This window comes from Halohasta salina, from assembly GCF_024178165.1.
GTDB classification, from domain to species: domain Archaea; phylum Halobacteriota; class Halobacteria; order Halobacteriales; family Haloferacaceae; genus Halohasta; species Halohasta salina.
In genome coordinates this window covers 1-56,249 of sequence record NZ_JAMZIE010000010.1, presented here as the reverse complement: position 1 = coordinate 56,249, position 56,249 = coordinate 1, and the positions used below count along the sequence as shown (strand labels likewise).

General features: G+C 54.3%; 39 protein-coding genes and 6 pseudogenes. 23 read left to right on the top strand and 22 right to left on the bottom strand.

What is annotated here, in order from left to right; all coding sequences use genetic code 11:
* Together NKJ34_RS14715 and NKJ34_RS14710 are read left to right on the top strand one after the other, a co-directional pair.
* Positions 1-128: pseudogene (locus NKJ34_RS14715) on the top strand (ISH3 family transposase); the annotation flags it as partial.
* A 90-nt stretch (positions 129-218) separates the two neighbouring features.
* A complete protein-coding gene (locus NKJ34_RS14710; protein ID WP_253739068.1) occupies positions 219-1,106 on the top strand; it encodes an IS1595 family transposase in 888 nt (295 codons plus the stop codon).
* A 328-nt stretch (positions 1,107-1,434) separates the two neighbouring features.
* Here NKJ34_RS14710 and NKJ34_RS14705 read toward each other — a convergent pair whose 3' ends face one another.
* Positions 1,435-2,415, bottom strand: a complete 981-nt coding sequence (locus tag NKJ34_RS14705) for a DUF7983 family protein (protein ID WP_253739067.1) — start codon at positions 2,413-2,415, stop codon at positions 1,435-1,437.
* 522 nt (positions 2,416-2,937) lie between these two features.
* On the opposite strand from NKJ34_RS14705, the gene NKJ34_RS14700 reads away from it, so the two are divergent.
* Positions 2,938-3,315, top strand: coding sequence for a TRAM domain-containing protein (locus tag NKJ34_RS14700; RefSeq protein WP_253739066.1), 378 nt, complete (start codon positions 2,938-2,940; stop codon positions 3,313-3,315).
* A gap of 779 nt (positions 3,316-4,094) precedes the next feature.
* Here the strand turns inward: NKJ34_RS14700 and NKJ34_RS14695 are convergent.
* Together NKJ34_RS14695 and NKJ34_RS14690 are read right to left on the bottom strand one after the other, a co-directional pair.
* Positions 4,095-4,685 (bottom strand): archaellin/type IV pilin N-terminal domain-containing protein, encoded by a 591-nt coding sequence (locus NKJ34_RS14695; protein WP_253739065.1) that lies wholly within the window; start codon positions 4,683-4,685, stop codon positions 4,095-4,097.
* 231 nt (positions 4,686-4,916) lie between these two features.
* Complete coding sequence (locus NKJ34_RS14690) at positions 4,917-5,369, bottom strand: winged helix-turn-helix domain-containing protein (RefSeq protein ID WP_253739064.1); 453 nt, start codon at positions 5,367-5,369, stop codon at positions 4,917-4,919.
* A 293-nt stretch (positions 5,370-5,662) separates the two neighbouring features.
* On the opposite strand from NKJ34_RS14690, the gene tnpC reads away from it, so the two are divergent.
* Complete coding sequence (gene tnpC / locus NKJ34_RS14685; RefSeq protein WP_253739063.1) at positions 5,663-7,117, top strand: IS66 family transposase; 1,455 nt, start codon at positions 5,663-5,665, stop codon at positions 7,115-7,117.
* A 46-nt stretch (positions 7,118-7,163) separates the two neighbouring features.
* Here the strand turns inward: tnpC and NKJ34_RS14680 are convergent, their stop codons facing one another.
* From NKJ34_RS14680 to NKJ34_RS14665, 4 genes are all read right to left on the bottom strand, one after another.
* The gene (locus NKJ34_RS14680) at positions 7,164-9,392 is read right to left on the bottom strand and encodes a hypothetical protein (RefSeq protein WP_253739062.1); all 2,229 of its coding nucleotides are present in this window, start codon (positions 9,390-9,392) and stop codon (positions 7,164-7,166) included.
* 74 nt (positions 9,393-9,466) lie between these two features.
* Positions 9,467-10,501 carry a protein phosphatase 2C domain-containing protein gene (locus tag NKJ34_RS14675; RefSeq protein ID WP_253739061.1) on the bottom strand — a complete coding sequence of 345 codons (1,035 nt, stop codon included), beginning with the start codon at positions 10,499-10,501 and terminating at the stop codon, positions 9,467-9,469.
* Positions 10,502-10,512: 11 nt separating this feature from the next.
* A complete protein-coding gene (locus tag NKJ34_RS14670; protein WP_253739060.1) occupies positions 10,513-11,232 on the bottom strand; it encodes a vWA domain-containing protein in 720 nt (239 codons plus the stop codon).
* 402 nt (positions 11,233-11,634) lie between these two features.
* Positions 11,635-12,063: a dual specificity protein phosphatase family protein gene (locus NKJ34_RS14665; protein WP_253739059.1), complete on the bottom strand. Its 429-nt coding sequence runs from the start codon at positions 12,061-12,063 to the stop codon at positions 11,635-11,637.
* Positions 12,064-12,208: 145 nt separating this feature from the next.
* Here NKJ34_RS14665 and NKJ34_RS14660 point away from each other — a divergent pair, with 145 nt between their 5' ends.
* Positions 12,209-14,401, top strand: coding sequence for a DEAD/DEAH box helicase (locus tag NKJ34_RS14660; protein ID WP_253739058.1), 2,193 nt, complete (start codon positions 12,209-12,211; stop codon positions 14,399-14,401).
* A gap of 55 nt (positions 14,402-14,456) precedes the next feature.
* Here the strand turns inward: NKJ34_RS14660 and NKJ34_RS14655 are convergent, their stop codons facing one another.
* Positions 14,457-15,422 (bottom strand): DNA-processing protein DprA, encoded by a 966-nt coding sequence (locus NKJ34_RS14655; protein WP_253739057.1) that lies wholly within the window; start codon positions 15,420-15,422, stop codon positions 14,457-14,459.
* On the bottom strand, positions 15,419-19,828 hold the full coding sequence (locus tag NKJ34_RS14650; RefSeq protein WP_253739056.1) for a pentapeptide repeat-containing protein: 4,410 nt from the start codon (positions 19,826-19,828) through the stop codon (positions 15,419-15,421). Before NKJ34_RS14650 ends, NKJ34_RS14655 begins: the two co-directional genes overlap by 4 nt.
* A gap of 221 nt (positions 19,829-20,049) precedes the next feature.
* Between NKJ34_RS14650 and NKJ34_RS14645 the strand changes: the two genes are divergently transcribed.
* From NKJ34_RS14645 to NKJ34_RS14635, 3 genes and pseudogenes are all read left to right on the top strand, one after another.
* On the top strand, positions 20,050-21,396 hold the full coding sequence (locus tag NKJ34_RS14645) for a serpin family protein (RefSeq protein ID WP_253739070.1): 1,347 nt from the start codon (positions 20,050-20,052) through the stop codon (positions 21,394-21,396).
* 84 nt (positions 21,397-21,480) lie between these two features.
* Positions 21,481-22,628 (top strand): annotated as a pseudogene (locus NKJ34_RS14640) (RNA-guided endonuclease InsQ/TnpB family protein); the annotation flags it as partial.
* Positions 22,629-22,823: 195 nt separating this feature from the next.
* Complete coding sequence (locus NKJ34_RS14635; protein ID WP_253739055.1) at positions 22,824-24,296, top strand: globin-coupled sensor protein; 1,473 nt, start codon at positions 22,824-22,826, stop codon at positions 24,294-24,296.
* Positions 24,297-24,472: 176 nt separating this feature from the next.
* Here the strand turns inward: NKJ34_RS14635 and NKJ34_RS14630 are convergent, their stop codons facing one another.
* The gene (locus tag NKJ34_RS14630) at positions 24,473-25,282 is read right to left on the bottom strand and encodes a TrmB family transcriptional regulator (RefSeq protein ID WP_253739054.1); all 810 of its coding nucleotides are present in this window, start codon (positions 25,280-25,282) and stop codon (positions 24,473-24,475) included.
* Positions 25,283-25,654: 372 nt separating this feature from the next.
* On the opposite strand from NKJ34_RS14630, the gene NKJ34_RS14625 reads away from it, so the two are divergent.
* A complete protein-coding gene (locus NKJ34_RS14625; RefSeq protein ID WP_253739053.1) occupies positions 25,655-26,449 on the top strand; it encodes a TrmB family transcriptional regulator in 795 nt (264 codons plus the stop codon).
* Positions 26,450-27,093: 644 nt separating this feature from the next.
* On the opposite strand, the gene NKJ34_RS14620 is transcribed toward NKJ34_RS14625, so the two are convergent.
* The 5 genes and pseudogenes from NKJ34_RS14620 to NKJ34_RS14600 all read right to left on the bottom strand — a co-directional run bounded on the left by NKJ34_RS14620 (position 27,094) and on the right by NKJ34_RS14600 (position 30,350).
* Complete coding sequence (locus NKJ34_RS14620) at positions 27,094-27,357, bottom strand: type II toxin-antitoxin system RelE family toxin (protein WP_253739052.1); 264 nt, start codon at positions 27,355-27,357, stop codon at positions 27,094-27,096.
* On the bottom strand, positions 27,354-27,644 hold the full coding sequence (locus NKJ34_RS14615; protein ID WP_253739051.1) for a ribbon-helix-helix domain-containing protein: 291 nt from the start codon (positions 27,642-27,644) through the stop codon (positions 27,354-27,356). The genes NKJ34_RS14620 and NKJ34_RS14615 overlap by 4 nt, the downstream gene beginning before the upstream one ends.
* A gap of 87 nt (positions 27,645-27,731) precedes the next feature.
* Positions 27,732-27,866, bottom strand: a pseudogene (locus NKJ34_RS14610) (RNA-guided endonuclease TnpB family protein); the annotation flags it as partial.
* Between the two features lie 24 nt (positions 27,867-27,890).
* Positions 27,891-29,285, bottom strand: coding sequence for a protein adenylyltransferase SelO (locus tag NKJ34_RS14605; RefSeq protein ID WP_253739050.1), 1,395 nt, complete (start codon positions 29,283-29,285; stop codon positions 27,891-27,893).
* An 81-nt stretch (positions 29,286-29,366) separates the two neighbouring features.
* Positions 29,367-30,350, bottom strand: a complete 984-nt coding sequence (locus tag NKJ34_RS14600) for a transcription initiation factor IIB (protein ID WP_253739049.1) — start codon at positions 30,348-30,350, stop codon at positions 29,367-29,369.
* Between the two features lie 177 nt (positions 30,351-30,527).
* Between NKJ34_RS14600 and sufB the strand changes: the two genes are divergently transcribed.
* Both sufB and NKJ34_RS14590 read left to right on the top strand, forming a co-directional pair.
* Positions 30,528-31,955, top strand: coding sequence for a Fe-S cluster assembly protein SufB (sufB, locus tag NKJ34_RS14595; RefSeq protein WP_253739048.1), 1,428 nt, complete (start codon positions 30,528-30,530; stop codon positions 31,953-31,955).
* Positions 31,956-32,453: 498 nt separating this feature from the next.
* Positions 32,454-32,852: an iron-sulfur cluster assembly scaffold protein gene (locus NKJ34_RS14590; protein WP_253739047.1), complete on the top strand. Its 399-nt coding sequence runs from the start codon at positions 32,454-32,456 to the stop codon at positions 32,850-32,852.
* Between the two features lie 167 nt (positions 32,853-33,019).
* On the opposite strand, the gene NKJ34_RS14585 is transcribed toward NKJ34_RS14590, so the two are convergent.
* The 5 genes from NKJ34_RS14585 to NKJ34_RS14565 are packed head-to-tail and all read right to left on the bottom strand — an operon-like array spanning position 33,020 to position 41,064.
* Positions 33,020-34,099 carry a hybrid sensor histidine kinase/response regulator gene (locus NKJ34_RS14585; protein WP_253739046.1) on the bottom strand — a complete coding sequence of 360 codons (1,080 nt, stop codon included), beginning with the start codon at positions 34,097-34,099 and terminating at the stop codon, positions 33,020-33,022.
* Positions 34,092-34,544, bottom strand: a complete 453-nt coding sequence (locus tag NKJ34_RS14580) for a response regulator (protein WP_253739045.1) — start codon at positions 34,542-34,544, stop codon at positions 34,092-34,094. Before NKJ34_RS14580 ends, NKJ34_RS14585 begins: the two co-directional genes overlap by 8 nt.
* Positions 34,537-39,699, bottom strand: a complete 5,163-nt coding sequence (locus tag NKJ34_RS14575) for a PAS domain S-box protein (protein WP_253739044.1) — start codon at positions 39,697-39,699, stop codon at positions 34,537-34,539. Before NKJ34_RS14575 ends, NKJ34_RS14580 begins: the two co-directional genes overlap by 8 nt.
* A complete protein-coding gene (locus NKJ34_RS14570; protein WP_253739043.1) occupies positions 39,696-40,589 on the bottom strand; it encodes a winged helix-turn-helix transcriptional regulator in 894 nt (297 codons plus the stop codon). Before NKJ34_RS14570 ends, NKJ34_RS14575 begins: the two co-directional genes overlap by 4 nt.
* Positions 40,590-40,599: 10 nt before the next feature.
* Positions 40,600-41,064: a response regulator gene (locus tag NKJ34_RS14565; RefSeq protein WP_253739042.1), complete on the bottom strand. Its 465-nt coding sequence runs from the start codon at positions 41,062-41,064 to the stop codon at positions 40,600-40,602.
* A 208-nt stretch (positions 41,065-41,272) separates the two neighbouring features.
* Between NKJ34_RS14565 and NKJ34_RS14560 the strand changes: the two genes are divergently transcribed.
* A complete protein-coding gene (locus tag NKJ34_RS14560; protein ID WP_253739041.1) occupies positions 41,273-43,486 on the top strand; it encodes a methyl-accepting chemotaxis protein in 2,214 nt (737 codons plus the stop codon).
* Positions 43,487-43,551: 65 nt separating this feature from the next.
* Positions 43,552-45,528 carry a PAS domain S-box protein gene (locus NKJ34_RS14555; RefSeq protein ID WP_253739040.1) on the top strand — a complete coding sequence of 659 codons (1,977 nt, stop codon included), beginning with the start codon at positions 43,552-43,554 and terminating at the stop codon, positions 45,526-45,528.
* A gap of 50 nt (positions 45,529-45,578) precedes the next feature.
* Here NKJ34_RS14555 and NKJ34_RS14550 read toward each other — a convergent pair whose 3' ends face one another.
* Positions 45,579-45,815, bottom strand: a complete 237-nt coding sequence (locus tag NKJ34_RS14550; RefSeq protein ID WP_253739039.1) for a hypothetical protein — start codon at positions 45,813-45,815, stop codon at positions 45,579-45,581.
* Positions 45,816-46,021: 206 nt separating this feature from the next.
* On the opposite strand from NKJ34_RS14550, the gene NKJ34_RS14545 reads away from it, so the two are divergent.
* The 4 genes from NKJ34_RS14545 to NKJ34_RS14530 all read left to right on the top strand — a co-directional run bounded on the left by NKJ34_RS14545 (position 46,022) and on the right by NKJ34_RS14530 (position 49,889).
* Positions 46,022-46,612, top strand: a complete 591-nt coding sequence (locus NKJ34_RS14545; protein WP_253739038.1) for a hypothetical protein — start codon at positions 46,022-46,024, stop codon at positions 46,610-46,612.
* Positions 46,613-46,696: 84 nt separating this feature from the next.
* Positions 46,697-47,767: a signal peptidase I gene (locus tag NKJ34_RS14540; RefSeq protein ID WP_253739037.1), complete on the top strand. Its 1,071-nt coding sequence runs from the start codon at positions 46,697-46,699 to the stop codon at positions 47,765-47,767.
* Positions 47,764-48,576, top strand: a complete 813-nt coding sequence (locus NKJ34_RS14535; protein ID WP_253739036.1) for a hypothetical protein — start codon at positions 47,764-47,766, stop codon at positions 48,574-48,576. The genes NKJ34_RS14540 and NKJ34_RS14535 overlap by 4 nt, the downstream gene beginning before the upstream one ends.
* 158 nt (positions 48,577-48,734) lie before the next feature.
* A complete protein-coding gene (locus NKJ34_RS14530; RefSeq protein ID WP_253739035.1) occupies positions 48,735-49,889 on the top strand; it encodes a DUF5305 family protein in 1,155 nt (384 codons plus the stop codon).
* A 613-nt stretch (positions 49,890-50,502) separates the two neighbouring features.
* Here the strand turns inward: NKJ34_RS14530 and NKJ34_RS14525 are convergent.
* Positions 50,503-51,178, bottom strand: a pseudogene (locus tag NKJ34_RS14525) (IS6 family transposase).
* A 184-nt stretch (positions 51,179-51,362) separates the two neighbouring features.
* On the opposite strand from NKJ34_RS14525, the gene NKJ34_RS14520 reads away from it, so the two are divergent.
* The 6 genes and pseudogenes from NKJ34_RS14520 to NKJ34_RS14490 form a co-directional block, all read left to right on the top strand.
* Entirely contained in the window at positions 51,363-51,722 is a 360-nt protein-coding gene (locus NKJ34_RS14520) for a helix-turn-helix domain-containing protein (RefSeq protein ID WP_253739034.1), read from the top strand.
* A 573-nt stretch (positions 51,723-52,295) separates the two neighbouring features.
* Positions 52,296-52,664: a hypothetical protein gene (locus NKJ34_RS14515; RefSeq protein WP_253739069.1), complete on the top strand. Its 369-nt coding sequence runs from the start codon at positions 52,296-52,298 to the stop codon at positions 52,662-52,664.
* On the top strand, positions 52,661-53,230 hold the full coding sequence (locus tag NKJ34_RS14510; protein ID WP_253739033.1) for a hypothetical protein: 570 nt from the start codon (positions 52,661-52,663) through the stop codon (positions 53,228-53,230). The genes NKJ34_RS14515 and NKJ34_RS14510 overlap by 4 nt, the downstream gene beginning before the upstream one ends.
* A 148-nt stretch (positions 53,231-53,378) precedes the next feature.
* Positions 53,379-54,263 carry a metallophosphoesterase gene (locus NKJ34_RS14505; RefSeq protein ID WP_253739032.1) on the top strand — a complete coding sequence of 295 codons (885 nt, stop codon included), beginning with the start codon at positions 53,379-53,381 and terminating at the stop codon, positions 54,261-54,263.
* A gap of 857 nt (positions 54,264-55,120) precedes the next feature.
* Positions 55,121-56,122, top strand: a pseudogene (locus NKJ34_RS14495) (RNA-guided endonuclease InsQ/TnpB family protein); the annotation flags it as partial.
* Between the two features lie 56 nt (positions 56,123-56,178).
* Positions 56,179-56,249, top strand: a pseudogene (locus NKJ34_RS14490) (IS6 family transposase); the annotation flags it as partial.

Below are 56,249 nucleotides of genomic sequence, written 5' to 3'. Positions count from 1 at the left end.
CTGTCGATACGCTTCCTGATCGACCGGTGGAGGTCGTCGCCGACCTCCACCTCGATCCCTACTACGGCGATGAAGACGAAACAGCAGCTCTCTACTCCTCACTGGCCAAGCGTGGAACAACGACGTTCGCTCTTGGGTAGAGGATTGTTGGTCAGTTCTCAGCAGTAGCTGGAAGTCACAGTGGGCAAGGGTGACACGTTCGTGTCACCCGACAAACGATGTTCCCAATCAAGACGTTTGTCTCGGAGCGTCGAGCCGCAAACCTGCTGCGACAGGTTCGCTGGCGTGACGGCGTCTATTGCCCACGCTGCCGTGCCGAATCCGTGATTCGGTACGGCAGCTATCGAGTGTTTCAGCGATACCTGTGTAAAAATTGCGACCGGACGTTCAACGATCAGACAGCCACCGTTTTTGACCACTCATCGATTGCTCTGAAGAAGTGGTTCCTCGCTGTCTACACCTATATCCGCTTCAACACGAGTCTCAGACAGCTTGACGTGGAGATCGACGTTTCCTACAAGACAATCTATCGGCGCGTCCAGCGCTTCCTGCGGGCGCTGGACGCGCCTCTGCCACATCTCGAAGGACCCGTTGAGATCGACGAGCTGTACGTGAAAGCAGGAGGACTCAAAGGCCGCGAGCGCGACCAGCCGTCGCGCTCGCGTGGCCTCTCTACACGTGGACGTGGAACATATGAAAAGGACAAGCCACCTGTGTTTATTTTGGCTGATCGCAGCACCGGTGAGCGGTACGTGATCCCAGCGAAAGCCGCCAATGAATCGACGATTCGACTCCTGCTGGCTGACAGCCAACAGGAGTCGCTGACTGTCTATACTGACGGCTTTCGGGCGTATGAACCGCTTGAGGAGGACGACGCATTCACTCGTGAATACGTCGTCCATGGTGACGGCGAGTACGTTGATGGAGACGTTCACGTGAACACCTGCGAGAGCCACGGATCGCTGGTGCGATCCTGGCTCTCGCCCCATCGAGGTGTCTCCAAGGACAAACTCACGCCGTACCTCAGAGCGTTTCAGCTTCGTCGTCGCGTCTATCGAAAACCAGGAAAAGAAGCTCTGAAAACCATTCTCGACGCTGCACTATGACTCACCAACAATCTCCGCCACAAGAGCGTTCCTGAAAGCATACCTAATCACGCTCATGTTTGCAGTATATTTCTTTTGGAATCGTGTCAATTTTGGCATGAATGTCGAATAAATTCGCTAGGAGTCGGGACTGGAACTCCGATGAGGGTGCGGATCTGAAACTACAATATACCGGAGACAGCGCGTGAGATTCGAAAAGCACCCCTTGTGTCAAATGAAACACCGTGTCAATGTGGTACCGGAATCTACGTGTGTGATCTCGGATTCAACGACACCGTCATCTTCGAGTTGCTGTATCGCATGTCGTACCGTTCGTGACGTATAACTGCTACTCAAATTCAGTTGCGGAGCTGAAACTCGTGAGTTCATCGATCCGCGCTTCGAGGTCCTCGATCTCACGCTGAAGTTCCTCTGTCTGTGGTTCGTCGACAGCTGCAAGCTGATCTTTGAGGCCTTGGAGGCGAGATTCTTTGACCTCCTCGTCGACATCAGCCTTGCGAACGTACTGGCTTTCATCGATCTCGTAGAGATCAGACTCTGAAAGGTCGGTGACTTCGAGTGCTTCGTCGACTTTCGAGGTGTCGACAGTGGTGACACGTTCGCGGTCGATGCCCTGGGCTTCGAGTTTGTCGAGGACAGTCTCGTCGTCTTTGAGGCTTCGATTACGTCGACTGGTGCGCTGGACGGAGCCGTACTGGCCGTGGACAGGCTGGTCGTGGTGGAGGCGATCTAAGAGAAGCGAGCGCACATTCTGACGGAGATCGTTGGCATTGCGCTGGACATCCGAACAGAGGGTATAGAGATTGACGAGCTCAGCAGTCTCCATCGTTTCGAGGTCAGTCGGATCGTAGCGTTCGAGGGCATCGATCAGGAGCAACGAATCCGAGTAGAGTGGGAGATCGGGTTCTTCGCGAGTTGGTTCAGTTTGATCTGGGCTTTCGACAGAGAGCGAAGCGTCGACAAGCGAAGAGGATGCGGGAGAATCAGTGTTTTTGAGGACACCCTCGCGCTGGTCGATCTCGAAGCGTGGATGCACAGAAAAAATAGTCGCGTATGGTTCGGCATCAGCAGGGAGTCGATCGAGATCAAAGGGCTGTGGCGTATCAGAGACGCGTTCGTAGAGAGTTTCGAACTGCTCACGTTTGAGTGGGATAGTCGTCTCCTGCTCACGATAACCGATCAGGACACGGTGTTCCTGTACGTCCTCGAGACGGAACGGTTTGTCAGAGAGCGGCGTCCGGAAGGTCCCATCAGGTGGTACCTCGTCGAGTTCGTCGAGAATTGTGTGCCAAATACCTGAGAACGGCATATGAATACGTTAGCTTCGGGGGGCAAAACGCTAGTGCTGGCTGTATCCTGTTGTCTTCTTGTGTAATGTTGCCAAACATTATTATTGTTGGAGTGAATATCTCCAGTTGCGCTCCGCTTTGGAGGGCCGGAGCGTCAGCGGGGACCCACCTACCGATAGGGCCGTGACCTACACTGAGATTGTGTAGGTCTCACGGATTTTGCGGTGTATCTTTCGTGATTCACCTAGTGCTTGGACTACGTAACGGATGACAGTAGCGCGAACAGTCATGAACCTTTATGATGTGTGGTTGTTTCATAGAGAGATATGAGGTTACCACAGCTCAACACTTTGTTTGGAGGTCGCGGAGATCAGACCTACGCTGAGTGTCGGAGATGTGGATCGACGGTGGAGCCGGGAACAACAGTCTGTCCTATGTGTGAACAGCAGTCGGTAGCTGAATATGTCGTGAGTTGAGTTGGGGATTGATCTTCTCGACAGTCTCAAGTTCCTCGTTATCGCAGTGGTTCCTACGAACTCTCAATGGATATCTCTGAAGAACTCACCTGTCTGTTTACTGCTGAAATCGAAGACCATGACCAATCGTACGTTCTTGAAATCCCCAAACAGGAAGTTGATATCGGCTACGTTGACCCTGCAGAAGATTACCGAGTTGCAATCCTCAGGACCTCTGAGAAGCCTTCACAGTCACAGCCAGATCCCTCTGAATCGAGCGAGACCGACGATCAGCAATCGAAGGCCAATCGGCCACCCGTAAGCACAGGCGAAACTCGGATTGTCGAGATCTCGGAGTTAGGAGATCAAGGGGATGGTCTCGCTCGTGTAGAGCGTGGATTCGTTGTAATCGTCCCCGAGACCGAGAAAGGACAGTGGGTTCGGATTCAAATCGAAACGGTCTGAGAGACAGTTGCGTTTGGACACGTGATGGAACATCTCGGTAGAGCCGACTCCGCGGCTTCAAATTAGAACATCGAGCAGTAATCTTCCTAGGAGACACAGCGCTCCGTATTCGAACAGGACCTTCTATACCCTATGCCACCTGGTTCGGTTACTCCGATTCTGACTCGTGAAATTCAGTGACGAACAGCTGCCCGTCGACTTCGTAGAGCCAGCCGTGGTCAAGTAGATAACTTAGGGCGTGGTCGATATCGGCATCTTTAAGACCTGGATTGGCCTCAGCGATGAGGTCAGTAGCCTGTTGATGTGTAACGGAGTCTTGATCCGACTGGTTGCAGAGATACCGCTCAAGAGGGAAGTACGTATTTTCGATCCATCCTGGGAGCGATGGGTGGCCTTCTGGTGGCATTTCTGAAGGTTGGTATGGGATACTTCTCCCAGCCACTTAAGCGGGCGATTAGATTATTCTGGGCTACTATCTCTTGGATGCCGGGGGCAGGTAGCAGCTACGGAGAACCATTCTCTTCTCAATCGTCTCTCTCACTTCCAACACCGCCGAGACCACTTAACCAACAGAAGGTGTGAAGATTCCAGCGTTGTAGGTTAAGATCTACACGGAAGTTGATAGGCTGTCTTGTCGACTCAGATGAGGCGTGTCTGCAAGACTGCGACCGCACGTATCGCAAATTGTAGATTAATCAAGCCATTATTTGAATGAGGTGGCTGATTTTATTATATCACTAAATGACAATTTGATTGATAAAAAGAATTCTTGGGTGGTCTTACAGCGATACCGCCGATCGCTCGACGAGAGAGTCCGGAACTCGTAGTTCCTCAACCGTCGACGCACCTGATGCCGTCGTGAGTGTCAGTGTTACCGAGTCTCCACCGTTAAACCCACTGTCAAAAACATTAAATTCGTCATCGTTTGTACTAACGTTGATATAGAATTCAATCCTGTATCGATCTGATCGGCTAGTGATTGTGAGATCTTGTGTCTCACTCGTAATAGGGTAGACGCCACTATCATCGACAACGAGTCGACCTGTTTCAACTGTATCGTCCGTAACAAATTCGTAAGTTACATTTCTAAGGTTTATCTCGCCTGCACCTGGAGCTCTTGTAACAGTCACATTCATTTTATCAACTACTGGCTCACCGAACTCTTCTGTAACATTACCGGTTGCACTTTGGATTTGAAGTCGGTCGGTAACTTGTTGTTGGCTCTCCTCACCGGTGGCTTCGGCCTGTGTCTGGAGGAGTCCAGCAGTATCAATCAGTACACCTGCTGCAATCGCCGCCACAAGGACCATCGCAATGAACACAATGAGTGTTCCAATACCAACCTGACCCCGAGTATGTGTTTCGAACATAGTTACGTGTTTTTATGAAATTAATCTACAGCCGTTGTATATTGTTGTCACCCATCGTTAATTAAAACTAAGTTTTTGATTCTCAGAGATGATACAGAGAGACATCATGTATGTATTGGTTATTGAAAATAATTAAAATATAACACTAATCTAATGGATTTGATTTCGATTGATGAACAGCCTCTCTAAGTATAGCAATTTATCCTCTTAGAGGGTGCCAATCTGGCTTATTTATTTGGAATACTGTTCTTGTATTTCATGCTCTTCAGCAGCCAACTTTTCAACTCCCGTTTTGATACCATGAGTAAGGACAGTGTGGCCGATGTCGGTCAACATATAGTATGAATATTCATCTTCCGTTCCCGTGTTGGGATCACGCCGATTTCGTATCAGTGCTGTATCTTTGAGTTTTCTAAGGTGGTAATGCAACTTATTGCTCTCACGATCAAGGGCTTGTGAGAGCTCACTGGTACTGAGGTGTTCTTCAGTTTGTAGCAAGGTTAAGATAGTGAATCCTGGCTTAGTTGACGCGACGTTGTACATCTCCAGATAGTTGTCAAGGGTGAATAGACTCTCCTCTGGCAGCTCGATATCTAGATTGGGATCGCCTTTAGCGAGTTCAAAAGCGTCGTCCGTACTTGGCGTATCAACGGAATCGTCTTGCTTGTTTAATTCGTCAGCCATATTTTGTTTGTATCCAACCGAGTTAAAATTATTTATTATAGTGTGTTTGAGCCGTATATTTTCGACTGTCTTCGGTTGGAACTTGATTCGCTCTGCAAGTGGTGGTGTGAATTATATAATCCAAATTTAACATGCTGGGATAACTGACACTCCTCCCGCAGGGTGGAGATATCTCGTTATCATCCGATACACATCTTCTATCAATTGTTTGGAAATCTCGTAGTTGGATAGCAGTTCCATGCCGAGACGATTTCGTAGCAGTCTCATAGATCGTTCACCAGTGCTGAACTACTGTGTCGCTAGGGAGTCGCGGATCAACGGAATCGACAGATTCTGTGATCCGCACCGATGACAGTTCTCTACTTCGTCAGCAGCTCGTAGTCAAAAAGCTTGAGAACCGGCTTCTGCGACGCCAGATTACCGCACAACAACAAGAGATCGAACAGCTTGAGGCTCGCCTCAAGCAGTACGAAAATCCAAACACACCACCCAGTAGACAGGGTGGTGCAGCTAACTCACCAGGCGATGACGGCCAAACCGAGGACGAAGACGAAGAACCTAATGAAGACGACGCTGGCGGCGACTCTGACGCCGCCAGCGACTCATCGCCTGGACGCAGCGAAGGTCACGAGGGAACAACTCGAACAGCACCTGAACCAGAAGAGACGATCCTCGTCGATCAGGGATTCTGTCCAGACTGTGAGCAAATCCTTTCTAGCCCTGATAGCTACGTTTCACGGACTATTATCGACGTACCGCTTCCCGTTCCAACCACTGTTACCGAGTACAAACTCGGCAAACACCACTGTTCCTGTGGAAACGAGGTTGTTGCTGAGCATCCTGACTGTCCCGAAAAGGGGCGGTTTGGGCCAAACATCATGGCCCAAACCGCTCTCGGTCGGTTCCATCAACGACTGCCAAACCGGAAACAGGCCGAGCTGTTTGACTGGGAGCTCGACCTTCCGATCTCTCACCGGACGATCTACAACTTGACCAAGCGGGTCGCAGACCGGTTGCGACCCGCTTACGAGGATGTCAAAGACAAGATTCAGGAGAGTGAGGTCGTCTACTGTGATAAAACAGGCTTTCCGGTTGATGGAGAACAACACTGGGCGTGGACGTTTGTCACTGATGAGGAAGTGCTGTTCTGGGTTGATGAGAGCCGTGGAAGTCAGGTCTTAGAAGACGTCCTCGGCGAGGAATTCGCCGAGGACTCGACGCTCAGTTGTGACGGCTGGTCAGCGTATTCGAGTTATCACACGAGACTTCAGCGGTGCTGGGCGCACCTGTTACGGGAGGCTGAGTACGTCGCTGAACGGTACGAGGAAGCAGAGCGAATATCTGAAGAGTTACACGCACTCCACGACGATCTAACGGCGTTCGTCGAAGGAGAGCCGTCCGCTTCCGCCCGCGAGCAGAAGCGGGCGGAAGCGTCCTTGCACTTAGAGGGCCTAATTAGGGAAGATTACGAGGTTCGAGAGGTTCAGAAGCTGATCAAGAAGATCAGCAACGGGTTGGGTCACTGGCTTACGTTCGTGACTGAGCCAGACGTTGACTCGACGAATAATCGCGCAGAGCGGGCTCTGCGCGAGCAAGTAGTCCTTCGGAAGATGTTTCGGACCCTCCGTTCGGTAGAAGGGGTCCAGATTCACGAGACAATAACAACGATGTTGGCGACGTGGAAACGGCGAGGCCTCGATCCACCAGAACAGCTCCAGTCAATTCTGGGTGGGAGAGAACTTCGGTAAGGACGAGAGGCATCACTGAGCGGTGTATCTTGGTCTTGCTATCCAACTACTCTGAAAACACTACCACAGAGCTAACTTGCGTATTTAATTTTGTATCTCCGTAATCCGAATTACCCTCTACACCGGTTACCAAGATTTTGTCGCCCTTATTATATTCTTCTGTGGCGAGTTCATCACCCCATATGTTGACAGTGATTGAATCAGTCTCATCTTGGATTTTGAGTTCGCGTTTTTTATTCCCACTATACTCATTGATCTGCTGGACATCTGTTATTACACCTCCAACGTCGACAACGTCACCGTCTTCGATTGTACAAATCGGGGTTGGTTTGAGTGTATTATCCAATCTTAGATCAGACACCACCGGAGGGATACAGTCTTCGGAGATCTCGATAGTGGTCTGACCATCTTTTTGTTTCACATACCCATCGATTATTTCGAGCGTTAACCCAGATGGGACGAATTTCAACCGCTCGGCCATCTTACCCCACAAAGTGACGTGGGCATGACCAGATCCGTCTGCTATTACTAAATTCAAGACTGCATTGCTTGATCCGTTGTTGTCGAATCGCTTGATCGATCGCATACCAACGATCTGACCACGGGCATGTATCGAATCATCACCAACGGATAATTCTTCTATCGATGGACAGTTATCGAAGGTAGGCATTGCGCTAAACTCATCGACATACAATTGTTGGTCAAATTCGTCTATGTAATCTTCAGGCCGTATCTCACCTGTAGCATGGATCACCAATCCCGGATGTAATGACCTTGCTGCAACGACTGCCTGCTTATCCCAGAAAGTTAGACGTCTTCGACCGGTTGCATTTTCCAATACAACATTTGACACGAACCCAGTTTGCTCCCGGTCATTTTCCTCATTAGCCTCATCACGGTTGAATTCATGCAATGGAGTTACTGATTTTATTTTCCCGACAATCTCTGCTGACTCATATGGTTCGTCGAAAGATTCGTTACAGCCGAGTTTGTTGACCTGTGAGAAGTCAATGCTTGGGCCACACTGTGTATAATTTGTGGATAACTCGTCTTGATCAATTCTTTTTCGGGATCCTTTCTCCAGACCACTCTTGTCATTCCAGCGATAGTAGTTTATAAGAACATCCCGCCATACACCAGGCGAGGGCCGTTTATACGGATGGTACTTACCTCCGAGGAAAGCCGATTCAAAAAGGACACGCAATCCGATCGGAAGGGAGGTATATGTCGATTGCCCGCTCGTCGGCTCAATCAAGTCTGCTTTAGGATTCCAGTAGGGAAATGGATTTTCGCGCATCATCTCGACCAATTTGCCAGATGTTGCAAGACTTCCCTTGGCCTGGAATGGATTCAAATATGCATGCTCTGTGGGGTGGAGAATTCGGAACAACCAGACTGCCAGATTGAACGAGTCTGCCATCTGAGCTCCTTGCATAGAACTCGTTTCACGTTTTTCGGGCGGGACAGTCTCTTCATACATTGTCGACCCGTGGAACTGACTCTGATTTCCGTCTGCAATCGAATACGAGTCACAATCTATCAACGTGACTCGATCTTTATCATCACTGACAAAAATATTTTCATAATTGAAATCACCCACTGCATACCCACATCTATGAACAAAATATACTGCTGATGCGAGATTGTAAGAGAGTTTTATTCTTCGCTTGAGATCACCAGACGCAGATAATTGTTTTCTGATGTAGGTACGTATATTACTGCGATTATCAGTCTCTACACGCGGCATCAAATAACCTATAAATATGTCGTCGTAATATACTGTGTCAACTGGCCAAGCAAATATCAGATCGTTTTGGCCAATTCGACGCTTGTCTACGGGCCTATTATTCAGCATCACTTCGATCTTCTTTTTCATCCGGCTATTCTCAATTCGGTCTTGTTTGAACACCTTCACCGCCAGGTCGCTTTCGCTCTGTACGGCATAGACCGTCCCTTCTTTACCTCCCCCGAGTTCGCTCCCGATTGTGAGTGCTCTTCCCTCACCAGTAGTCACTGACTCCTTTTCGAAATCTGAACTATCGGGAACTGACTGCCCGTTACTATCGCTCACAGAAGAGTTTGTGTCCTCAGTCATGCCACTATCCTTTAATTTTCTAATGACGGATTTTTTCGCCTCCTCCGGAGGTACTTGGTACTCGTTGATCAGTTGATCTAGCATCTCGCGAATTTGCTCAACAGACGTATACTTACTGACGTTGTATTTTTCAATTATCTGTTGAGCGACTTTTGTGAGATTCTTTTGCGAGACAGTCATTTATTATTTTCAACCACACACTCAAGTGTAAACTGTTCGCTAATCATGAAAAGTAGCATAGAGGCCATAGCTCCTTATTCTCCAGACTGATCGACTTTCCAAAGGATTTCATTTCCTGCTTCACGGCTCGAAAGCACCCCGTCCTGTTTTAATTGGCGGAGACGATCCGCTGCAGTAGTGTGGGAACAGCCTACAATCTCTCCGACCTCAGTTATTGATGGTTGTTGAGCTGACTCAACGGCATTTTTGAACTCTCTATCCGAGAATTTTTTTCTTCCCGACGGTGAACTCGTAGTTCTAGACGTTGCCTGTGGTAGGTGAGCTACGACAAGCGTCTTATCATCGCTAGAGTAATTATGGAACTCATCACTGTCAACGAACTCGCGGAAGTCTGATTTAGCTTTCTCGCTTGACAACGAGTCAATGTGGGTTATGAAATCTTGTAATCGTCCGAAGAACTCTTGACGGGGCTCAGATTTGTTTTCGAGACTCCAGGCGAAGCGATCTAATCCATCACTGAATAAGACGACTGTTTGCATCCCGGTCTGATCGAAATCAAAACGATTTTTCTCTTTCACTAAGGTTGGCGATCCAGTTAGTGGAACTGTTGCACTTGAGCTGCTAGAGTCTTCGCGATCTACTAAACGTCGATATGTATCGTCTACAGTAATACCGACAACTCCACTATCACCAATCGCAATCGCTGCATACCAGTTAGGGGTATTACAGACTACCGATAAGGTGGTGTGGTATTGGTTCAAGTCATTATCGAACTCGGCGGCAACGGTCTCAATACGCTTTCGAGCGTGGATGATTGCACTCTGAAATGCATCTTTGGCTTCCGACTGCGAGACATTTTCCACATCTACCTCGTCCGATTGCAACCACTGTGTTAATTTTTTGACCGCTATTTTTGTTGCGAGTTGTGATCCTTCAGCAGACCGTGATGCAGTCCCAAGACCATCTCCGACAGCGGCTACAACATAATTTTCTCCGGCTTTTGCAGACCAGTTATCTTGGCATTCGATATTATTTGTTTTATGTCCTGGCCCTTGGACGCTCTCACCTATCACCTCTGGTTCGTTGAATTTCGATGGTGACACTTCCATAGGTAGTATGGTTACAACTGGAATATCTCTTCGAACTCGCCAGCCTCTTCGGAGAGGTCTATGTCATCGTCATCTTCTGTCGACGATACCTGTTCGACACTCGATGAGAGAAACTCAAAGTACTCCCTAAATTTCCCATCCTCAAGAGCAAGGGTGCGCTCTGGATGAAGTGGACTGATTGCTTCTTTTGCCCCTTGTCCGACAGCCATAATGAATAGTGCAAAGTGTTTCCCATTCTCTCCCGTCTGAATCCGATCATGGATATTTTCCCATTTCTCAGAGTTGGGTTTCATATCTGTAGGCTTCCCGTCGGTTAGCACCCAAACGAACGGCCGCTTGTATGCAATACCTTCCTGTTTGTAGGCTTCTTTCCGATCATCGACGAGATCGAGTGCCTTCTCTATGGCTCCTCCCATCGGTGTGCGACCAGATTCACTCAACACTGGTGGTTCCCAGTCAATGATTGGTGTAAATTCTTGCTCTACGGTCACCCCACCGCCAAAGGTCACAACAGAGACGTCAATTTCTCTCTTGACCTCTTCCATTTCAATTATTTCTTCTTTGAAGAACGACATCCCCTCATTTATTTGTTCAATCCGTGGTCGAGGCTCTTCATCCGCCGCAGGAGACACTTCCTCACCCATTGAGCCAGACGTATCGACGACGAGAACAGTCGCAGTACGCTCAAGGGCAGGATCGATACTCGGATCCAGTCCACTATCTTGTGACATCTTATTATAGTAGATATTCGAGACTGTATAAATTTCTTTATAAAACGGACTATTATCACGTTTCGAAGTAGTATCCTCGTTGGCTAAAATCGTGTACCACTCCCATCAGTTGAGATAACAGTGCCCTCTGACTCAAACTGTTGCATATTTATCATAATGCAAGAAGCCAGCCCTCGAAGCCTCAGCCTGTGACTGCCGTTGAAAAAGCACACTTCTCTTATCGACGATACGTTCTAACAGCTTCTTTCTGACTTCTGGATACGAGATGTCTATTCAATAATTAAGACCATAACGCTATCACTATCGTTTCGATCGCCTTCCGTTGAGTAGTCGTATCGAAGCCAGTGATACCACCTATCGAGTATTACTGTATCAGACTGATCTGGTATGGTCCCTCTCTAGCTAACAAAGGCGTGTATGCTCGTCGACATACCGGACTGTACTTTTCCAGATTTCAGATGTTGGATTAATCTCTGGCCGGGAGGCTTTGATTTTTTCACGCGCTTGGTCAGCATCGAGACCCTGTCTGACAGCGATTGCAGCGGTGCAGACCCCTGCACTCCGTGAGACTCCAGCTTGGCAGTGGACCAAAGTTTTGTCACCTCGATCTAAGCACTCAATCGTATAGTCGACTGCAGCCTCGAATATCTCGTAGTCGTGAGGCCCATCAGGAAACACGAATTGGTCGCCTGTCGTCGTCGGCTTTGGTGATTCGATTCCCAGATGATCTCGAGAGGAAAGAGAGACAACCTCATCAAATTCGTGATCTGCTGGTAGTTCGAGGAGTGCGAGTGCTTTTGATATGTAAAGATTTTCGGTAATTTCATCCATACGGTAGATCTCTAACCCATATTCGAGACTGTTGGTTATAATATATTCTGGGAAGTTCCCGTCTACGTTACAGACTCTTCAACCAATTAAAAAGTGTCTCGCTGGTATTATAAAAAATTAATTAGGTGGATAATAGAATTTCTATATGGAATATATTTCAGCATCGTCTGTTTCCGAATCTGATCCTGGCGGTGAAGCAGAACTCACGGTCTGGAACCGATTAAAACGCTGTTTCGACACAGACGAACGTGGTGTCTTGTATCACCAGTATCCGATTGTGAATAAGGGAGGAAACCGATTCGATCAAAAGCCTGATTTTGTACTTCTTCATCAACAGATTGGCTTGGTAATTCTCGAATGTAAGGGATATACAATTGACCACATTGAGCAAATCAAGGGTGATACGTGGCATCTGAAAGACATGACTCAGAGAACAGCCACGCCACTTGAACAAGCACGCAATCAGGGGTTCCATCTCCAATCATACTTTCAGCGAGAACAACAACTGCGTTCAGACAAGGGCCAATGCCGTATCGCAATGAACCCGATCGTTGTACTTCCAAATATTGACCGATCGGAGTGGGAAGAAAGAGGATTCAACGGACCAAGTGCCCCTCGAATCATCACTGGTGATGAGATGGGCCCAGTAACACTCAGAAATCGATTAGATTCACTGCCCGAATTCGGATCGCTCACAGAGTCGGAATACGACGTTGCTAGAGATGTTCTCAGTTGTGGTCAGGCGATCAGCGGAACACATGGTCGGCCTACCGATAATCCTCAAACTCGATCTGAGTACTACGAAAAGGTAACAACTGGAATTCGGGGACTTGATGAGGAACAACAAAAGATTGGCTTGAAAATACCACCCGGCCCGCAGCAAATACGTGGCATTGCAGGCTCTGGAAAAACAGTTCTCATTGCGATGAAGGCTGCTAGAATGCTTGCAGACCCCGGTGATTGGGAGACTTTCGACTCCGAGTATCCCCGTATTGCGCTCACTTTCAGTACGAAAAGCCTCTATGATCACATCACAGAACTCGTCGAGCGGTTCTATCAACGGTTCACCGGACAACCTCTTAGCGAATCAAACTTCGATATTGACATAATACATGGGTGGGGAGGTCACAAAACTGGTGACGGAATCTACTATCGAATAGCAAACGCAACAGAGGGAGTAAACTACAAAAATTACCCCGAAGCAGAGAAAGCATTCCCTGATGCAGAGGATAAACAAGAAGCGGTTGCCGCTGAAGTACGGCTTGCAGATGACATCCCAGAGCTCTGGGATGCAATTCTAATTGACGAGGCACAGGATTTTGGTCCAGAGTTTCTGAATATGTGTCGTGAGGCACTGACCGACGCCAATCGTCTTATTTGGGCATATGACGAGGCCCAAGACCTCAGGAGCTTGGAAGCACCAAGTCCGAAAAACGTGTTCGGAACCGATGAAGCTGGCGAACCGATTATGGATCTCAGCGGGACATACAAGAACGGACCACAAAAGACGCACATAATGCGAAAGTCCTACCGAGCACCACGATCACTCATCATGACTGCGCATGTGCTTGGAATGGGATTAAAACGTGATGAGGGTCCGGTCCAGACGATCACCCGACAAGATGGTTGGAACAATCTAGGGTACGAAATCGAAGGTGATTTCCGAAAAATCGGTAGTGAAGCAGTCCTCTCGCGTCCAATCGATAATTCCCCACACCCAATCCAGGGGGTCTTAGATCCGGAGTCGCTTCTCACACATCGGTCGTTTGCTTCGAAAGAAGACGAACTCCAGTGGGTCGCTAAACAGATTCGAGTCGATATTTTCGAAGAAGGACTTGAACCAGAACAGATTCTCGTCATTCCACTCTCGGGCCAGAAACGCGAGAGAAAAAAGAGCAGAAGGTATGTTCTCGATACGCTTGGCGACTATCTAAGTCAGGACGATATTGAGGTTAATCCCGTCTGGGAAAGCAATAACAAAGTGTTCTCAAAACCGGGTATGGTTACGCTTGCAGGAATTAATAGAGCCAAAGGCAACGAAGCAGCTTCGGTATACGTACTCGGTGTCGACTCAACGACCGAAGAAGAATGGCGTGGTGAAGAGGCACACCGGCGCAATCAATTATTTGTCGCGTTGACTCGCACGCGAGCTTGGTGTTCGCTGACTGGGACCAATCCGACAGCACCGATCCATGCGGAAATTAAAGAGACGTTGGAGGAAGTTCAGCAGGCAGAGCCACGGATTTCATTTGAAGTCCCAGATAGCAGAGAGCTAGATAACGAACTCGAAACAGATACTGAGGATCTTGTGAACGCTGGTCTTGACGATTTCTTCTAGTCCTGTCTGTTCAACCGAAGGCTCCTAATGGAAGTCCTAACGAGCAGGTCGGCACTCAGCTCCACTCGCCAAACTGTGTTTGAGTACTGTCGACATCGGCGTCTTCTTTGGGGTTGTCACTGCTCAGATCTGCCTCTAGTGTCTCAAGGTCATCTATGAGTGCACCACTGGATCTAATTGTACTCGTCGAGGAATCGGCTCGGATCTCGTCGATACCCTCGGCTGGAGTGATATCGGTCTCGTGTGGTGGGACAAATACGTGACGGCCCTGCTTTTGTGCAATCTCGTATTGTGCTTGCGTACCGCCAGAGCCGTCGGTTGCAACAACAATGAGTCCTGGACTAAGTGCAGAGATTGTCTTGTTTCTATCAATGAACGCATGCCGATTCGGTTCTGCTGGCGGCGGCCGATGTGAGATCACGAGACCACCAGCATCGACGATTTCAGCGAACAGCTCGGCGTTCTCTGGTGGATAGGCCACATTTAGACCGGTTCCTAAGACAACGATGGTCGCACCTGTGGCATCGAGAGCTCCCCGATGGGCTGCGGTGTCTGCTCCCAGTGCCCCACCGCTGACGACCGTTCTACCAGCCCTCGCGAGCTCAGAAGACAGTTCTTTGATCCACTTACAGCCCACACTATTCGTTTCACGTGATCCCGAGACACTCACTAGCGAGTCGGTCAACCGATCAGTTTCACCGCTTGCATACAACACCAGCGGTGCGTGCTGGCTTCGAAGTGCCTCTGGATACCGGCCGTCCTCGATACCAATCGGTACAATTCCATCGTCCAGGTAGGCTTCGAATGCTTCTAGATGTGTCCCCTGTTTTGAATCCAGAGTCTGCAACTCGGCGTGCGTCTGAGAGTCGACATAATGAAATTCCGAAAATGCCGACATTGGCTGGGAACTCAGCTCAGATATCGAATCGAATGCTTGGAACAACTCATAGGCACGACTGTCACCGATCCCCTCAATATCGGTTAGTGCGACCAAGCCAGCGAGTTGATCTAACTCCATCATTCAACCCCTGCGATAATTTCGGAGGCAAATGCATCGGGCTTCTTGATTACGCTCACGTCGTCGACCGGGCCACCAGGCGTAAACCCGAGTGTGACTCCGACAACACGGCTGGCCCCTGATTCTCGAAGCAAGTATGCACCAGCCGAGAGAGAACTCCCCGTTGTACAGATGTCGTCTAAGAGGACAATGGTCTCTCCGTCGAGCGACGCCCGCACACGAAGCGTTTCTTCGGGGTTGATTGCCACTTCCTTTCGGCCTGCTTCTGATTTTTCTCGTTGCCGACCGGTCGTCTCTGTCCGTTCGAGCAGTGGTGTATATACCACTGAGGTTTCGACAACGGCCTCCTGGGCGAGGTCGACGAGCGTTGAGCTCAATGTTTCCTTCTCGTGGCTGGGGAAGACGGTAATATAGTCGTAGTTCCACCGATCTCGGAGGAATCGACGATGAATCATATCCTGCAGGCGAGGTTTGAAATGGGTTATTGGATCGTCATCATCGTACTTTGCAAGGTTCTGGAGTTGGTTGAAAGATGGTGAGCGCTGCTGGTACCAGTCGAGTCCAAAGACGGGCAGTTGTCGTTGAATCGGCGATTCACTCGGTGGTTTGACTCGTCTGAAGAGGTGAGATAGCTTTCCGTAGTCGAGGAGCATCGATTCTGCATCAGCCTCAGACGTCGGTGTTGCATCGGCAACCGGCCCGGTAATCGGTTCCCCACTTGCCTGACCAGGAGGCGAAAGACGCGAGAGTTCAATTAGGTGCTCGTCGTGAACTTCTTCAAATAGGTCTTGATACAGCCTCTTAATCGGAATCGTTCTATCTCTGGTATCTACTTCGTCCGGGATCGAAGGGTAGGCGGGGAACTCGTTGAGGAGTTCGACAGCACGCACGAGTTCTTGTTTCGTCGTTACCATCTCTGGGAGCGGGTAGCCACTCTCCGGGGCCACTGGCCGCATGAACTGCTCGGTATCTGTGAGCCATGTATTGTTCGCGAGCCATGACTGTGTGTCTTCGCTGTAGCTTTCGACTGGAATCTCCTGATAATCAATTATTCCCTTGCTTCCCTCTCGATAGGCATCGCGGTAGTCATTGATACTGAATGGCAAGCGATCACGTTGTTGTAGCCCATAGCCCGTAAAATTCGCCTCAGTTAAGCCGTAGCTGATACACGCATCGAGCAGCACATAGTATTGGACTGCAGGATGTGTTAGGTCGTCGGGGACGATTTCAGTACCATCCAGCTGCATGACTGTCGAGACCACTTTTCGGACCGTTCGAAATGACTCGTAATACTCTGATAGTTGGTTACGAGCGACCTCGGGGCCTGTATCAGTGGTTGGGGTAGTCGCATCAACGGGTTTTTCGAGACCGTCGACTGCCTCAATGATCGGCTCTATATGGTAGTCGGTGATTCCGGGGATCTCTTTGACGATATCGAGGTGTTTGGGTTCTATTTCATCTCGTCTCGTGACCCCATGGCTTGCCAATTTATATCCAATTGCCAGACCCACTCCTGGAATCGAGTACAGGCCCTCATCATGAGCGTACTGCGAAACACACGATAGCGCCTCTTTGCGCGTAGCGCCGTAGGATTGCAGCTTGTTAACTTTGGTTTCGATAGACTCGGCCTCTAGTGTTGATGAAGACGCCGCGATCGACTCTACGGTAAGTTCGGTGGATTTTGCGTCAGTGCTGTCGATGTTTGAGTCCGCTGTGGTATGGGTATCCGTATCGGCTGTCGTATCTGTATGGGAGTTGCGTTCAGTTCGCTTGTCGATACCACGAGCGATCTCAACACGCTGAGTAACAATATTTTCAATCTCGCGTTTCGAGAGGCTCTCGGCGGTCTTTTCGCCACGAATTTCGAACATCACCGCCGCATCAGTTGGCAGGTCTGCAGGGAGCCTATCGATGACATCGGCTTTCGTTGCGTCGGCCGACAGCTCAATACGGAATCCAGTCGCAGGCCGTGCGTCTGTCTCGTGGACTGTGGTGTTGAGTTCTCCGTTGAGGAACTCACATTCGAGAAACCCTGGTGTCGAGGGCGTCGAATCAATGATCGATCGCCCGATTAGGCGTTCGGGCATTCCTGGAGACATCAGTGGGGTTCCCAACTCAGTTGTCGTGTTCGTCGCATCCGGTGTGCCAGTCAAAATAAGGTCTAGCTCCGGCTCTAGGGCTGTTTCAATCCCAGCGCCCTCCGAATACTCTGTCGCCGTTGTGATGTCATCATATAGGGCTGCGATGGTGGCTGTGGCATCTTTCGGTGGTGTCGTGGTCTGATCGCTGATCGAATCTGCGTCGACACCATGGACAAGCAGTCCAACAGAACCGACTTTGTGCCAGCCAGAATCTAAGATGCTCAGCAGATTCTCCTCTTCGAGTGTCCCGAGAACAGTTGATCCAGCGGCCGAATCTTTGGGCCCCTGGACGAGGAGAAACTCGATATCGTGATCTGCAAGCTTTCGAAGGAGTTCTTCGAGGCCATCGGTTGCTCTGTCTCGTGATCCTTTCGTCCAAAAGAGGTTCCCCAGATGGACCACCGCATCTGATCCTGTATCGATAGCACTCTGGGCTATCTCAGCGAGAGCCGACAGATAGTCTTCCTGTCTAACGACACGACTCATGTTCTTTCGATCGATGTAGGTGTCGGTGGTCACCACAAGCGACGTCTCGTCTTCGGCTTTCGAGTCTGTGTCACCGCTTGCGGTGGCTGTTTCGGCTGGCGTTGTACTGGGATCGACCTCTGTGTTGTCGGTACTGGCTACTCCAGGTCGGTCGTTGGTGTCTACTCCGACTGCATCTTCGATATTGGCGTTCGCAACGATGGCCTGCTCAATTTTCGCATCGGTGAAATCAGTGTCAGCTAGCGTCGCTCCGTTAAAGTCTGTATTGTACAACGATAGTCCAGCCAGCGTCGCATTCGTGAGATCTGCATCTCTAAAGCTAACTCGTGAGACAGTCGTTTCGGTGAAATCAACACCGGATACATTGGCTTCGGTGAACTCAGCATAGCTCAGATATACGTCGGTGAATTCTGAGCCTTCAAAATCCGCACCGCTGAAATCGACGCCAGTTAGAATCTCATCGGTGAGTTGGGTATCTCGAAGCACTGCACCGGCGAGTATTTCTCTCGGCAAATGGTTGTGAAGCCGGTTTGATTCCGATTCTCGGGCGTCTGTTAGCTCTTCGATTGGTTTGTCGATATCGGTATCAGCATGCCAAATACACCGGTCGAAATCGCGCCAGGTCGCGCGGTAACAACAGCTGGCCCGCTGTGTTTTGTCGGCACTCTCATCGGGTGGCCACACAAACCCACAGCGATCTGTTGGCGCGGTCTCGTCTGTCGTCCATATGTCCTTGCTTGTTGGCTTCGACAGCTGGCCTCTGTTTGTTCTATCAATTGTGACACGGTGGTCTGTGTCGATTTCTTCGACCGTACAGACCTGTTCATATACCTCTTGTATGGTGAATTTCTCTGGAGTATCACCATCACCAACTCCATCGTTGTCCCACGGCACCGATGGTCGTGTCTCGAATTGTGATAGCAACGAGAGACCCTGAGCAAGTTCCTCGCTACTCCACGGTAACAGCGGCAGTGGGGTCTGTGTTTCAGGAGCGACCGGGCGTACGAACACTGAGGCGTCTTCGACGAGGCCGTGTTCTTCGAGTGCCTGTTGGGTTGTTTCATCCAGCGGGGCTGTCTCGATCGTTTGGTAGTCGGTTATCCAGGATCTATTTTGACCGGTCGGATATTGGGTTTCATAGGCCGCCGATTCGGTTCCGTACACCTCTCGATACTCAGTCATTTGAAATGGGACACGTTCGGCCTGTTGAGTACCGAACCCGTCGACTCCTGCTGGCAGATACTTACTGGTCCCAATTACGGCCTGAATCACAGTGTGGTACTGTACCAGTGGCTGATCCGTCTCAGACGGAGAAACAGCACTCTCTGGGTATTCAATAATCGCGTCCAATACAGTCCGGAGACTTCGAAAGGCTTCATAGAGCTCAGAAATACGGTTTGGTTCGACTGATTGTGGTGGTGATGGCTCTGTGTCTACTGCACCAGCCTCTTTAGTGGCCGCTGTGTTTTCATTTTCAGTAACGTCCTTGGTTTCTATCGGGTTTTCGACTCGCTGGGCGGTCGTCTTGTTTGTCGCATCCAACTCAGTAGTCGTTTCCCACTGCTTGATGACGATATCCTCTATTTTATACCAATCATCTGTTATCCAGTCGACGTCGACAGCTGGACTGCCCTCCCAGACAATGAGTTGTATTGGTTCGGAATCTGGGGTCCGTACCGTTAATTCGTATGCACGCTGCTGTATCTTTGACTCAGTCACCTCACACAGTTTGACAAAAAGAGTCGCAACATCATTATGCTCGTACTCACTGAGAGCGACCATTAGATAGCAGAACATATCCATATTTGATAAAAGGGTCGTTCATCATCTTTCGCTGAAGTGCATACCATCACCATCCCACTGTAAGACCACAAGACCAGTCAGTCCGGTGGGACAGCTACCAAAGAACTATTTCATACACTACAAGATATTTACACATATCATGCTTCTGAGGGGGTATGGATGAGCGCCCTTCGGGTATCGAGGTTTCGATGAAGCTGAATTTGAACCGCCGTGGCCTACTGGCTGCGACCGGGATGGCTGCAGCTGCAGCGCTCGCTGGGTGTACAGAGGGTGCTCCAAGAAACACGACCGACAACCCCCCGAATACGACCGACGAGCCACCAGTCGACGAGCCTACGGGATCGCTGCCCGAGGGATCGCCCTCGTCGACGAACGAACGTATGGCCGAACTCGTCGCTGGCAATGCGGGATTCGCACTTGATCTCCACGAGCAACTCACAGCAGCCGACGACGTCGACAACGTGTTTGTCTCACCCTACAGCATTTCGATGGCACTGGCCATGACGTATGGTGGGGCCAGTGGCCAAACAGAGACTGCAATGCGAGAAACCCTTGGCTTCTCACTTAGTGACGAGACTCATCCTGCCTTTGACGAGCTGCAAGCAGCACTCGATGCGAGAGCGACCAGCGACGTGCCGGGTGACCCTGGAAAAGACACGACTGACGCCTTCCAACTCGAAGTTGCAAATGCCCTGTGGGGTGCGAGTGATTACTCCTTTGCCGAGGCGTATCTCGATCTCGTCGACGAACACTACGGTGGAGGGTTCAATGAGGCAGACTTCGGGAGTGATCCCGAGGCCGAACGCGAGCGTATCAACCAGTGGGTCGACGATGAGACAGGGGGTCGAATCGAGGAACTGATTCCCAAAGACGGCCTGTCGGCCCAGACGGTACTGGTATTGACGAATGCGATCTACTTCATGGCCGGCTGGCAACTGCCGTTCGATCCCGATGAGACGAGTGGATCGACCTTCAGGGCCCTCGATGGATCAGAATCAACGGTCTCGATGATGCACCAGAACCTACGGGCGGACTACGCCGACCTCCCGGGTGTCCAAGCAATCGAACTCCCATATGTGGGTGGTGAGGTATCGATGGTTGTTATCGTCCCCGACGAAGGCGAGTTCGAGGAGATCCACGGAGAGCTATCGGGAGCGACACTGTTCGGCATCTTCGAGGCACTCGGTGATGCCAGTGGAGATCTTCGAATGCCGAGATTTGAGTACGAGTTCGAGACCGAACTCAGCCAGGCGCTCAAAACGATGGGCATGGAGTCTGCCTTCGGACCTGGTGCGGACTTTGCGGGGATGGTCACGAGTGGTGGGGGCCCGGGCATCGACGATGTGTTCCACAAGTCGTTTGTGCGTGTCGACGAGGAGGGAACGGAGGCCGCAGCGGCAACCGGCGTCGTTATGAACGAAAGCGCATCGGAGAGGTCGTTCGATCTAACTGTCGACCGACCCTTCCTGTTTTGTATCCGAGATAGACCAACTGATGCGGTTCTATTCCTGGGCCAAGTGACCAACGTGAGTGCTGTTCAATCGTGAGGTCGAATCTTTAGGAGAACTTTCTACTGTGATGCCACTATCAAAACGCCGGTGAGGTTTGTTCGCTGTTCAGCGAGTGAGGTTCCCGACCCAGACGGCGACGTATGGGATATTACTGAGTATCGCGGTCGCTACGGCGGAGTCCTCGGTGCGTCCACGGTTCAGCAACTCGAACGCAAGAACCGCGAAGCGTGGAAGTCGTTCTTCAGCCTCAAGAAGAAGGGCGAAGCCAACGGCAAACCCGGCTTCTGGGGCAACTCAGAAGCTGGACGGGAACTCCGCACGTACATCCGAAACACGTCGTACTCCGTCGAGTGGGGTGAATACTCTCGGCTTGAAATCCTCATCGGGAAAGACCTGAAAGACGAGTACAGTCTTGGATACCGGAACGCCTCCGGCTCGAAGTTCGAGGCGATCCCAGCTGGAAGGAGTACGACAAGCAAGGTCGGCTGGAGTTGTTCTACGACGAGCAAGCACAATCGTTCAGGGCCTTTCAGCCAGTCACCGTTGATGATTCTCGGCTGGCACAACCACTGGCTTCGGAAGAAGCCGCTCTGGACATCGGTGCGAACAATCTCGTCGCCTGCACAACCACAACTGGCCAGCAACTCCTGTAAGAAGGACGCGACCTGTTCGAGCGATTCCACGAGACAACGCGAGAAATTGCCCTCCTCCAATCGCTGTTGGAGGACGGTCGGTACAGTAGCCACCGTATCCGACGCCTGTACGACTTGCGAACCAAGTGACGTGACCACGCTCAAGACGCACTCGCCCGTGACCTCATCGAACGCCTGTACGACGAAGGCGTTTCGATAGTATACGTCGGGGCGTTGACGGACGTGCTTGACACGCACTGGTCGGTGGAGACGAATGCGAAGACGCACAACTTCTGGGCATTCAGAGCGTTCGTGAGCCGATTGGCGTGTACTGCCGAAGAATACGGTATCTCGGTGGAAGTACGGTCAGAGGCGTGGACGAGTCAAGAGTGTCCGAACTGCGGTTCGACAGAGGACACGACACGTCACAGAGACACGCTGACGTGTCCATGCGGATTTGAGGGGCACGTCGACCTCTCCGCGTTGGAGACATTCCTGAGGTGGCAGACGACGGTAACACGCTCGATGGCACGGCCTGTATGCCTCAAGTGGGACGACCATCACTGGTCAGAGTCATCACGCTCAGTTCCCAACGAGGAGCATACGAACCCGCAAGTTGCCTCCGTGGGTCGGTAAGCGATACCCCCTGCGTGAGGAAACCCGGGCGTTCACGCCGGGGAGGATGTCATACCACTGCACTGCTAGTTCTTAAACAGTTGAGATCCGCTAATTCTGCTCAAATAGACAGTGCCATCTCAATACAGCGTATATCTTCTCAGTTGAAGTGTTAATTACCCTTGGTATTATGATGGGTTACTACCATGGATAGATATGTCCGAGTCGTCTCAGAAAATCACTGATGCAGACCGCCGAATGGTCGATGGAAGCGAATTGACGACTGAAATTGGTGTCGACGACGCTGAAATCAAGTGGCGGAAGGAGTACACGCAGTTCACCGACGAAGACGCACGAACATTAGCATCGGTGAACCATCTCTTCGAGGATATCGCCGACGAGCTTGTAGAGGACTTCTATAATCGTCTCGAAAGCTACAACGAAACGATCGCCATCCTAGATTCGTCGTCGAAACCAGTGCAGGCCCTCAAGAACGACCAACGACAGTATCTGATGGAACTCGGTTCGGGCCAATACGGACAGCGATACTTCAACCGCCGGGCTCGGATCGGCAAGATTCACGATATGCTGGACCTTGGCCCGAAGATCTACTTCGGAGCATATTCGGTCTACTACCGCGGAATCACTGAGCGGTTTGGTGAAGATATTAAGTCCTCATTTGATCCATCAGATTTTGAAGCTGCTATAGATACACTCGTGGACCGCATGTTAGCTGTTCAGAAATTAATCAATCTTGACCAGCAGATTGCTATGGATACTTACATCCACTCCTACAATGAGCAGGTCAGGGATGCGATGGCCCAACAGGAGGAATTGATGGAGCAAGTTGAGGCGGACCTACAGCGTCCCCTTGAGGAAGTCTCCCAAGCAGCCCAACATGCGACTGAGAGTACGAACAAGGTCAACAAGACAATTCAACAGCAGACAAATTCAATGAATGAAGTTGCGGGAGAAGTATCAAACATGAGCGCGACAATCCAGGAGATTGCCTCAACAGCGAGCGCAGTGACCAAATCGAGTAGTCAGGCCGAAGAGTTGGCAGAGCAGGGAAGTGAGTCTGCAGATGAGGCAATCGATCAGATGCAATCGATAGAGAGTGCTGTTTCTGAGGTGAGCGATGAGATGAGTGGCCTACGGTCTCAGATGGAAGAAGTAAGCGAGTTCACCAATTTGATTAACGATATTGCTGATCAGACGAATATATTGGCTTTGAATGCGAATATTGAGGCCTCACGAGTCGGCGAAGCAGGAGAAGGGTTCGCTGTCGTCGCAAATGAGGTCAAGGGATTAGCTGAAGAGTCCAAAGAGAACGCCGCCGAGATCGAGCAGACCATTGATGACGTGCAGTCTCGGACGAAAGAGACTGCAGAAAGTCTGTCTGAGGCTACTGAACAGGTGAATAAAGGAATTGCACAGGTAGAAGAAACACAGGCCCGGTTGCGGAACATCGTCGAGAGTATTCAAGAGACTGCCCAAGGAATTGATGAAGTCTCGCGGGCAACAGAGGATCAAGCAACTTCAACCGAAGAAGTCGCTAGTATGACAGATGCATTTGTAGATGATCTCGAAGAAATGGCTGACGAGATCGATGAAATTGCCGAGGCAAACCAGGAGCAAGCTACTCAGATCCAGGAAATATCCGACACAGTAGAGCGGCTCACTGACTAGTCGGTGAGCGACGGACGTAGCAACCCCTGTATTGTCTCATAGGAATTAGGAGATCAGCAATACGGCCACTGCATCGTATGTCAGTAGTCCAGACGTGACGCGGAAATACAGATGACTGAGTCAATCGTTGACAAATCGACTGTCAAGTGTAGCTCACCGACCTTCCAATCCCATTCCTATTTTGTAGATACTATATCCTCGTTTGGATCCAGTCGCCAGGTGAAGATTGCTCTCAGGACCACAACGAGGCTGTTCGTTTCACCCTCTCCCCAAATCGCAGTCTCCGACCGTGGATCCGACGATTTCGCGTCCTTCCCATTGGCGAGTGCGCTCACGAGTGTTTTCTGACCGTCGACCATCATGAGCCGCCCAGCTGGGGTGTCCGACCAGACCCACAGTGAGTCGAACATCTCCGCACCGGGGATATCGTCCTGAATCCGCGCCTGTACGTCCGCCGAGACTCCTCCGAGTCGGATCGAAACACCCCGTTCTGCGGCCCTACGTAAGCTCGAAAGGAGGTCCTCAGTAAGCAGGTCTTCGATAGTCATGTAGACGATCTCCTCTTCAGCACTATCAAAAAACTCCACCAGACGGTTAGTAATCGCTTGCTGTCCACTGACTGTCCATACCCCCCGTTGTTCGGCTCGCCGTTGGGCAGGTTCGAGCTCGTTCAGTGCAGTCCGCAGTATGTTATTGCTGCGTTGAAGTTCGTGTTCGAACGTTCTGCTCGCGGTTTCTGCAGAGACTGACCAGAACTCTTTGGGTGAGGTGTTCTGGATATCGACGAGTCCCCGGTCATGCAGTTCGTCGATAGCATCGTAAACCCGAGTCCGTGGCACCTCTGAGACTTGGCTTACGTCTTTTGCCGTTCCGCTGCCAAGGCTCGCCAATGCGACGAACGTTCGTGCGGCGTAGGTGCTCAATCCAAACCGTTCGAGCTGTTTGATCGCTGCAGACTGCGGGTCTTCGACTAGATTGTCACTCATTGTGGTTACTGCTGCCTTAGAGCACAACTCCGGTCAAACGGCGTGGCTGCTCGGTACACAGCAATCCCGTTGGTAGTGTTCAGACCTAGATTGCGCACTGATAAGACTGTAGAACTCTGCTCGACATATAATTTTTGTGATTAAATGAGTGAACTTGAATCACACCCGTTCAACACCACAAAACGTTCAGTACACGCAATTGTACATTTGTAACTTAAATAGTTACAGTATAGTGCGTTTATAACGTACTACTACACGGTCCACGCCCTGTATTAATAACTTGTATTTTTTATTTACGAACCCAGTGACAACACCTATTTACGTGGACATTCTCCTCTCAGCTAGATCCGAAGCTGTCGGACTGTCGTATCTATGGAGACAGGGGATAATATCAAAGAGGCGGTCGATGTACTCCAACAGCTTGGGCTCAAAGAGTACGAAGCACAGTGTTTTGTCGGTCTCTCGCAGGTGCCGTCGGGCACTGCGAAGAAGCTCAGTGAGATGACCGATGTTCCTCGAACGCGCGTCTATGATGCGGTTCGGGTACTGGAGTCCGAGGGGTTAGTCGAGATCCAGCATTCGAGCCCCCAGCGGTTTCGGGCCGTCTCAATGTCGGAGGCTACAGAGACGCTCCGAAATCAGTACGACGCACGCGTCGACCGGCTCCAGAGCGCCCTGGATTCTATCCAGATGGACACCGATGACGATGAGTCATCGATCCAGGAGGTGTGGTCAATGGCAGGCTCGACAGCAATCGAAAACCGGACGAACACACTGCTCTCGCAGGCCCAAAGCGAGGTCGTGTTAGTCATCGCCGACGAATCGTTGCTCACCGAGCGGCTGGTTGCTAAACTCAATGGGACCGACGATGGAGTCGACCTGCTAGTCGGTGCAGTATCTGAGTCAGTGAGAACCCACGTCCAAGATGTAATTCCACGGGCCACAACGTTCGTTTCTGGCTTAGAGTGGCTCCACGAAGGTGACGCAGACACCGACGAAACGGCAATTGGTCGGCTAGTGTTGATCGACCGCTCGACAATTCTGGTGAGTTCGATTGTGCCCTCGACCGGAGAAGAACACGCAGTTTTCGGCGAGGGGTTCGGCAACGGACTGGTCGTGATCGCGCGTCGACTGATGTCACAGGGACAATTCACTGCCGACAACTGAGTAGCTATCAATTGTCTGCAGCCAGTCGGCAGGAAGTTCGTCTTCGTTTGCTCCCAACAGTTCAAGCAGTGGTTTGATGTTATCGAACGCTGGGCCCTTGCTCACGTTGTCCGTTTCTTTATCCCACTTGATAATCCACTAAGTAGCTAACCTCGGGAAATAAACTATTTTTACACATGAGTGAATCAATGGTATCCTGTTCGGTATCATCGAAACCGGTTCTAACCTCTCCGTCGGTGGTCGATTCGAAGCGTGAACCGAAAGACACGACTTCCAGTTGGTAGAATTGTTTTTGATTAAACGAGTGACTCGTCGGTACTGTTTTATCAATTCGAATCTGATGCCAAATCGCAGGGATTAGGGGATCTCTGCGAAGGAGGGCCGGGGGCACCCCCCTCTTTCGTTATTGACGAGTACCATTCGGACATTTACCCTCTATATTCATCACCCCAAATCGACCCATCTTGGATATCTGGCAGTTGTTTCACTGGATTAGCGATGGAGTTTACTTAACTTTGGACTCTTCTTGTAAAGTCCAAAGTTTGACTTAGCTGGTAGCATGTCTCGATCATGGGCGTGACCAACTAACCCATCTGGATTCTATCAGAATCTCCCGTGCAAGATGCAGGGCGCAGGTCCACTAGTCAGGGTGGGAGATGGCGGTCGTAGACATTCCGTCGATGACCGACTGCTTCCACAATCAACCGGTCGGCTTCCTGATCCCAGGTGATGATGGCTCGGTAGTCGCCAGCGCGAAGCTTGTAGTATGGATACCCTGAGAGGCGTTCTAACCGATGGTCGGTCCACTCGGTTGCCTCCTCGACTTTGTTCAGTACACGATCGGCGACGTAGTCTTCAAGATCTGTGAGATGTTCGAGAGCCTGTTCGGTGTATTCGACGCTCGTCATTCGTCACTGTCATCGAGCCCGAGCCGTTCTCGGGCTTCAGCGGCCGACACCGTCTCACCGGTCTCACGCTGCTTGCGACTCTCCTGGAGGTCAGCCAAGATCTCTTCTGATAACTCGGGCGAGGGATTCAGCCAGTCACGGAGAGCATCGCGGACTGCCTCCGAACGAGAGGAGAAGCCTCGACGCGGATATTCGGACTCGATGGCATCAAGGACCGTCGAGGGAACCCGAACATCGATTTTTTCCATCCCTTCGGTGTTGGGGGTGTCGTCAGCATCAGTGCTCATATTCTGTGAGACGCGTGTCTCACAAATAAATCATTGGACTCTGTTCGAAACACGCTCAGACATCTACCATCTGTGAACTACCCCACCCTACTCGCTCACCGCTAACGCGGGTCGCTCGTTGAGGGTGGGGCTTCCTGCTTCTATGACACGCTTTGCAGATACGGATGTATCCACAGGGAGCGCAGTCTCCACAGGCGTTTCTTCGGAGTATCCCACTCCTAGCTGGCTAAAGTCGATGATACTCGCTCAAGTATTGCAGTACGTTATATACTCCACATCGAATTCTCGTGGTGGTGGTTGCTGGAATTGTGAACCCATATCCTTCGATGTATAGGGGTCTTCCAACACGGTCAACAACCCCTTAAATTTGGATAGATCACCAGTTTCGAGATACTCATCCAGTGCCGTTTCAATCAAGTAGTTGCGGGGGATATACCGCGGATTGGCTTCCTGCATCAACTCCTCATCTAGGCCGACAGCAGCCAATTTATTTCGAAGCTGTTCGAACTCTGTAGTTGCAAACACTGGATCATCAAACGTACCAGGCGTCTCCAATTCGAGGAACGTATTGGTATAGTCTGCGTTCGATTTCCGAAGCCACTCCAGGAATTCATCGACGAGCTCTTGCTCATCATCTGAGTTGATTCCCAGCTTCTTCCGCATCATTGTGCAGTATTGCTCATCAAACCGATCCTCAAATCCGTCTAATTTGACTTCGAGTTCATCATACGTGAGTGTTGATTGTGCACACAGGGGTTGGAGTGTCTCTGCGAACCGCTCAAGATTCCACCGCAAGATGGGTCGCTGATTCCCGAATGCATATCGCCCGTGCTTATCGATTGAGCTGAAGACTGTCTCCTCATCGTAGTAATTCATGAAGGCACAGGGTCCGTAATCAAATGTTTCGCCATTGATACTCATGTTATCCGTATTCATGACGCCATGGATGAATCCGACACGCAGCCAGTCAACAACCATCTCGATCGACGACTGCATGACCACATCGAAGAAGTCTAGATATTTTCGATCCTTTGCATTTAGCTGTGAGTAGTGCCTGTCGATAACATAGTCAGTGAATCGCTGTAGTTCGTCGGATGCTCGGCCTGCAACATACTGGAAGGTCCCGTATCGAATATGGCTGTTCATCACTCGAACGAGGACGGCTCCAGGTTCTGTCCGTCGTCGTTTGACTGCTTCGTCGGTTTCGAGGACTGCCAGACTTCTCGACGTTTTGATGTTTAGATTCTGCATCGCATATGAATACAGATACTCTCTGAGCATCGAACTGACAGTTGCGTTGCCATCGCCTCTTCCGGAGTACGGCGTTCGACCAGCCCCTTTCAGTTGAATATCGTATCTCTTGCCATCGTGTATATGTTCGCCGAGTATCATCGCTCTCCCATCGCCCAAGACGGTAAAATTCCCATACTGGTGGCCTGCATATGCCTGAGCGATTGGTTCTTCCAGAAGGTCTTGGCCTGCCAGCATTTCGACAGTGAGATTCGCTGTATCCAAGCCTAGATCAGCACATAGCTCGTCATTACGAACTAAAACCTCGGGAGTATCGATACTTTTCGGCGTTACTCTCGAATAGAGGTTCGAGTCCAAATTTTTGTAAGTGGTATCGAATGAAAAGGTCATTTAATTCTATATAGTATCATTTCGATTGTGTTAATAATCTTGTTTTTGAAAATATTGTCCAGTTTTCATTTATTGTTCTGGTCAGCCATCTGTTTCTAGTTCTGTAGCGGCCAATATTTCTCGATATCGCTGTCTGATTGTGACTTCGCTCACATTAGCTGCTTTAGATATCTCGGGCTGAATGATTGATTCTCCAGAAAGACGTGAGGCGGCATACAGTGCGGCAGCCGCAATGCCTGCGGGACTTTTTCCACTGTGTACCCCTTTCTCAGTCGCGTCTTCGATCAGTTTTCGAGCATACCGTTCTGTCTCGTTCGAACAGCCGAGTTGCGATGCGAATCGTCCCACGTATTCCATTGGATGCGATGGTGGTATCTGGAGATCTAACTCTCGTGAGATGTACCGGTAAGTCCGTTCAATATCCAATCTGTCGACGCGGCTCACCTCTGTGAGTTCGTCGATGGTTCGTGAGATATCATTCGTTCGTGTGGCAGCATATAGTGCACAGGTAGCTACCGACTCTATTGACCGACCAGGAAGTAGATCCTTATCTAAGGCTCGCCGATAGATCACACTCGCGGTCTCACGACTTGGCTCAGGAACCCCAAGGGCTGAGGCCATCCGATCGATCTCGCCGAGAGCCCGTTTCAGATTCCGGTCCTTCGAATTCTGCGTCCGGAACCGCTCGTCCCACGTTCGAAGCCGGCTCATCTTTTGTCGCTGACGTGCTGACAGAGGGTTTCCATGGGCATCCTGATCACGCCATCCGATATTTGTTGTTAACCCCTTATCATGCATCTGCTGTGTCGTCGGTAACCCCACTCTGGAAGCGGTTTCTCCCTGATCGAAATCGAATGTTCGCCACTCTGGTCCGTGATCAATAGCATGTTCAGCGACAACTAGTCCGCACTCCGAACAGACTGTCTCATCTGTATCGTCAGCTCTCACCAGTGTTCCCTCACATTCCGGGCACTGGTTTTCGAGCTGAGTCGAACGGTGCTGATCGCCGGTTGCTCCGTCGACTTTGGTTGACTGTCCGCTGACGCTAATCTGGTCGTTTTTCATATTATTTAGGGTGTGCTGGCACTAATTACTTGGCTCGTTGCTAGAGGTTCTTTTCTCATCCAAAATAAGATTTGTGACTAGAAATAGTTTCTAATAATGCCCAGAGAAACTATTTTTGATTTCGAAAGTAGGTTTAGCACCCGTACATATATACCTGCCAATATCGAAACGTATCGTATGAGTTCAAACGAAAACCTGAGCGAGACGAACACCGAGGCTCGGTTTGAATTTAAAAAGGAGGAAGCCTCTGCATTCAAGAGCGAAAAGGGACTGACCGAGGAGACTGTCCGGGTCATCTCCGAGGACAAAGACGAACCCGAGTGGATGCTCCAGCGACGCCTCCGCGCGCTTGAGCATTTCCAGAACATGCCGATGCCAACCGACTGGCCAGAGGGCCCCGATCTCTCAGAAGTCGACGTCAGCGAGATCGTCCCGTATATCCGACCAGATATCGAGACCCGTGGTGGCGTTGACGATTGGACGGATCTGCCAGACGACATCAAGGATACCTTCGACAAGCTCGGCATTCCGGAAGCCGAAAAGAACGCGCTGTCGGGCGTCGGTGCACAGTACGAGTCCGAAATCGTTTACCAGAACATGCAGGAGCAGTGGGAAGAGAAAGGCGTGATCTTCTGTGACATGGACAAGGCGGTCCGTGACCACGAGGAGCTCGTCCGGGAGCACTTCATGAACAAGTGTGTCCCACCGAGCGACAACAAGTTCGCCGCGCTCCATGGCGCGATCTGGTCTGGCGGCTCCTTTGTCTATGTGCCCGAAGACACCAAAGTCGAGATGCCGATCCAGGCGTACTTCCGGATGAACTCCGAGGGGATGGGTCAGTTCGAACACACGCTCATTATCGCCGAAGAGGGGTCGGAGGTCCACTACATTGAGGGCTGCTCAGCCCCGAAATACTCCGAGTTCAATCTCCACTCAGGCGGTGTCGAGGTCTTCGTCGGCGAGAACGCTCACGTCCAGTACTCGACGGTCCAAAACTGGTCGAAGAGTACCTACAATCTCAACACGAAACGCGCCATCGCCGAGAAAGGCGGACGAATGGAGTGGATTTCAGGCTCGATGGGTTCGAGAGCGACAATGCTCTACCCCTCAACGATCCTCAAGGGTCGTGGTGCCTCTGACAATCACATCACTATCGCGTTCGCGGGTGAGGGCCAGAACATCGACACGGGCGCAAAGGTCTACCACAACGCCCCCGAGACGAAGTCGACGGTCGAATCGAAATCGATCTCGAAGGACGGCGGCCGAACCAACTATCGTGGACTGGTCCACATCGCAGATGGCGCAGAAAACTCTTCGACGGCCGTCGAGTGTGATGCACTGATGTTCGACAACGAGTCGACGTCGGATACAATGCCGTACATGGAGATCAACGAGTCACAAGTCGACGTTGCCCACGAGGCTACTGTCGGCAAGATCGGCGACGAGGATATCTTCTATCTCCAAAATCGCGGCCTAGATGACGATGACGCCAAACAAATGATCGTCTCGGGATTCATCGAACCGCTTACCGAAGAGCTCCCTATCGAGTATGCCGTAGAGCTCAACCGACTGGTCGAACTCGAAATGGAAGGCAGTCTCGGATAATCCAATCCCAATCGAGTATCGATACGAGATCGACAAAAAAGCCGAACAGTGAACCTCGGTGCTTCGCTGTTTGATATCCAACACGTCACATCATCCTATGACAATTACACCTCTCGACTGTCTCCAGTGTGGAACTCAGTACACCTACATTGGTGTAGGGCCGCACAGCGCCGAGTGTCCCGACTGTGAATCAACATGTGTCTCTCCGGTCGGCGAATTACGGGTTACCGACAACGACTATTGGTCAGTACCCAACGGAACCGGTGAACTTCGGATCTACACCGTCGACGAACATGAGCGATCCTTTGAGTTCCGGGTCGGGTTTCAAAAAAACAGGGGAACGCTCACCACGATCACGATAGATGGGACGTCGGTTTCGGCGAAACAGTGTTCGGCAGCGTGGCCAATACAAGACCTCCTCAACGAGTCGCTGGCACGCTATGGCATAACTGAGTTAACTAATCCAATGAATTCGACCAATACCACTACCCAGAGCCAATGAACAACGCCTACGTTCGTGAGTTGCTCGCAGATCATAGCAGCAATCCACGAAACTATGGAACTGTATCGGACCCAGACCTTTCCGAAAGGGTCGACAATCCCCAGTGCGTTGGGCCGACACATCCTGAGGGTGACTGGGTATCGCTTTCGCTAAGACTCTCGGACAATGAGCCACACGTGATAGAATCCGTTCGGTTCGAAGGAGCTGGCTGTACCCTGTCGCAGGCGGCCACCTCACTTCTCACTCAACAAATGGAAGGGACAGATCTTGAGGAAGTCCGAAGTTGGGACCGTGAGTTCATCGAACAGCAGGTAGGTATGGATCTCACACCGGCACGGCTCCAGTGTGCGGAACTTGTCGTCCGTGCGGTCCGACAAGGAGAATACAATGATTGACATCCTCCCCGCGCTAAAGCACGGGGCTTTCTCCTTGATTTTCCGTAAGCAGGCCAGCCGTCTGTGTCGGGTTGAGTGGGATGTTTCATTGTTGACTAGTTGGTTGGATCGACCAGAAGATCGATCGGATCGGCCAGCTTCCAACACGCCGCGGTCGTGGCAGCTGACTACGAATTGAGCGTGACTGTAAACACACACCCTTCTGGGTCGTTGTCTTCGAGAACAACTGTACCGTCGTACATTTCGACGAGCGTGTCGACGAGATACAGTCCGATGCCGGAGCCTGAGCTTTCGAGTCCCATCTCGCCACGGCCGAAGATCTCGTCTTTCTGGCTGTCGGGAACCCCCGGCCCGTTGTCGGCGATCGCCACCGACACGGTCTCGCCGTTGTCTTCGACGGTGACTGTGATCTCCGGTTCCTGCTTGTCGTTGTGGGAGACGGCGTTGTTCAAGAGGTTCCGAAACACCGACGACAGCAGGTCGGTCGCACGGACTTCGAGGCCAGCGTGGAGATCTCCCTCGACGGTGATCGTCGTGTTGTCGTAGGCCGAGCGGGCCTTTTCGATCTCGTTGGTCAGGACGCTTTCGAGGTCGACCGGATGGAGCTCCGGCTCACTATCGCCTTCGAGCACGTCGAGGAAGTCACCGACTGTTTCGGTGATGTTAGTGATGTGTTCGCCAGCACTCAACATGCGCTCCAGGGAGTCTTGGCCCGCCTCGTCGACGTGGGGTTTGAGCCCGTCGCCCCACCCCAAGATCACGGCCACGTCGTTGCGGATATCGTGGCGAACGACCTGATTTAAGAGGGCCAGTTCGGCGTTCCGTTGCCGGAGCTCCCGTTGCTGTTGTTCCCGACGGATCGCATACCGGAGCGTCTGCTGGAGCAGGCGTGGTGTCACGTCGTCCTTGACGAGGTAGTCCTGTGCTCCGTGTTCGACCGCGTCGACGCCCACGCGCTCGTCATCGAGGCCAGTCATGACGACCACGGGCGCTGGAACACCGACCGCGAGCACCTCATCGAGCGTCTCAACGCCGGAACTGTCGGGCAATCCGAGATCGAGAAGGACGACATCTACGTCCTCGGTGAGTGCGTCACGAGCCTCCGACAGCCGGTCGACGTGGTCGACGGTCGGCGCGTCGGCGTCGATGTTCGGCCACGACTGTTCGGCGAAGTATTCGGTTATGAGACGAGCATCGGCTGGGTTGTCCTCGACGAGGAGGACGCGTGTGAGTGCTGTGTCAGTCATTGGTTGCTAGTGTCACGGTTGTGATCCAGAAGTCGACGGTGGCGTCGATCATTCTGATGTAGTCGTCCGGATCTGCTGGTTTCATTACGTAGGCGTTTGCCGACTGTTCGTAGACGCGGTTGATGTCCTCCCGGTTTTCCGAACTGGAGACGACCACGACGGGCACGTCCGGAAACGCGGTCTCCTCGCGGATCAGCTCAAGGAGGTCGAACCCCGATTTACCTGGAAGGTTCAGATCAAGCAGTATTAAATCCGGGTGTGTTTCGGGCCGGTCGGCCTCGATGGCGGTGAGGCGTTCGGCCGCCTGGCGACCGCTGTTGATCTCTGTCACCGCGACATCGATCTCCGTGGCGTCGATTCCCTCCCTGACCATCCGGACGTCTGCAGGGTTGTCCTCGATAACGAATATCTGCGGCGTCGACGACTCGGAGACCGGGCTATGCATCGGTGGCCTCCTCCGGCAGTGTGATCGTAAACGTCGACCCTTCTCCAGGCGTGGACTGCACGTCGATGTCGCCGTCGTGACGGTCGACGATCTTTCGGCAGATCGACAGCCCGATGCCGGTCCCCGCGAACTCCTCGCGGGTGTGGAGCCGCTGGAACACCTCGAAGATTCCCTCGATCTGGTCGGCTTCCATCCCGATCCCGTTGTCGGTGACCTCGATGGTGACCATCCCGTCGTGGCGGTGGGCCGAGATATCGATCTCCGGCCGGTTCCGATTGTACTTGATACCGTTGTCGACGAGGTTCTGGAACAGTTGGGCGAGCTGGCTCGGATCGCCCCTGACGGTGGCCGCAGTCGACGGTACCGACACGGTCCCGTCGGTTTCGTCGATCTTGACCCCGAGACTGTCGGTCACCTGCTCGAAAAGCGTCGAGAGATCGACCGCCTCGAAGGACTCGCCGCGGGTATCGACCCGCGAGTAGGCCAACAACGCCTGAATCATGTTCCGCATTCGGTCGGCTCCGTCGACGGCGAACTCGATGAACTCGACGGCATCGCCGTCGAGCTCCTCGCCGTACCGGCGTTCCAACAGCGTGAGATAGCTCGAAACCGTCCGGAGCGGTTCCTGGAGGTCGTGGGAGGCCGCGTACGCGAACTGTTCGAGTTCCTCGTTGGACTGTTCGAGCGCGGCCTGGGTTTCCCGAAGCTCCGTCTCGCGTTCCGCACGGGCCAGGGCGGCCTCGACGGTCGACGACAGCACTTCGATGAGGTTCCGATCGGTCTCGGTAACCGACCGTCGGTCGGCCGATCCCGCACACATGATTCCGTACTCGCCGAGTGGAACGACGAGTTGGGTGCTGAGAGCCAGCTCCTCGGAGCAGATGTGAGGATCGTCAGAGACACGTATTTCACCGGCATCGAAGGCCTCCCAGGCGAGTGACGTTCCGCGCTCGAAGACCGGCTGCTCGGCGACGTGTTCGGACGCCGCTTCGGTCATCCGGTCGCCGACGAGGCTCTCGGTCGCGTCGTCATACCACCAGACACCGATGGCTGGCATCTCGAGGATCGACCGGGCAATCTCGACGGTGAGCGACCCGATCTCCGCCTTCGTTGGGGCGGCCATGAGCTGTTGGGCCGTCTCGTTGATGTCCTGGAGGTTCGTCTCGAACTCGTCGGTCGTAAGCTCGTGGCTGATCCACTGCACCAGTAGTTCGACGAACGTCCGCTCGGCGTCGGTGAACTCGTGGTCACGCCGCTGTCGATCGGCAAAACACAGCGTCCCGTACAGCTCGTCGCCGACGGTGACACTGCCGCCAACGTAACAGCCCAGATCGAACCGTTCGTAGGCTGGATCGCCCTCCCACCCCTCCGCAGCGGCGTCTTGTATTGTCAGTGGCGTCGACTGCTTGATGGTTTTCCGGCAGTAGGTCTCCGATTTCGGGGCCGAGGCTCCGGTCTGGAGTTCGGGGTGATCGCCAACGGCCTCCACGACGTGTTGTGTCTCGCCGTCGATGCTGTTCACAAAGCCGTACGGCAGCCCGAGCCGTTCGGTCCCGAGTTCGAGCAGGGCTTCGAGTTTGGCTTCGAACTCGCGGTCGGTATCCGAGGCAATGCTGGTGAGTTCTCGAAGCGACTCTTCGCTCTCTCGAAGCGACGCTTCGAGCCGTTTCTGCTCGGTGATGTCGATCAGGTAGCCGAGGTAGTGGGTGACCTCACCATCGGTGCGAAGCAGTTTGGTGTTGTCCGTGACCCACCGAACGTCTCCGTCGGCCGTGACCATCCGGTAGGGGTCGTGGCTAAACCGGTCCGTTGTCTCGTCAGTCTGTTCGTCGACCTCCCTGGCGACGCGTTCGAGGTCCTCGTCGTGAATCAGGTCGGTGTAGGGAACCGCCCCAGAGGTAAGCTCTTCGAGGGTGTAACCGAACGTCTCGGCGACGTTCTCGGAGACGTACTCGACGGGCCAGCCGTCTTCGTTTTGCCACTTGAAGACGACCGCTGGCCCCTCGGCGAACATGTCTCGTTCCTCTTCGAGATACAGCTTGGACTCCTTTTCCTCGGTGATATCCAGGTGGATACCGACCGCACGCGTTGGGCTGCCGTCGTCGTCACGGTCGACGACCTTTCCGACGTCCCTGACCCATCGCCACTCGCCGCCCTTGGTCTGCATCCGATGTTCACAGTCGTACAGTTCGGTTTCGCCGGCGATATGCGCCTGGAGTTGGGCTTCGACGTCGGCCATGTCTGCCGGATGAACGCGGTTTTCCCACGTTTCGAGTCGCGGTTCGAGTTCGTCTAGCGAGAAGCCGAGTATCGAGGCCCACTGTTCGTTGAACGTAACCGCATCGGTCTCCATATCCCAGTCCCAGACACCGAGATTCGCCCCTTCGACGGCCAGATCGAGCCGTTCTTTCACCTCGCGGAGTTCGGCCTCGCGTTCCCTGCGGTCGGTAATGTCCTGGAAGACGCCCAACGCGCCGGTGATAGTTCCGTCATCATCGAACTGCGGGCTGCCGACTGTTCGGACCCACCGAACGCGGTCGTTGGCGGTGACGATCCGGAGTTCGAGGTCGTATGGTTCGCCTTCTTCGACGAGTCGGTCGAAGGCAGCCTCGATCTCGGCGCGGTCGTCAGGATGATAGAAGTCCAATCCGTCCCCGAGTTCGATCGCTGTATCGGTCGGCACCTCGTGGATCCGGTAGACCTCGTCGGTCCATCGCAGAGAGTCGGTTTCGAGGTCGACCTCCCAGCCGCCGATGCTGGCGCTCTCTTGGGCTGCTTCGATAAACTCCCGGCTCCGTCTGAGTTCCGCTTCACGCTGTTTCCGCTCGGTGATATCCCGCGCAACGGCGATATATCGGTCGTTGCCGCCGACGTCGACTTTGTTCACCCACACCTCGACGGGGAACGTCTCGCCGTTCTGTCGGCGGTGTTCGCCTTCGACTTTGAGCGTCTCGTTTGGCTCCATTGCTGCCCAGATATCGACGAGTTCCGAGCGGTCGATCCCTGCCTCGAACTCGGCGACGTTCATAGACATGAGTGTCTCCCGGTCGTAGCCAAGCGTGTCGGCGGTGGTTTCGTTGACATCGAGTACGGCTCCGTCGGCGTCATGAATCACAATGCCGTCCGGAGAGTTATCGAACAGGGCTCGAAGTCGGCTGCGCTGTCGCTGGAGTTCCTGCTCCCGCTGTTTTTGCTCGGTGATGTCCCGGTTCGTACAGATCAACTCGCCGCTGTCCAAGAGTGAGAGACCGAGATCCTGATGCACGGGAGTGCCATCCCGCTTTTTGCCGATGGTTTCGCCACGCCACGATCCGGTGTCGGCGAGTTCCGGAAACACCTCGGCTTCGATGCGTTCGATCTCCGCGTCGCCGTAGAGGTCGCGCCACTCCCGGCCGAGCAGTTCCTCGGGGTCGTAGTCGAAGACGTCGGCGTGGGCCTGGTTCATATACACGTACTCGTCGTCATCGAGAATGGCGATGCCGTCCATTGCCGCCTCCATCGCTGCCGACTGGAGTTCGATCTCGGCGTCACGCTCCTTGCGGTCGGTGATATCGGTCGCGATCCCGACCAGTCGACGGTTGCCGTCGGCCCGGTCAACGAGCTCGGCGCGGGCTTCGACCCAGCGTTGGGTACCGTCGGCGTTGACGATACGGTACTCCTGTTGGAATCCCGTTTCCTCGTCGATAGCTCGGTCGATTGCCCGCTCGACATCGGGTAGATCGTCCGGGTGGACGAACTCCGCAGAGGCTTCGAACGTTCCCCCGAACGAGTCGAGATCGATGCCGACCAACGACGCCATCGACTCGGTCCATACCACGGCTTCGGTTTCGATATCCAGCTCCCAGACGCCCGTGTTCGTCCCCTCCAGCGCAACGGTGAGTCGCTGTGTCGCCTCTTCGAGTTCCTGGCGTTGTTCGACCAGCTCTGAGATATCGGTTGCGACACCCAACACCGCCTCCGTATCGTGGTCGACCGGATCGTACGGGATCTTGATCGTCTGCAACATCACCGTCTCGCCGTTGGCTTTCGTCAGTGGTTCCTGGGGAATGTGTTTCGGCTCCCCGGAGTCCATTACGGCGAGGTCGTCCTGTCTGAACTGTTCGGCTTCGGCTTCCGAGGAGACGAAATCCGCGTCGGTCGAGCCTTCGACCTCCTCGACAGTCGAGCCGTAGGCGTCTGCGATCGCCTGGTTCGCCAGGATATACTCGTTGTCCCTGTCTTTGGCGAACACCAGCTGTGGCAACAGATCGATGATCTGTCGGAGTCGGTCCCGGTTTGCGGCCGCCCGCTTTCTGTTCTGCTCTCGGCTCAGTTCCTTACCGATCCACTGGGCAAAGAGGCGCACGAGGGTTCGCTCGCTCTCGGTAAACGGCTGCTCGCGTGGAGCCGCCTGTGAAAAGTTGAGCGTGCCGTACTGCTCGCCGTCGACGATCACCGGTGTCCCGATGTACGCTTCGAGGCCCTGGGCTTCGTAGGCCGGATGCTCGGCCAGGTTACAGTCGCTGGCGTCGGTCACTGCCACGAGTTCACCGCTGTCGACGACGTGATCACAAAAGGTCTCGCCGAGATCGAACTGCTCACCCGGCTGAATGCTGTCGTCGGCTGCGTCGACCCCTTCGACGGTGTACTCGGTATCCTCGACCGCCGAGAGAATCCCGATGTCGAGTCCCAAATGCGCACAGCCGAGTTCGAGCACCGCGTCGATCCGCTCGTCGAGCGAGCGGTCGTCGTCGGTTGCGATCTCTTGAAACGCTTCGAGGGCGTCGTTGTGGAGATCAGCCGTCGTTTCGTGCGCGCTCCGTTCGTCGGTGATATCATCAAACCACGCTGTCGCTCCCACTTCGTCGGGATAGATACGAACGTCGAACCGGCGGTCGAGTGCCTCGATGTACTGGTCGAACCGCGTGGGGGTTCTTGTCGACATCGCCTCACGGAACTGCTCGCCGACAGCCGTTTCGTCGGCATTCGGCATCACATCCCAGAGTGCTGTGCCGAGCAGTTCCCCGGGTGTGTGATCCAGCAGCCTCGCCGCCCGGTCGTTGACGAAGGTGATCTGCCAGTCGGTGTCGAACGCACAGATCGCCTCGTCGACGCGACCGATAACGTCCTCGGCTGTGGCGTCTCCAACTGCATGGGTACGCGTGTCGGTACTCATTGTGGGGTCCCCGTCGACACGCGTTCGAGTATCTCGCTGTCGATCTCGTCGAACGTCTCCTCGGTCGGTTCGAGATCCGCAAGCCGGTCTCGAAGCCGTTGATACAACTCGTGTGTTTCGAGCGTTTCGTCGGGATACTCGGCCCGCAGCAGTCCGAGCTTCGAGCGAAGCCCGAGATACTCCTGGAGCTGCGCATCGTAGGCTCGGCGTTCGAAGAGGTCCGCAACCACCGATCGCAGTTCATCCTGGCGGACGGGTTTGGTGAGGTACTCGTCGAACCCCATATCGAGAAGCTCGAGGTCGACGTCTTCGGAGGTCACCACAACGACGCGGATGTCGTACCGCTGAGAGCGAATCCAGTCGAGTACTTCGTCGCCGGAGAGTCCCGGCATTCGTCGGTCGAGAACGACGACGTCGACATCGGTGTCGAGACTTCGGAGCGTCTCCTCGCCGTCAGTGGCTGTCCGAACAGTGTAGTCGTCTTCCAGCCACGCCGTGTGCATCGTGTTGACGCGCTTGTTGTCGTCGGCGACCAACACGACCTGTTCGGTCTCCGGCTCGGCGAGATGGGTTTCGCCCCAGTCGGCAAGCGATTCGATTACGGCATCGAGTTCTTCGCCCCGTTCGGTCAGCGTGTAGTTGACCCGCAGCGGGCTTTGGCTGATCTCTCGACGCTCGATGATTTCGTATTCCTGGAGTTCATCCAGTGCGTCGGTTAGCACCTTCGCCGAGACGCCATCGAGTCGGCGTTCGAGGTCGCTAAACCCCATGCCATCGTCGACTGACAGACACCGGATGACCGCCGGATGCCACTTCTTCGAGAGCAAGGAGACGCTGTCGAGAAGCGAGTCCGGAACCACCGGCGTCTCGCGTGCATGAAAATCTGTCATACTCATACTTCTACGTATCAGAATATAAGGACTCTGCCGGGTACTGTGCCCACTCGAACCAGAACTGCCCGACAGAGTCGATGAGATCAGTGTACTCCGCTACCGTTTGTGGTGTTTTAACGTGTGCGTTGCCGCCGGTGCTGTACGTTATCTCGGCGTCCTCGTCGGGATCGAGTACGACCACGGGCACCGTCTCGAGACGTGGGCTGGACTTGATCGCATGGAGAACTGTCAGCCCGTCGGGTAACTCGAAGTCACACTGCAACAAAACGAGATCAGGATCCGTGTGGTCGACCGGTGATTCGCTGGAGTCGGCGAGCCGTTGGATCGCCGTCTTGCCGTCGGTGACGATCTCGATGTCGACCGGTCGACTGCAGGAGCTATCACACGCGGCTTGGAGATTAATCGGTGGCGCGCCAACGAAGAGTACCTGGAGTGTCCGAAGCGATTGTGCGGAGCTGTCACCGTATCCCATCAGGCGACTCCAGTGTAACGGGAGGTACTCATATAGTTCGGATATCCGTACCGTAATGGGGTGTAAAATTGCTCGCTAACCACGATGTTAGCGGCCGACTTACCGCAGCGTAAGCGTGGCCGTGTACACCCCGCTAACCGCAAAGTTAGTCGGTTACTTACCTAATTGAAACCGGTTTATTATATATATTAACTCCCCACTTCATAACATGCTTGAGCGGATCGAACTGAGTGGTATCGACCTCAGACCGAAAATCGTCGTCGCCTTCGTCGTCGTCGCGCTCCTCGTGGGGGTAACTGGTGGGGTGGGGTACTATTCAGTGGGAACGGTCGACGGGAAGGCCCACCACGTTGCGGACGACGCGCACAAAATGGACGCAACGTCGGAGATGATCTTTGCGGTCGAGACTCAGCAAGAGGCGATACTCCACGCACAACTCGGCCATACTCAGATGGGCGAACGGATGTTCACAGAGGGAGATGACCACTTCGAAGAGAAGGGCATCGGCGCGTTCGAGTCGTATGAAACGAGTGACGCGGAGAGTCAGCAGCTCTCGTCGATCAGTAAACTGCATGACGAGTACGACGCTGTCGCTGCCGAGTTCTTCGAAGCCCAGGCAGCGGGCAACACGGAGCTTGCCGCCGAAAAAGCTACCGAGGCCGAGGAAATCAGTGCCGAGCTCGAAACAACTGCACGAGAGCTGAAAACGCAAGAAGAAACCGACCTTACCCAGCAGATTGCCAGTGCCGACGAGACGGCCCAAATGGCCCAGTACGAGATGATCGGGTTGACGCTTGTAGCGCTTCTCGCTGCAATCGGTATCGGACTGTTCGTGGCGCGACGGATTACAGAACCAGTCACACAGCTCGAAGCAGCAGCCATCGCTGCCAGCGAGGGGCGGCTTGATGTCGAGCCCGACGACCACATCGAGAACGACGAACTCGGGCGGATGGTTGCTGCGTTCAAACGGATGCAGACGGAACTCAACGGCGTCTTTGATACACTCGAAACCGTCAGTCGGGGCCTGTCGGTTGGCGAGTTCGAGCGGGACCTCGATACGGCGTACTCGGGACGATACGGCCGTGTGATGACTGATTTGGACGAGGCGACCGATCAGCTCGACAATAGCTTCACCGAGATCCAGCGAGCCAGCCAACAGCTTGGCGAGCAAAACCTGGACCAATCGATCGAGACGGACAAAGCCGGACGCTACGGTGTCGTCCTCGAATCGCTCGAAGCGGCTGTTGGTCGACTCAACGGCAGTCTCACAACGGTCGACCGGATCGCCCAGGAGGTTGCAGCCTCCAGTGACGCCTCCGCGAACACCGCGGCCCAACTCGACGAAGCGAGCGATCAGGTCGCCGCGTCGGTCGAAGAGGTCACCGAGGCAAGCGAGGACGTCGCCCGATCCGTCGAGGAAATCAGTGCCGGTGCCGACGACCAGAACGATGATCTACGGAGCGTTGCTGGCGAAATGAACGACATGTCGGCCACTGTCGAAGAGATCGCCTCGTCGGCCGAAGAGGTCAGCGCAACAGCGGAAACGGCCGTCGATCGGAGCCGGGACGGCCAGCAGTACGCCGCCGAAGCAACCGAGGAGATCGACGCAATCGAGTCGGAGGCCGACAGCGCAGCCCGACAGGTCGAAACCCTCGATGCGAAAATGGACGAGATCAGCGAGGTAGTCGAGTTGATCACGAACATCGCCGAGCAGACGAACCTGCTGGCGCTCAACGCCTCGATCGAGGCGGCTCGTGCTGGCGAGGCTGGCGACGGGTTTGCCGTGGTTGCCGACGAGATCAAGGGACTTGCCGAGGAGGTCGGCGAAGCGACGACCGAAATCGAGACACAGATCGACGAGATCCAGTCGACGACAACCGAGACGGTCGAGGGGATGGAGACGATGACGGCCCGCGTCGAACGGGGCTCGGAGACGATCGAAGAGACGATCGAACTGTTCGACGAGATCGCACAGTCCGTCGAGGAGGCGGGAGCCGGTATCCAGGAGATCACGACCGCAACCGACGACCAGGCTGCCTCCACGGAGGAAGTCGTCTCGATGGTCGAAGAGGTCGCAGCCGTGAGCGAACAGACCGCAACGGAAGCGGGATCGGTTTCGGCGGCAACCGAAGAACAGACCGCGTCGCTCTCGGAGGTCGCCGATACCACCGAAGAGCTCGCACAGCTTGCGGATACGTCGACCGCAGACCGGCTCTCGAAGCTGTCGGAGACGCTCCGCCAGCAGGTCGCGGCGTTCGAACTCGAATCCACGACAGCCGATACACCGGCTGCAACACCGACAGCCGACACTCCGGCTGCGACACCAACAGTCGACACCCAACGAGATACCACAGCCGCCGCAGCCTCACGGTCGCCTGCCCAGACCGACGGCGGGAGCAAACTGGGGAAAGACGACCAGTGATCGACCACCGTCCGGATCACCGGGAACGAGAGCTGACCGAACTGCAGTAACACAGGCAACCACCGATGTCCGACACCCAACTCACGGCGACCACCGTACGCACGCGCCTCAACGAGATCGTTCGTCGAGAGACACCGATCCAGGAGAAAGTATCCGACGTACTCGACCTCGGGGTGGCGTATCTGGGGGCCGATTTCGGCTACCTCGCGGTGACCGACGAGCACACCGACCGTTGGGATCCCGTCGTCACCACGGAGCTTCCCGAGGGCGTTCCGGAGCACACCCCTCGTGATCTCTCTGCGACCTACTGTCGACGAACGGTCGAAGGCGAAACACAGGTCGCGCTCCACGATATTCCGGCGCAGGGGGAGACCGACGATCCGGGCTACCAGTCGTTCGGCTGTCACTGCTATCTCGGCACGCCGGTCGTCGTCGACGACGCACAGTACGGGACGGTCTGTTTCGTTGCCGAAGAGCCACGAACCGAGCCGTTCGATGACGCCGAGCTGTTGTTCGGCGACCTCCTTGCGCGAGTGTTGGGACACGAACTCGAATGCGACCGAAAGGAACAGCAACTCCGCAACCAGTCCAATCTGACAACCGTTCTCAACCGGGTGCTTCGGCACAATCTCCGGAACAGTATGACCATCATTCGGGGTCACGCGCAGCTGGCGGCCGATCAGTTGGACGACGACAGCCACTGTGACCGGGTACTGAAGGAGATGGACGAACTCATCGAGTTGGGCGAGACGGCCCGCGATCTGGAGTCGGTTCTCGATCAGACGGCACCCCGAGAGCCGACCGATATCGGCTCGCTTGCCACCTGTGTCGCCAGCACCGTCGAGGAGGCTACCCCAGCCGTATCCGTCACCGTCGACGCCGAAGACGAGGTCACGACAGCCGTCCGTCCGAGCTTCGAACAGGCACTCTCGGAACTGATCGAAAACGCGGCCAAACACGCCGGGACACGGCCAATCGTTGCGGTTTCAGTCGACCGGACGCCGACCGATGTCGTCGTTCAGGTCACTGACGACGGGCCGGGACTCCCGAAACAGGAACGGGAGGTACTCGAACACGGGGCCGAAACGCCGCTCGTCCACGGCAGTGGCCTTGGCCTCTGGCTCGTCCACTGGATCGCCACCACCCACGGCGGCAGCGTCGAGTCGACGGTCTGCGAGGATGGAACAACGATGACGCTCTCGGTGCCACATATCACGGGATCGTCTGCCGAGTCGACCCCGGCTGACAGCCAACTGCCCGAGCTCACGCGGGCTCGCGATCAGTACCATGCCGCCTTCGAAGAGTCCAACGAGGCGATGGTAATCACCGACGGCGACGCTCGGATTCTCGATACAAACGAAACCGCCTCGACGCTGTACGACCTTCCAAAAACGGAGCTTCGCGGCCGGTCGCTCTCCGATATCGTCCCCGATAGCATCGACTTCGAGGCCCGCTGGGAGACGTTGACAACGGAGGGTACTGTGCGGGATACGGTGACGGTCCTAGATGCAGCTGGTCGAGAGCGGATCATCGAGTACGCCGCCACCGCGAACATCGTCCCGGACCAACATCTCATCATCGCGCATGATATTACAGATCGAGTTCGCCGAACCGCCGAACTACGGCGAAAGACACGGGCGATAGATAACGCGCCGATCGGAATCACGATCAGTGACCCGCATCAGGATGACAACCCACTCATCTATGTCAATGAGACGATCTGTGAGCAGACGGGGTACGCCGAATCAACGATCCTCGGGCAGAACTGTCGGTTCATGCAGGGTCCGGGCACCGACCGAGACACCGTCGACAGGATCCGGACCGCAATCCAAGACGAGGAGCCGATCACCGAAATCATCCGGAACTACCGGCGGGACGGCACGCCGTTCTGGAACCGGCTCACGATTGCGCCGATTACCGACGAGGCGGGACGTCTCACGAACTACGTCGGGTTCCAGGAAGACGTCACCGGCTACGTTGAGCGCGATCAGACGGAGACAAGCCGTCAAAAAAAGCTCGATGTCCGGAAGCCCGTCCGGTGATTCTTTTCAGAGCCGGGGTTGCGAACGGAGCAACTGTCGGGCTCTCCTGATCAGTCGTCGGTTTCGGTCAGCTGTTGTCTCACCTGCTCCAGCTTGAGGTACGTCGCCATCCCGATGATTGTTGCTGGCCACAGGCCGACAAACTGCCCGCGCTGTTCGTCGCCACGGACGTAGTAGTAGTACAGCGCGAGGGCAACCGACCCGATCGAGGCCAATCCTGCCGGACCGAGGCCGCTCTCGTCTACTTCCTGTGCGATTCCACTTGAAGCGGGTTCGTCTGAGGTCATTACACCTGACATTTGTTTCGTATAAATATAAAACTACCTGCAAAATACGCACCTTCGAGTCGAGAATCGATACGATTCGGCTATCGGGGCCGTGAGAAGCGAGCTATGGGACGCTCCACACAACAGTACTTACCAGTCGGTAACCCGTTTACTAACTTATCAGTTAGCTTATATTTATACGTGTTACGCGTCTCGAACAGTATGTAATGTCACAACTTACGAAAACGCTGCTCGTGGCGGGCATTCTCCTTGTTGCAGGGGTTTCCGTCGGAACGAGTGCGTTCACCACCGCACAGGTCGACCGGCAAGCAAACGTAGACGTCGTCGCTGACGAGGCCGGACTGCTCGGACTCACCGATGGCACCTCCGGCGACCTGGTGTTCCAGGACGGCGAGGGCCAACTCGGCATCGACTTCACCGCGGGCACAGCAGGTGGCGCGAACACCAACGCCCTCTTCGAGTTGGGCAATCCGGCCGACCCGACCAACTCACAGGCGTTCATGATCACGAACAACGACGTCGAGTCCCACGTGATCAACACCGAATACCGGGCCAACACCTCTGATGCCACCACCGAGGACAACCTCAAATTCGAGGTCTACGACGGCAGCGGCGCGCTCGTCGACACGATCAGCGCCTCGGGGGCGACCGCATCCTGGGAGGCCCCGGCGAACACCGCCTACTACGTGGTTGTCACCGTCGATACGGGCCACAGTTCGGACCTGCTTGGACCGGACGCCGACCTCTCGGGCACCCTCGGCTTCAGCATCGATGACACCGTCGAAGGCGGGGCCTAAGCCCGTCGTAATCCGGACTTAAGCCCGTCGTAATCCGGACCTGAACCGCGACTCCGACCGCTTGCGTTCCCCACTTCCCATCCCATGATACACAAGGCTGGCATCGCTATCGGGCTGTTGATCCTCATAGCGATCGCTGTGCCAGCCGGTGCACCCCTTCAGATCTCGTATGTCTCCTCGGACAGCATGTCGCCGACGATCGACACCAACGAGGGGTACGTTCTCGTCCCGGTCGGGACGGTGCAACCGGGCGACATCATCACCTTCTACTCCGAGGAACGGGCAACGTACGTGACCCACCGGGCGACACAGGTCACCCCCGACGGCATCGTCACCAAGGGCGACGGCAACCCCTCGACCGACCAGGCATCGGGCTACCCCCTCGTCAAGCCGTCCGACGTCTCGGGGAAACTGCTGACGGTCGGCAACAGTGTGGTCGTCATCCCATACCTCGGAACGCTACTCGGGACGATCACGAGCTACTGGTATGTCGTCGTCGGCACACTCGCTGGCTACCTCCTGGTCGGCGGTTCGAGCTCCGACAGACGACGTACCCGGACACACGTCCTGCGAAGCCGGGAGATCGTCCTCCCGGTCGTGGTGTTGGTGTTCGTTTCGGGTGTCGTCTTCGTCTCGCTGGGGGCCGTCCAGGAGACGGAAGTCTACACCGTCACCGAGCAGCCGACGCCCATCCCGTCGACGCTGACCGTCGGCGAGTCGGCAACCGAATCGATCTCGCTCCAGATGACGAAATCACCGTTCGCGCACGTCGTGACCGAGACCGATGGCATGGAGATCGTTCGGATATCGCCGGAGTCGGGCACGGCTGTCGACAGCCAACCGTCAGCGGAAGCCATGGGCTGGCTTCCGTGGCATCCCTTCGAATCGTCGACGCGGACGATCGACACCCGGATTCCGGCACAGGAGACCACAGGGCCACACGCGACCAGTATTCGGATGCACCCCTACCCAGCAGTCCTGCCGGGCAAGCTCATCACCCGACTTCACGGGATTCACCCGCTGATCGCGGCGATCTCGACGGTCGGAACCAGCATTCTGCCGCTGTCGCTGGTCTACTGGCTGTTCGTCGACACGACCGCACCGCTTCGGAGCGGCCGCAGTCGGCTCGAACGAACGCTCGGAGGCCGCCGATGACCGTCGGTCGACGATCACGCTCACGATCCCGAAACGGGGCGAACAGTCGGGCACTGGTCCTCGTCGTCGGGCTTGCGGTTGGGCTTCTTGTCGCCGGGTTCGTGGTCGCACCCTCGGCGGCGGTTACGACCGGCTCTGTCGACCGCGGAACGGCTGCTCCGGTCGCTGACGACTCCGAGGGGTTCCTCGGAATCGACGTGACAGACGGTCTGCAGGCGGGTACCGAGGGGCGGCTCGTTACCGTAACGAACAACCTCAATCGGACGCTGACCGTCGACGTCTCGGCGGCGGCATCGCTGTCGAACAGTCAGGCGAGGCTCGGCCCCGGCGAGTCGCTGACGACGGCCGCGACAGTCGGTTGTGAGTCGCCTCCGAGCGACCTGGCTGTGACGATCGCTGCGAGCGCCAACGGGCAGTTCAGCGGGCAGGCGACTCGCTCCGCGCTGGTCGACACGAGCGACTGCGCGGACCCGACGCTCGCCTTCGGAACTGTCGAGATCGTCGATCGAACGACGAACGCGAAGGGCGGGAAAGCAGAGTACGCGGTCAGCTACAGTATCGAAGGCGAGACCGGCTCGTTCGACCGGGTGAGCGTCGACTTCGAGAACCTCGACCGGAACGACGGCGTCGAGACCAGAGAATCGAGTGCACAGAGCGACACGATCGGCTTCACAAGCGGTGGCCGGCGGGACGGAGACACCTTCGAAATCACGGTTCGACTGTTCGACGACACCGGAGAGATCCAGAGCGAACGGATCGTCGTCACCGATACGGCCGACGGCAGTGGAACGGGTCTTCAGGTGTCGTGAACGGACTGAGGGGTCGTGGCCGACTCCCGTAACGAGAGCGTCGACCGACTTACCTGGTCGTAAGCAGCCCGCTCACGCCGGAGTTAGCATACGCTTTTTGACACGTATGGCGGCTGTAGTAGTATGGACGCTACACACACGATCGTGGAGGCTATTGGATGACGAGTGATTTGGAGCTCCGAACAAAATACATCTGCGGCAAATACTGGCATCGTCTCGTCCCAGCGCTGCTCCTCATCGGCGTTATTGCGGTCGCCACGGCCGTCGGTGGCGTGGCCTCGGAACCCGAGCCGCAGCAGGTCACCGTCGAAACCGATTCGATGACCGTCGAGACGACGCTCTCGACCGAGGCGACAGTAACCGGAAACACGTCGCTGTACAATCGGAGTGAAACGCTGACCGACATGCCGGTCTACCTTCGGACGGCGACTCCGGAGGTGGAGTTGATCGCCGTCACGTCGACGCCACCCGACCGAACCGTCTCAGTCACACAGCAAATCGTCCTCGAACTGTCGGCGACGCGGAACGGAGAGGTCTTCTGGCGGGATTCACAGACGCTCGCTATCGACAGCCAAAACGTGACCGACGGCACGGCACGGACGCAAGTCACACTCGATGTCCAGCAGCTCGCCCGCGACCAGTTGGCGAACGTGACTGCCGAAGCCGGAGATATCGGTACGATCGAAGCACGGGTCTCGGCTATCGCGCTGTACGACTCCGGCAGCTACAGCGGCAGAGCGACCGCCGAAACCCCGCTGACGATTACCGACCGCGCATACGAACTCCGGACCCCACAACAGGACCGACAGACCAACACGACAACTGTCCAGCAGGCGGTCGCTGGCGGCGGGACGAGCGGTCTCTTCGGGCCTCGTGGTCGTATCCCTCCGCGTGATTTAGGGGTTGGCCTCGCTGGCCTTGCTGCAATCGGTCTCGCGGGGGGCGTGTTGTACACTGGACGGCGGATCGACGATTTCGATTCGTTCCGGCGGCAGTACGAACGGGTGCGATACGTCGAATGGATCTCTCGGGGGACGATCCCGGCGACGGGCAACTATGCTCGCGTGCCGGTCGAAGCGTTGGTCGACCTGGTCGACATCGCGATCGACTCCGAGAAACGGGTCATTCACGACACGAACAAGGACATCTACGCCGTCGTCGACGGGAACCTGATGTACGAGTATCGTGACGGCGAAGACGGCAACACCGACGAGTTCGGGTTCGCAGCGTTTGGGCCCTCGTCGACACCGTCAGAGCCGTTCGACCAGGAGCCGGAGCCGATGAATCACGACACCGACCGGCCGAGTGAATAATAATCTGTGCAGCTTCCGGCCACTTGATTATATAATTACAAGGCGAATACACCCGCCTTCCCGTGAGGAAGGAGTGTTCCGACCGCACAGGTCGGAACCGAATGACGAATAGGCGGGTGATGAAGCCGACGTGGTGAGAAACAAACTTCCATTCAGATGGCTACTCCGAGTTTCCCACAGCAACGTTTTAATTGACTGCCCGCTCTACATTAAGGTAGGAATCGGTCGGAACGGAGCGGATTCCGTCCTGTCCTTCGGAGGTGGTCTGTCCACCCACGAAACGAGGCAATATCCGAAACAGCAGTCAGTGAACACACATGCTAGAAGCGTGTGTCTGTGTTGACTGCTCACAGTGACTCAGAAAGATACCCCCGACTCTGCCGACGCCTGCTGGCATCCCCGTGGTCAAAACAACACCGGGATGCCGTACACGGTCGAGGATAGGGGTAACGGCCACTTGGCATGGCCAGCAATCCACTAGTCCGATGCTGTGGGACTACCCGTGCCCGAAAGGTCTGGTAGTCAGTTGCTTGGACTGCAAACCTGAAACTCCCACCGCTCGGGATTCCTCCCGCCTTCAGGCGGAGGAGGATGTCAATGTATTCGGCACTGTCTAGATAACCTCCTCAACTGGCGTCTGTCCATCGAGAGCTCGATGCGGTCGGTGAAAGTTATAGTATTGTACAAACTGTATCAACCACTCACGGACGACTGACCGACTGCCCACCCACGAATTATGGAAGCGGTCGATCCTCATTTTGAGTGTCTGAAACCATTTTTCGATCAGGTTTCGGTCAACGTAGTCAAGCCGACCGCTCAGTCCTAATCGAGCAAGGGCAGTCTGGTAGCCGTAGCCATCGACGAGAAACACGGTCTCGGAGAGATCGTGTTTCTCGGTCAGTCGATGGAGAAACGCAGCAGCTGGATCGGTGCCATGTCGTCCGAATAGCTCGACATCGAGAATCAATTTTGTCTCGATGTCTATTGCAGCATTCAACCAAGACCACTCGCCATTGATTTTGACAGCGGTTTCGTCAACCGCAACCCGCTTCGGCTTCGCCTCAGGCGGGTTGTGACAGCTGTCAGCTAGCTGATGTACCCACTGTCAAACTGCTTGATGAGAGCGTTGAACGCCCAATAGACGAAGAATTTCTCTTGTTTTCTCGAAGAGAACAGCCGGTCGCGTGGAGCTGGACGGCGAACACCCTGACGGGTGTCGCCGTCCGCTCACGCTCCCAACATTCTTGATAATCCGCCGCTAACGACTCGCTGAGCAGGTCTGCGAGCATTCTGACCAATTAACTCAACGACCTGCTCGCTTCTCAAACTGGCTTAACTAGACAGTGCCAACAGCGAAATCATGAATCTGAGTCGGAAGTTCGCCGTCGATCTAGGAGCGAAGTAGGATCTGCGAGCTCTCAACTCATTTTGAAGATCCAAATGGCTTAGTACATCCGATACATAGTGATACATATGCCAATCAGCGCGGACCGGTTCGAGGAGATTGACGACGACAGTGGTCCGAATCCGGGAACAAATGCACACGAGATTCTATCATTTCTTGAATCTCATCAGGACCAGGCATTCTCCCAAAGCGAGATTGCAAAAGAAACTGGCGTCACAAGAGGGTCCTTGGGGCCGACACTCGTCCGTCTGCGCGAGGCTGGGCGTGTCGACCACAGAGGTAACTACTGGCGTGTGAGTGACCATGTTCAGAGTGTGGACGCTGCGACGGATCATGCTGCCAAGGTCGCGGCAAGCCACGAAGATGAACCTATGGCGTACGACGAATGGCAAGACCACGCTGTTGACCCCCGTAAAGACCGTGAGTGACCGATACCAGAAAGGGGATGTCATCTGGGCACCGGATCCGTTCAAGCAGGGTTCTAATCCGAGACTGTGGCTGGTTCTCAGCGCCGATACGCTTCCGTTCCCCGGAGAAGAGTACCTCTGTGCTGCGCTCACAACAAGTGATCTCCCAGCGAATCACGAGGTTGGAGATGACTGGGTGACTGGCCGCAACCCCGACAAAACATCGTACTGTTCGCCGTGGGTTATCGGGACGATCAAACACCGAGTAGTTGCGAATCCCCAGGGACACATATCGATGGCATTCACAGATCAAATGACCGATCGGTGTGAGGAATTCCTGCGCGAGAAGTAGCGCCGGTTGGCAGCGGTCGCGTCGACCAGTCGGTAGATCATCATGAGAGTCACACTTTAGCTACAGCTCTTAGATCGGTTGGGAAGTACCGATCTTGAACACTGGACCTGTGAACTGCCTCGGGGTCAAGCCCCGAGGCACTCGCCTTGTTTCCTCTGTAGAGACTGTGTTCCCATTTAATATGCAAGCTCTGCGCAAACGCCGCAATGATTATCCTTCTGTGTGCAGAACTTGCACATAGGATGAGTGCAAGTGATGATCCCAGACGAGTCCATTTCCAGTCACCGGAATATCTCGTCGAGCGGCTTGATGCGATCGCTGACCTCTTCGACAAGGATCGCACGGATGTTCTTGTTGAGGCGATGCGAGAGTATATAGAGGATACCGCCGACAGCGAGACCTTCCAAGAGTTGGTCGCGACGAAGTATTACGATGACCAACTTGATTTCGAAACGGCAAAACAGCTCGTCGGCGCTGAGACCGCCCAACGACTCCGGCTTCTCAAATCTGACCTATCCGATGAACCGCTCGATATTGCTGCTCCGGATGACGTCGATATCTATGATGGGGACACCACGACAGTCGCGACCGACGAAGTCGACGATCAATGAGTAGGTCACGCCTACGGACGGTCGTTGCCGACACAAGTGCACTCGTAAGTCTCGCTGTTCCGCGTGCTGACGAAGCGTACGATACGACGACCGCGTCAGATCCGCTTCAGTATCTGCTCACCGCCTGTGAGGTTACTGTCCCGCCCGAAGTCGTCTCGGAGCTTCGTGACATCACACAGTACCAGGATATACACAGTGCTGCAGCTACCAACGTTCTCGCGGCTCAGGACTACTACATAGTCGAAGATCCGTATGCACGGTCGGATACCGCCGAGGCGAGACCAACATTCGGACTTGACGACGGCGAAACGGATGGCATCGTTCTTGCGAACGCACTCGGTGTCGACGGGTTTCTGACAGACGAATTCGGTGGGACCAATTTTGCACTCATCCATGCTGTCCTTCAGGGACCACGGATTGTGCCCACACCACGGTTGATCTGTGCTTACGCACGGAGCGGACATACGACTCACTCGGAGGCACGGTCACTCATTACGAATATTAGTCCGCATCGGAGCTGGGACAACAGCACCTACGTCAGTCAGGTGCTGTCTCTCTTGGACTGATCACCGTCTGTTGGGTGGTTGTACTGTACAGGCGCAGGAGAGCAGCTTTCAGCACACATCGACTACTGTCTGCTTAGCACTACCAACTGTCGCGGAATGTTGAGGCTGGTTACCTACAATGATAAGCCCAGAAAACCAAACAGTCTCCATGGATTACAGACCAGAGCGAACGCCGGATAGTATCGAGTGGTTTCGTGAACGTGGAGAGACGCCGACGGTTGTCAGTATCAGCGATATCCACGGCTATCTTGAGGCAGCACGCAACGCGCTCACAGCCGTCGGGGAAACTGATTCGTTTGACCCTATTGTCACCACCGACGAAGAGGGTCGACTCCACTGGGCAGACAACGAGTACCTCCTCGTGGTCAACGGGGATTTGATCGATCGTGGGGATCAAAACCGAGCGTGTCTGGCACTCTTGGAGCGACTTGCCGGTGAGGCTCCGTCAGGCCACGTCCGATATCATCTCGGGAACCACGAGATGGCGGTGCTGTTCTCCGAACGATTCCATTGGCCGGGTGTCTACAGCATCGAAATGGACGACGACCTCCGGCGGTCGTTCATCGAACACGTCGCGGCGGGTGACATCACTGTCGCCTTCGAGGGATACGAACACACCTACACACATGCAGGCGCGAACGAGGCGTTTGATGTCCAGGCCGCCAACGAACAGGCACAACAGGCTGCCCAACGACTCCTGACGCTGCTCGACGAGGACCGATACGACGACGAACAACTCGACGTTGTTGCAGACTACGAGCTAGTGTTCGGGACTGGTGGAACGTTCGGGAGGGGGGCGTCGGCAGGGCTGCTATGGATGGATTTCAGACACATGCAAGAGAACGCGCCACCACAGATCGTCGGTCACTCTCGGCACCGACAGCCGACCCGAACAGGAAACACCATCTGCCAGAACGTTATCCGCGACAATCTCGACTCCTCGGGTGGTGAAGCTGTGGTGATCGAATCTCCTGATGAGGTCGTTGCGGTCACGAACACGTCGAGAGGGGCGGCCGTGAGCACATTCGAGTGACACTCCGTTTTCCAACGAGTTGTGTGGCGTTCCGAAACGCCAGTCGACGACATCGGGCTCTCGGGAAGGTGTCGGTGCCCGAACGGCTGGGGAGTCTACACTGAACCCTTCCCATCTGCTAATGGGTAGCTTAGCGAGACTCGATTTCTTCGTCGACCCTTTTTTGAAATTCTTCATCGGACAGCCCTAGATAATCCTCACTGACCTGTTCGAGGTTCTCTCGCCAGTGGTCGATTCTCGAAATGCAGTACTCTCGTGGTGTCATCCCTGCGCGTCGAGCTTCGCGTTGGATGTGGGATGGAACATTACCGGACATCTTTCAGAACTCACCCTGTTGTGCGTGCTCCAAATCAGTCTCTAACCTGGTGATGTGTTTCTCCAAATCCTCGGAAGACCAGTCGACCATATGTCGATGCTGTGGAACAATACAGTCTTTCCGCGCTTCGATCATATTTCGATACGACAGTGACTCTTCCATCTCAGAAATAGCGTGTGCCTCGCGCGCCCATTTCAATTCCTCGCGTAGCTGTCGCTCATGGTGGTTTTGCGTATTCATTGGTGAACACAACCTGAATGTCCGACTAAAAATATATACAAGCATCATATATAAAACACAAGATTTCGTTTTGTTTATATGCCATTTCTGAACAGTCGCGGTAGAACTTCTTAAACCGCACAATCCGATTGCTACTTCAGTTTGATATCGAGATCTCGACCGTCGTTCACAGAAAAGTCAAGGCGGATGCCCCGAGGCTTGACCTCGGGCAGGAAGCCGACAACAACTGACGCAAACCACGTTCGATAGCAAGGCCGACTCCCGACTAATTAAATAACTCCGGCTTGATATGTGAAACACAGTGGAGTACCGTCGAACCGCCGTCATCAAACTCGACACTCCTGAAGGGGCCGACCCGCTCCTCCGTGAGACTGTCGAGCAGTTCAAACACTGCGCCAACACCGCCTCAGAGTGGTGCTGGTACGGCGACGACGGATACCACGTCACATCCAAACAGAAAGCCGAACGCGCTCTGTATGACCAACTCCGCGACGAAACCGACCTCACCGCAAACCTCGTTCAAAAGGGGATTCGGCGGGCTGTCGAAGCAGTCAAAAGTGGAGTAGAACGTCTCAAGCGTTGAGAGAATACGTCACGTCCCTATTTCTCTGCAGACAGCGCGGTGTACGACAAACGAAGCGCAACGTTCCACCGCGACCACGTATCCCTCTCCACCGTTGATGGACGTATCAAGTGCGACTACATCCTTCCCGACGACTCGGAAAGACCACCGACGAAGTACGTCTCCGACGAGGACTTCGAGTTCAGGATGGCACACTTACAGCACCGAGACGGCGAGTGGTACTTACACGCCTCGATGAGAAAGGTCGAAGCAGACGATGAACCCGAGTCCGATTCCAAGCACAGAACAGTCCTTGGTGTGGATTTGGGCGTCAACAACATCGCCGTCGCTTCGACGGGGCGCTTCTGGTCGGCAGACGAGTTCAACCACTGGCGCAGGGAATACGAGAACCGTCGTGGGTTGCTCCAACAGTGTGGCTCTCGCCACGCTCACGAGAACATCGAGAGTGTCGGTCGCAAAGAGACTGGACGATTCGAGATATACCTACACTCGGTGGCGAACGAGCTCATCGGGGAGGCCGTCGAACACGACTGCTCGCACATCGTGTTCGAGGACTTGACCCACATTCGGGAGAACATCCCGAAGGCGAGGTGGCAACATGTCTGGGCGTTCCGACGACTCTTCGAGTACGTCGAATACAAGGCCGAGGAGTACGAGGTGGCAGTCGTGCAGGTTGACCCTCGGAACACGTCTAAGCGGTGTTCGATGTGTGGGTTTACCGGCACTGTCTAGTTAAGCCAGTTTGAGAAGTGAGCAGTTCGTGGTTTGAGTTGTTGATGCTATCCCCAGAACTGCTCAGTGAGTCGTTAGACACGGCAAATCTTGAATGTTGGGAGCGAGAGCGGAC

Bases quoted from the DNA above. Each gene is read 5' to 3' on its own strand.
- NKJ34_RS14710 (WP_253739068.1), top strand. From the start codon at position 219: ATGTTCCCAATCAAGACGTTTGTCTCGGAGCGTCGAGCCGCAAACCTG.
- NKJ34_RS14705 (WP_253739067.1), bottom strand. From the start codon at position 2,415: ATGCCGTTCTCAGGTATTTGGCACACAATTCTCGACGAACTCGACGAG.
- NKJ34_RS14700 (WP_253739066.1), top strand. From the start codon at position 2,938: ATGGATATCTCTGAAGAACTCACCTGTCTGTTTACTGCTGAAATCGAA.
- NKJ34_RS14695 (WP_253739065.1), bottom strand. From the start codon at position 4,685: ATGTTCGAAACACATACTCGGGGTCAGGTTGGTATTGGAACACTCATT.
- NKJ34_RS14690 (WP_253739064.1), bottom strand. From the start codon at position 5,369: ATGGCTGACGAATTAAACAAGCAAGACGATTCCGTTGATACGCCAAGT.
- NKJ34_RS14680 (WP_253739062.1), bottom strand. From the start codon at position 9,392: ATGACTGTCTCGCAAAAGAATCTCACAAAAGTCGCTCAACAGATAATT.
- NKJ34_RS14675 (WP_253739061.1), bottom strand. From the start codon at position 10,501: ATGGAAGTGTCACCATCGAAATTCAACGAACCAGAGGTGATAGGTGAG.
- NKJ34_RS14670 (WP_253739060.1), bottom strand. From the start codon at position 11,232: ATGTCACAAGATAGTGGACTGGATCCGAGTATCGATCCTGCCCTTGAG.
- NKJ34_RS14665 (WP_253739059.1), bottom strand. From the start codon at position 12,063: ATGGATGAAATTACCGAAAATCTTTACATATCAAAAGCACTCGCACTC.
- NKJ34_RS14660 (WP_253739058.1), top strand. From the start codon at position 12,209: ATGGAATATATTTCAGCATCGTCTGTTTCCGAATCTGATCCTGGCGGT.
- NKJ34_RS14655 (WP_253739057.1), bottom strand. From the start codon at position 15,422: ATGATGGAGTTAGATCAACTCGCTGGCTTGGTCGCACTAACCGATATT.
- NKJ34_RS14650 (WP_253739056.1), bottom strand. From the start codon at position 19,828: ATGGTCGCTCTCAGTGAGTACGAGCATAATGATGTTGCGACTCTTTTT.
- NKJ34_RS14635 (WP_253739055.1), top strand. From the start codon at position 22,824: ATGTCCGAGTCGTCTCAGAAAATCACTGATGCAGACCGCCGAATGGTC.
- NKJ34_RS14630 (WP_253739054.1), bottom strand. From the start codon at position 25,282: ATGAGTGACAATCTAGTCGAAGACCCGCAGTCTGCAGCGATCAAACAG.
- NKJ34_RS14625 (WP_253739053.1), top strand. From the start codon at position 25,655: ATGGAGACAGGGGATAATATCAAAGAGGCGGTCGATGTACTCCAACAG.
- NKJ34_RS14620 (WP_253739052.1), bottom strand. From the start codon at position 27,357: ATGACGAGCGTCGAATACACCGAACAGGCTCTCGAACATCTCACAGAT.
- NKJ34_RS14615 (WP_253739051.1), bottom strand. From the start codon at position 27,644: ATGAGCACTGATGCTGACGACACCCCCAACACCGAAGGGATGGAAAAA.
- NKJ34_RS14605 (WP_253739050.1), bottom strand. From the start codon at position 29,285: ATGACCTTTTCATTCGATACCACTTACAAAAATTTGGACTCGAACCTC.
- NKJ34_RS14600 (WP_253739049.1), bottom strand. From the start codon at position 30,350: ATGAAAAACGACCAGATTAGCGTCAGCGGACAGTCAACCAAAGTCGAC.
- sufB (WP_253739048.1), top strand. From the start codon at position 30,528: ATGAGTTCAAACGAAAACCTGAGCGAGACGAACACCGAGGCTCGGTTT.
- NKJ34_RS14590 (WP_253739047.1), top strand. From the start codon at position 32,454: ATGAACAACGCCTACGTTCGTGAGTTGCTCGCAGATCATAGCAGCAAT.
- NKJ34_RS14585 (WP_253739046.1), bottom strand. From the start codon at position 34,099: ATGACTGACACAGCACTCACACGCGTCCTCCTCGTCGAGGACAACCCA.
- NKJ34_RS14580 (WP_253739045.1), bottom strand. From the start codon at position 34,544: ATGCATAGCCCGGTCTCCGAGTCGTCGACGCCGCAGATATTCGTTATC.
- NKJ34_RS14575 (WP_253739044.1), bottom strand. From the start codon at position 39,699: ATGAGTACCGACACGCGTACCCATGCAGTTGGAGACGCCACAGCCGAG.
- NKJ34_RS14570 (WP_253739043.1), bottom strand. From the start codon at position 40,589: ATGACAGATTTTCATGCACGCGAGACGCCGGTGGTTCCGGACTCGCTT.
- NKJ34_RS14565 (WP_253739042.1), bottom strand. From the start codon at position 41,064: ATGGGATACGGTGACAGCTCCGCACAATCGCTTCGGACACTCCAGGTA.
- NKJ34_RS14560 (WP_253739041.1), top strand. From the start codon at position 41,273: ATGCTTGAGCGGATCGAACTGAGTGGTATCGACCTCAGACCGAAAATC.
- NKJ34_RS14555 (WP_253739040.1), top strand. From the start codon at position 43,552: ATGTCCGACACCCAACTCACGGCGACCACCGTACGCACGCGCCTCAAC.
- NKJ34_RS14550 (WP_253739039.1), bottom strand. From the start codon at position 45,815: ATGACCTCAGACGAACCCGCTTCAAGTGGAATCGCACAGGAAGTAGAC.
- NKJ34_RS14545 (WP_253739038.1), top strand. From the start codon at position 46,022: ATGTCACAACTTACGAAAACGCTGCTCGTGGCGGGCATTCTCCTTGTT.
- NKJ34_RS14540 (WP_253739037.1), top strand. From the start codon at position 46,697: ATGATACACAAGGCTGGCATCGCTATCGGGCTGTTGATCCTCATAGCG.
- NKJ34_RS14535 (WP_253739036.1), top strand. From the start codon at position 47,764: ATGACCGTCGGTCGACGATCACGCTCACGATCCCGAAACGGGGCGAAC.
- NKJ34_RS14530 (WP_253739035.1), top strand. From the start codon at position 48,735: ATGACGAGTGATTTGGAGCTCCGAACAAAATACATCTGCGGCAAATAC.
- NKJ34_RS14520 (WP_253739034.1), top strand. From the start codon at position 51,363: ATGCCAATCAGCGCGGACCGGTTCGAGGAGATTGACGACGACAGTGGT.
- NKJ34_RS14515 (WP_253739069.1), top strand. From the start codon at position 52,296: ATGAGTGCAAGTGATGATCCCAGACGAGTCCATTTCCAGTCACCGGAA.
- NKJ34_RS14510 (WP_253739033.1), top strand. From the start codon at position 52,661: ATGAGTAGGTCACGCCTACGGACGGTCGTTGCCGACACAAGTGCACTC.
- NKJ34_RS14505 (WP_253739032.1), top strand. From the start codon at position 53,379: ATGGATTACAGACCAGAGCGAACGCCGGATAGTATCGAGTGGTTTCGT.